This window comes from Achromobacter colocynthidis, assembly GCF_057334535.1.
On the sequence record NZ_JBHFIZ010000037.1, the window covers coordinates 227,034 to 284,298 of the forward strand.

Consider the following 57,265-nt stretch of genomic DNA (forward strand, 5'->3'; position numbering starts at 1 on the left):
AATGTAGGATGGGTGCAGCGCGGGTTGGCCTGGGCAAGAAGATTACGGCGATCGCGCGGAACCCATCATGCGCCTTGTGGCTGAACCCGTTGAGAATTCGGCGTTGCTTGATGGGTTTGCGCGTTGTGCGATCTCTTTCTTCTTTGAACAATCTCGCGCTACACCCATCCTACGATCGTGTCGGCACGCGGAATGTAGGATGGGTGCAGCGCGGGTTGGCCTGGGCAAGAAGATTACGGCGATCGCGCGGAACCCATCATGCGCCTTGTGGCTGAACCCGTTGAGAATTCGGCGTTGCTTGATGGGTTTGCGCGTTGTGCGATCTCTTTCTTCTTTGAACAATCTCGCGCTACACCCATCCTACGATCGTGTCGGCACGCGGAATGTAGGATGGGTGCAGCGCGGGTTGGCCTGGGCAAGAAGATTACGGCGATCGCGCGGAACCCATCATGCGCCTTGTGGCTGAACCCGTTGAGAATTCGGCGTTGCTTGATGGGTTTGCGCGTTGTGCGATCTCTTTCTTCTTTGAACAATCTCGCGCTACACCCATCCTACGATCGTGTCGGCACGCGGAATGTAGGATGGGTGCAGCGCGGGTTGGCCTGGGCAAGAAGATTGCGCCGATCGCGCGGAACCCATCATCCCGCCCCATCCCCCCGCCGCCCCATCGCCCCGCCACATCATCCTGCCCCATCCCCACGCCGCCCCATCCCCCCATCCCCGCCTTGTCAGAACTTCGCCGTCAGGTTCACGAACACGCTTCTGGGTTCGCCGTAATACACCTGGCTCGCCACGCCGCCCAGGTAGTACTTCTTGTCGAACAAATTATTCACGTTCAACTGCGCCGACAAGGCCGAGCTGAAGTCATACCGCGCCATCAGGTTGTAAATCGCATAGGCCTTTTGCTTGGCGGTGACCGTATCGCTGCCCGCGCTGACCTGGCTATACGTTGAAATCTGCCAGTTGACGCCGCCGCCCACGGTCAGTTTGCTCCAGTCGCCGGGCAAGCGGTAGGTGGTGAACAGCTTGGCCATTGCTCTCGGGCGCTCGGTGTTCACGGACACGCCCTGGGCATCGCGGCTGGTGTAATACGTGCCGCCCGCGTAGGCGTTCCAGCCCGGCGCCAGCATGCCGCTAACTTCCAGTTCCACGCCCTTGGTCGTGACGCCGTCGGCGGTGGTGTAGGCCTGTTCGAACGAGCCTGGCACCAGCGCGTCGCCGTCCAGCACCGCGACCTTGCTCTGCTTGACCTTGAACAGCGCAATCGACGTGTTCAACCTGCCGTCCAGGTATTCGCCCTTGACGCCCACTTCGTAGTTCTGGCCTTGCACCGGGTCCAGGTAATTGCCGTTGCGGTCGCGGTTCTCCTGCGGTTGGAAGATATCCGTGTAGCTGACGTAGGTGGAATAGGTGTTGTTGATGTCGTAGACCACGCCCGCGTAGGGTATGAACTGCGAATCTTTCTGGTCGCGCGTGTCGGACTTGGATTGCCAGGTGGCGTAGCGCCCGCCCGTGATGGCGGTAAGGCTGTCGGTCAGCGACCAGCGGACGGCGGCATACGCGCCCTCTTGGTGCGTGACCGTGCCGCGCAGGGTCGCGTCCGTCCACGTGGGTTGGGCAAACGAGCCGTCCCATTGGTAGAAGTTGCCGGTGCTGGCGAGCGACGCGCTGTCGAAGCCGTAGCGGTAGAAGTCTTCACCATACCGGCTGCGCATGGCACCCACCACCGCCTCATGCTTGCGGCCAAGCAGCGTGAACGGGCCCTTGGCCTGCACATCCAGCGAGGTCTGTTGCGCGTAGGAATTCCAGTAGCCCGGCAGCGCCCGCAGGCCCGTGCCCGTCTCGCGGTCCAGCGCGCCGTACAGGTACAGCAGCTTGGCGTCGTACTTGCTCTTGCGCTGCGACCAGTCCGCGCGCACTTCCCAGTCGCTGTCAAAACGGTGCGACAGCGTGGCGAACATGGTCTGGTTGGTGGTGTGCCAATACGTCCAGTCCGCCGCGGTGGTCTTGGACCGCCGCCAATCGGTGGCGGTGCCGTCGCTGAACACCACGGGCAGGCTGCCCCAGGTTGAACCGCGCGGACGCTTGTCCTGGTAGTCGGCACCCACGCTCAAGGTGGTGTTGGGCGTGAGGTCGGCGTCGATCACGCCGTAGAACACCTTCTTGTTGGCCTGGTAGAGGTCGATATAGGAATCGCGGCCCTGGTACAGCGCGACCATGCGGGCGCGCACCGTGCCAGCCTCGTTCAGCGGCGTGGACATGTCCAGCGTGCCGCGATACTGGTTCCACGAGCCGAAGCCCGCGCTGACCGAGCCCGTGAAGGTCTTGCTGTTGGCGTGCTTGCGCACCAGGTTGATCGACGCGCCGGGGTTGCCCGCGCCGGTCATCAAGCCCGTTGCGCCGCGCACCACTTCAATGCGGTCGTAGATGAAGGAATCGTTATCGGATTCGCCATACATCGACAGGCCGATGGTCGTGGGCACGCCGTCGTATTGCAGGCTGTCGATGTAGAAGCCGCGCGACCAGAAGTCGGTGCGATCGGTGTCTTCGCTGACGACCTGCACGCCCACCACGTTGCCCATCACCTCGTCCAGCGAACGCAGGTTCTGGTCATCGATGCGCTGGCGCGTCACCACGCTGACGGACTGCGGCGTCTCGCGCAGCGACAGCGTCAGGCCGGTGGCCGCCGACGAGGCCGGGGTGGTGTAGGAACCCGTGCCCTCGGTCACCGTCGGATCCGAATTGCCCAGCACCGTCACGGGCGCCAGGCTGGCCACGCCGGCGTCGCGCGCCAGGATGATGCTGTCGCCTTGCCAGCGGTACGTCACGCCCGTGCCTTGCAGCAGGCCGCGCAAGGCTTCTTCGGGCGCCAGGCTGCCGCGCAGCCCACGGGTGTTCAGGCCGGCGACCACGTCGGGCGCGTAGAACACGCGCACCTTGGTCTGGGCCGCCCATTGCAGCAGCGCGTCGCCCAAGGGCTGCGCGCCGATATTGATCGACACCGGCGCGTTCTGCGCCTGCGCGGCATCCGGTATCACGCCCAGCCCCACCCCCAGCGCCAGGCTCAACGCCACCACCAGGGAAGAATGCATGAAGCGCGGGGCTGCGCCGGCGCGGCGCGGCGCCGCATGGGAATACCTGTGTGCAAAGAGAGTCACGACTACCTGCTGTTTCGGTTCAACGTTGGACGGGGGTGGCGGGGGCCGGTCAAAGAAGCTCGGCGCCCTTGCCTTCCTTCGTAGAACGAATCAAACGCGGATAAACCTGAATCTCATTCCCATTTATTTTGTAACCGTGGCGGCGTCGCCAGGACTGGCATGGGTATTGACGTAAATATCGATCGGCCCGCCGGGGCGCGGGGTCAGCCGCACCGGCGCCACCGCGGGCAAGGCGTCGACCAGCGCCTCGGGCCGGTCCAGCGTGAACGAGGCCGACACGCGCAGGCGCCCCGCCTTGTCGTCCGCCAGCCGGAGCGGCGTCGCCAAATAGCGGTTCATTTCCTGCACCACGTCGACAAGCGGCGCGTTCTTGAACACCACGCGGCCTTCGCGCCAAGCCGTGTCGGTCGATACATCGGCGGGCGCGGGCACGCCGATCGCGCCGCTGCCCGGCACGCGGATGCCATGGCCCGCCCGCAGCACCGCATGGCCCAGGTTCCACCAATGGCCGCCCGACACCTGCACCGTGCCCGACTCCACCAGCACCCGCACCTGATCGGCGTCGCGGCGCACGTCGAACACCGTGCCCGTCACGCGCACCACGCCGCTGCCGGCATCCACGGTGAAGGGACGCGCCGCATCGGCGGCAACCGTGAAATTGATTTCGCCTTGCTCCAGCACCACGTCGCGGCGTTCGGCATATAGCTTGACCTGGGCGCGTGTGTCGCCGTTGACCTCCAGCACGGAACCGTCGGGCAAGCTCAGTTGGCGGCGTTCACCGCGGTCGGTGCTGACCAGCGTGGTGAACGTGGGCGCCTGCACCGGCATGCTCCACCACACGCCCAAGGCCACCACGGCCACGGCCGCACAGGCCAGGGCAATGCGCAAGGAGAACAGGCGTTGGGATGGCGCTTTCCGCCGCACCGCACCCGGCCGCGCCGGCACCGGTCCGCCAAGCAGGGATTCCACCTGGCTGCGCGACAGACCTGCCGCCGCGCTTCCCAACTGCTGCATGCGGTCGAACTCGCGCGCCCCCTCGGGGTGCTCGCGCCGCCACCGGGCAAACGCGCGCCGGGCGCGGCGCGTCAGCTCGCCCGAATGCCAGCGCGCGAACCACCACGCGGCGGTGGCGGGTTCGCGCGGTTCATCGCGATTGTTCATGAAAGACATCGTCATGGGGTGTGGTCACGCAGCCGGTCGCGCACATGCTCGATGGCGCGCATGACGTAGCGCTCGATCATATTCTTGGACAGGCCCATGTGCTGCGCCACTTCGGCCTGCGTCCAGCCTTCGATGCGGTTCAGCACGAAAGCCTGGCGGCACTTGGGCGGCAATTCCGCCAGCACATTGGCCAGGTCGTCGGCCAGCCGCGACGCGCGCAAGGACGCCTCGGGGTCATCCACCCTCAGTTGATCGGCTTCGTCCAGTTCGTCCCACGGCACGTGTTCGGCGCGGTCCTGCCGCCGCCAGCGATCAATCAGCCGATGCCCCGCCGCCTGAAACAGATAGCCGCGCGCCTTGAGCGCCACGCTGGCGTCGGCCTTCAGCAGGCGTTCAATGGCGTCGTGCGCGGCGTCTTCGGCGTCGTGTCGGTTGCCCGTGCGGCGGCTCCATACGCCCACCAGCTCGTCGTAATAGGCGAGCCAGCCGGTGCGAGGGGAGGAAGAGCGGGACATGAGCCGGGCGGGGGCAGTCAAAAAAACAGGGTGGCGAATTTTACAAATAATTCTCATTATCGCAACCACTGATTTCAAGCGCCCGACGGTCCGGCTAGTAATCCATCGGGATATGGGCTTGCGCCGCGCGTATTTCCTGAATGTGGCGTTCGGCCTCTTCCCGCTCGGCCGCTGGCGGCAACGGCCGCCAACTCACCATGTTGCCGGGCGTCTTCACCGGCATCCAGCCCAGCACGCTGTATAGCGTGATGGCGGTGCGTCCCGTATCAAAGCGTGTTTCGTAGTAGCCCTGCCGGTCCGGCGCGGTATCGCCGGACGTCCAATCCAACTGCGACATCCACGTCTCCTTTGCTGAAGCGGTTAGGCAAGCGCGCCGGCCCCTTCATGGCCCGACGCCGCTTCATCGTAAAGCGTGCTTCGTGTGCCCATGAAGCCACCTTGCGCCCGCTTTGCAATTCTTGACAGAGGGATATCCCTAGGATTACGCCAGGTACACCTTTATTTAATGCCAATGAACGGCAGGGCCGAGCCGGGCACCTGCGTGGCCGGCAGTACGCCGTCCCACTTCTCAACGGCGTTCAGGCTCACCAGATTGGTGTTGGCGGCCAAGGCTTCGGCCTTGGCGCGAATCGACGCCGCCTCGGCGTCGCCGCGCATGCGGATGCCGTCGGCCTCTGCCGTGAATTGCTGGCGACGCGCATCGGCCTCGGCACGCGCTTTGACCACCTGGATCTCGGCGTTGATCATGGCCGTTTCTTTCTGCTGGCGCGTGGTCTCGATCTGCACCTGGGCCAGCATGCGCTGTTCGATGGAATGCTCGTAAGCCTGCGAGAAACCCACTTCCTCGATTTGCACGCCCACCACCTGCACCGGCGCGCCGTCCATCGTCTTGAGCACGGCGGTGTTCACATCCAGGCCCAGCTTCTGGCGTTCCTGGATGGCGCGCACGGCGGTGTACTGGCCGAACACGTTCTTCACGGCATCGGGCGTCTTGCGTTCCAGCACGCGCATCTGCAGATTCTCGATGGTGCCGTATTCCGAATAGAGCTCGGCCACGTGCTCGGGCGGCACGCGGTAGGTGACGGACACGCGCAGTTGCGCCGGCTGCTGGTCGTAGCTATAGGCTTCCAGCTTCTCGAACACGAACGTGTGGTCGCGCACCGACACCATCATCACGTTGTCGATGAACGGCGTCTTGAAATCCAGCCCGGGTTCCGACACGCGCACCAGCTTGCCGTTGCGCAGCACCACGCCGCGCTCGCCCTGGTCTACCTGGAACCATGAACCGAAAGCAATGAAAAGGATCAGCAGAAAAAGCAGGCCGGTAATGATGGCGACCTTGATGTTGCGCGGCTTGACCGCGCCAATCGTCTTGACCATCTGAATATCTGTCGGCTTCACTTCGAGTCCTTTTCTGATTTTGTACGTTTACGGTCCGAGAGCACGGCCGCGATGCCTCGCGCGAGCAAATAAGCGACCACGGCCGCCCCTACCAAGATCAGGAAATACCTCATCGCGCGTCCCCCCCGGAAAAGAAGCACCGGATTCTAGCCCCTGAAAGGGACGGATTAAGCATCCAATGCGCCCGCAATGTTGCCAGACATTTCTAGACGTTGCGAGCCATCGAATGACGGTAATTGCATGGGTTCGACAGCGCCGCGCGCGCGCCCTCGCACGCTTGCTCGCATCAGGCCGCAGACTGTTACGCCATCCGCTTTGGGCCATCTGCTACCGTGAAGTTTCGCCCCGCCGGCAAGCGTCCGGCGCCAAAGATGGAGACCGAATGCCTCGTCCTTCCGAGTCCACCCCCTTGATTGGCGTGATACCCCCCTACGTGCTGGACCGCCTGGCGCAACACAGCGACGCGCGCGTCAGCATGCCCGCCGTCAAGACCCTGATCATCGACCAGCAGCAGCGGGGCTTGCGCGAAATGTCGGCGCAACCCTCGCGCGCCACGCCATCACCGTCCGCCTCGCGCTCGCCTCCCGGCGTGCCGGAACGCGCGGTACACGACGCGCAAAACACCACCACCTTGCCCGGCACGCTGGTGCGCGCCGAAGGCCGCCCGGCCAGCGGCGACGTGGCGGTGGACGAGGCCTATGCGCACCTGGGCGCCACCTACAAACTGTTTTGGGACATCTACAAGCGCCATTCCATCGACGGCCACGGGCTGCCGCTGGTGGGCACCGTGCATTACGGCGAGGACTACGAAAACGCCTTCTGGAATGGCGCGCAGATGGTCTTTGGTGATGGCGACGGCGAGATCTTCAACCGCTTCACCGTGGCCGTCGACATCATCGGCCATGAACTCACGCACGGCGTGATCGACTCCGAAGCCGCCCTGCTCTACCAAGGCCAGTCCGGCGCCCTGAACGAATCGCTGTGCGACGTGTTCGGCGCGCTGGTCAAGCAGTACGCGCTGGGCCAAAACGCGCGGCAAGCGGATTGGCTGGTGGGCGCGGGGCTGTTCACCGAGAAGGTCAATGCGCGCGCGCTGCGATCCATGTCGGAACCCGGCAGCGCCTACGACGACCCGGCGTTGGGCAAAGACCCGCAACCCGCCCACATGCGCGACTACGTTGATACCCCGCGCGACAACGGCGGCGTGCACATCAATTCCGGCATTCCGAACCGCGCGTTTTTCCTGGCGGCGACCTCACTGGACGGGCCGGCGTGGAAAGGCGCCGGGCGCGTCTGGTACGACACGCTGTGCGACAAGCGCCTGCGCCACGATGCCGACTTCAAGGCCTTCGCTACCCTGACGTCGACCGTGGCCGCCGAACGCCACGACGCAGACGTGCAAACCGCGGTGGCACAAGCCTGGGCCGCCGTAGGAGTCCTGCCATGATCGAACTGCCCCCCCTGGATCTGGTGCTGCTGGTACGGCTGACCCGCGAAGGTGGCGTGGCGTACCTGCCCGCCCTTACGCAACCGCGCAGTATCAACTTGGCCACCTGCGCCCCCGAGGTGCGCCAGGAGGTTGGCGACGCGCTGCAACGCGCGGCCCCGCGTGCGGTGCCGGACTGCGCGCAAGCGGGCGGCGACCAACGCTACTTCCATATCGAAATCGTGCTGGACCGCGACGAGCAAAGCGCCATCAGTTTCGACGTGCCCGAAGCCGACGCGCCCGACACGCTGATGCGGCTATGGAAGGCGCACGCCGCGCCCCTAAGCTGAGGGTTTGGTCACCACGTGGCGCATTGCCTCCGGCAGCATGGCCACCTGCAGCACCGCCCCGTAGCGTCCGCCGCCTAACGCGCCGTGGTGGACACCGGCTGCGGCGCCGACGCGCGCGGCCCGCCGATCTGGATGGCGCGGCCCGCGTACAGGCCGACGACGGCCATCGCCACGCACAAGGCGGCGCACAGCCCCAGAGCCACGCTCCATCCGCCCAAACGGTCATGCAGCGCACCCATCAAGGCGGGGCCGCTGGCGGCGAACAGATAGCCAACGCACTGCGCCATGCCCGACAAGGCCGCCGCCTGCTGCGCGTGGCGCGCACGCAGGCCCACGAAGGCCAAACCCAAAATGATGCCGCCGCCCGTGCCCAGCCCCAGCAGCACGATCCACGCCGTTGCCCAACCCGGCACGGCGATCAGGCCCACGAACGCCACCAAGGACGACGCGGCCGCGCAGAACGCCGCGCCGCGCTGGTCTTTCAGACGGCGCACCACCGGCGCCAGGAACAAGGCGGGGCCGGCGGACATGAGTTGCAGCAGTCCATGCAGCGAGCCGGCGCGCTCGGCCGAATAGCCGGCATCGCGCAAAATGGCCGGCAGCCAACTGACGCCCACATAGAACACGAAAGAGTTGATGCCCAGGTACAAGGTCACCTGCCAGGCCAGCGGCGAATGCCACAGGCGGCCGCCGTGCGGCGCATGCGCGGTGGTGGAAGCCGGCGGCGTGTGATGCGTCAACTGCGGCAGCCACAACAGCATGCTGGCCACCGGCAAGACCAACAGGCACAGCGTGGAAAAGCGCCAACCATCCACGGCCAGCCCCCAGGACAAGCCCGCCAGCGGAATCGCAACGGCCGACGCCACGCCCGCCGCGATGCTCATCGTCAACACATAGGCCGACGTCAGCCCGGCAACGCGCTGCGGAAAGTCGCGCTTAAGCAGGCTGGGCAACAGCACATTGCCGATGGCAATGCCAGACCCGATGATGGCCGTGCCCACATACAGCCCCGCAGCCGTGCCCTGCGTGCGTACCACGATGCCGACCGCAATCAGCACCATGGCGCCGAACAGCGTGCGCTCCAAGCCATGGCGGCGCGCCAGGCCCGCGGCGAATAGCGACACCACCGCAAACGCCAGCAAGGGCAAGGTGATCAGCATGCCGGCCGCCGTGGACGTCAGGCCCAGTTGTTCACGGATCATGCCGATCAGCGGCGGCACGCCCGTAATGGGCGCACGCAACGCCATGGCGATGCAAAGAATGCCCAGGATGAGCCACACCGGACGGCTGCCGGAACGAAGAGATGAGGGAAGTCGATTCATGCCGCAAGCTTACGCAGGCGCGCCTTTACCGAATTTCGAGACAATGACAAACTATCCCGAAATTCAGCCAACCAAGTCCGGCGCCCCCCTTTTCCCCCGCGCATGCATCCGTTCCCGCCCACGCCCTTCGACCCTGACTCCACCTCGCAGCCTGCCTTCGCGATGCCGGTGGACGGGGCGGACCGCGACAACGAATCCCCCACGCATCGCCACCACATGGGCCAGCTTGTGCTGGCGCTGCGCGGCGGCGTCACCTGCTCGGTGCCGCAAGGGCTATGGATGGTGCCGCCCCAATGCGGCGTGTGGATTACCGGCGGCGTGCCGCACAGCAACCGCGTTACCGCCAATGGCCGCGTCTACTTCCTGTTCGTTCCATCCGACGCCTCGGGCCTGCCCGACGAATGCTGCACGCTGGCGATCACGCCCTTGGTACGCGAACTGATCGTGCACCTGGCCGCGTTGCCGGCGGCCGAGGGGCCCGCCGGCGCCAACCGGCAACTGGCGGACGTGCTGATCGAACAACTGCGCCGCATGCCCACTGAACGCCTGCATCTGCCGCTGTCCGACCACCCCCGGCTGCGTGAGATCGCCACCGCGCTGAATGCGGACCCCGCCGACCGCAGCACGGTGGCCCAATGGGGCAAGCGCGTTGCCATGAGCGAACGCACGCTGGCGCGACTGGTGCAGCAAGAGGTCGGCATGAGCTTCGGCCGCTGGCGCCAGCAACTGCACATCATCGTGGCCTTGCAGCGCTTGTCGGCAGGCGTGTCCGTGCAGCGCACCGCCGAAGACCTGGGCTATGAATCCGTCAGCGCCTTCATCACCATGTTCAAGAAGACACTGGGCAAAACCCCGGCCCGCTATTTTGCCGACAAGTCGCAGGACCCGGCATCGCCCAGCGCGCCTAGTCGTGCTTCGGCCCGGCCACGATGAACAAGCGCGGGAACGGCAGCAACACCGTGCCATCCGCCAGCGCGGGATAGGCCTCGGCGATCAGCGCCTGATAGCGCGCCAGAAAGCTCGCCTGCTCGGCGGCGTCCAGCTTGTCCAGATACGGCCGCAGCGCCGTGCCCTTGAACCATTCCACCACCGCCGCCGCGCCGGCCAGCGGATGGTGATAGGTGGTGCGCCATACATCCAGCACGCCGCAATGCGGCTTCAGCAATTCGTAGTACCACGACGCGCTGTGGCGCGGCGGGTGTTTCACGCCACCCGTCTTCGCGGCCCACGGCGCCTCGCCGGCCACCTGACGCGCCAGGCGGTGCGCGGGTTCTTCCATGTTGTCGGGCGTTTGCACGGCCAGGCTGCCGCCGGGCGCCAGCTTGCCCACCAGGCGCGGATACAGCGTGGCATGGTCGGGCACCCATTGCAGCGCGGCGTTCGCCAGGATCACGTCGTACTGCCGGGGCGGGTTCCAGGTGGCAATGTCGGCCAATTCGAACTGCACGCCCGGCAGGCGCTTGCGCGCGGCATCGATCATGTCCTGCGAGCTGTCCATGCCGGTGACCACGGCGTCGGGGTAGCGCGCAGCCAGCACTTCGGTGGAATTGCCCGGCCCGCAGCCCAGGTCCACCGCCAGCCCGACGGCTTGGTTCGGCAAGGCGGCGACCAGGTCGCGCACGGGCCGGGTGCGTTCGTTTTCAAAGGCGGAATATTGCTTGGCGGACCAACTGTTGTTGCTCGTGGTGTGACTCATGGCGGCTCCTTGCTGAAGGACGGATACGCCGGGACTCTACGCCTGGCCGTGTCATATTACAAATACGTAGCCACGCCATTTTTCATATCGAATGCCTATGGCACAGCGCAAAGAAAAACCGCCGAACAAAGCCGGCGGGTGGGAATGAAAAACCGGCGGACCAGCCGGCGGTTTGGGGACTGCGTAGATATCGCTTACTGCGTCGTCAACGTATCCGAGCGGGTTTTCCACAAGGAGAACAACACACCACCCAAGATCAGGCTGAAGGTCACGCCCAGCGACACCGCCGCGGGCACCTTGCCGATGAAGCCGACCAGGAAGATCTTCGTACCGATGAACACCAGCACCAGAGCCAGCGCGTACTTCAGGTAGTGGAAGCGGTGGATCATGGCGGCCAGGGCAAAGTACAGCGCACGCAGGCCCAGGATGGCGAAGATGTTGCTGGTGTAGACAATGAACGGGTCCGTCGTGATGGCGAAGATGGCAGGCACCGAATCCACCGCGAACACCAGGTCAACAAACTCGATCAGCACCAGGGCCAGCAGCAGCGGGGTCGCAAAGCGCACCTTCTTGTTGGAGGCCGGGTCCGTTTCGGTGACCACGAACGCATTGCCGCGCAGGCCTTCCGTCACACGCATATGGCGCTTCAGGAACTTCAGGATCGGGTTGGTGGCGATGTCCGGCGTCTGGTCGGCAATCATCCACATCTTGATGCCCGTGAACACCAGGAACGCGCCGAACAAATACAGCAGCCAGCCAAAGTTACTGACCAACGCGGCGCCCAGGCCAATCATGATGGCGCGCAGCACGATCACGCCCAGAATGCCCCAGAACAACACGCGATGCTGGTACTGGCGGGGAATCGCGAAGAAGCTGAAGATCAGCGCGATCACGAAGACGTTGTCCATGGACAGCGATTTCTCGATCATGAAGCCCGTGTAATAGGCCATGCCGCTGGTCGCGCCCAACTGCCACCACACCCAGCCGCCGAACAGCAGCGCGGCGGTAATGTAGCCACCCGACAGCAACAGGCTTTCACGCACGCCGATCTCGCGGTCTTCCTTGTGCAGCACGCCCAGGTCAAAGGCCAGCAGGCTGACGACAATGCTCACGAACAGGAGCCAGGCCCAGGTCGGTGTCCCTAAAAAGTCATTGGTGAAGAATGTGATCAAAGTGTCCATGATTGCCCCGCTGTGTTCGAAGGTGCCCATGATCCGGATTTGAGCCCAACCGAGAAACCAGCCTGAAAGTGAGTTAAGGTTCGAAAAAACCGAAGTAAAGACGAGCACATGCTGAACTACCGACACCTGTATTACTTCTGGATGGTTGCCAAGGAAGGCGGCTTTTCCCGGGCCGCCGAACGGCTGGACATGGCCATCCAGACCATCAGCGCCCAAGTGCGCGATCTGGAAAAAAACCTGGGCCACCAGTTGCTGAAGCCCGCCGGGCGCGGCGTGACCCTGACCGACGCCGGCAAGGCCGCTTTCGCGCGCGCCGAAGAGATCTTCCAGATTGGCCATGTGCTGCCGCAGGAAGTGCGCGCGGCCGCCACCAAGCCCGTCATCCGGCTGTCCGTGGGTCTGTCCGACGGCATCTCGAAGCTGGCGGCGCACGCCTTGCTGGGCCCCGTGCTGGACACGCCCGACCTGCGCCTGACCTGTCACGAAGGCGAAGTGGAAGAGCTGCTGGGTGAACTGGCGCAACACCATCTGGACCTGGTGCTGGCCGGCCAGGGCGCGCCCGCCAACCCCAACCTGCGCCTGACCAGCGACCGCCTGGTGTCGTCGGCGGTGGACTGGTACGGCCCGGCGCGGCTGGTGCGCAAGGCCGATACGCAGGATTTCCCGCGCTGCCTGGAGCGGCTGCCCGTGCTGCTGCCCACCGGCCATTCCGTGCTGCGCCAGACGCTGGACCGCTGGTTCGGCGAACAGGGCGTGCTGCCCAATGTGGTGGGCGAATTCGAAGACAGCGCGCTGATGTCGGTGTTTGCCGCGCGCGGGCTGGGCGTATTCCCGCTCAGCCGGCTGGGCGGCGACGATATCGGCCTGCTGCGCGGCCTGCGCCCGCTGGCCCGCTGCGACGACGTGCATGAAGAAATCCACGCCATCCGCAACCGCCGTGGCCAGCACCATCCCTTGGTCCAAGCCGTGCTGGCGCACGCCAAGACTTCGGTTTTTTCTTAATGTTTGTCACACGTACTCTGGTTTTTTAGAAATAGAATTCGCTTTATCGTGGCCCCTCTTTTGAATCGGAGTACCACTGCAATGAAGAAAATCATCTGGCTCACCTTCGCCGTGCTTGCCGCGCTCTGGACGGGGTTGGTGGCGCTGACCCTGCAACTGACCGACTGGGTGCTGGCCACCATCTCTACCGCGCAGGTGCCGGGCAGCGCGCTGGACACGTCCCAATGGGTTGCGCCCGCGTGGGCCGCGGGCTGGGTAGACCCGGCCTGGCTGGCGTCGCTGCAAGGCGGCCTGGTGTGGGCCGCGCAGGGCCTGAACCAGATCTTGCCGGTGGCGGGCAGCCTGGGCACCTTGATCGCGGTGCTTGGCTGGATCTTCTGGGGCTTCATCATGGTTGGCCTGCTGGCGCTGGCCATGGTCTTGCACTGGCTGGCGGGCAAGCGCGAGCAGGCCAACGCGGCGCCTGGCCGCCAGGTGGTGTAATACCGGCAGGCAACGCGCCGGCCGGTACGCTGCCCCTACACAGGAGCGTGCCTTGCCCACTCGAACCGTCCCCGCCCCGACTTTTTCCGCCATGTTGGCCGTGGCTTGCCTGCTACCCCTGGGCGCCTCGGCAGCCACGCCGGTGTCGCCCAGCAATACCGGCGTGGACATCTGCACCGTTGCCGGCACGTCAGGGCAGTACAGCGTGCGGGTGCGCAATACGGGGGCCGCGCCGCTGGCGCGTGTCGACGTCACCGGCGTGCATCTGAACGCCGCCGGCCAGGCCACTGAACCGGTCAACGTCAGCCTGACGGACATTCCGCCCACCAAATACAAAACGGCCATCCTGGCGCGGCGCGGCGAATCCGCCGCCCTGGACCGTATCGTCACCTATACCCTGGTCGACGGAAAACCCGTGCCCCAACAAGAGCTGTTCGCGGGCAAGGTGGCGCACGTGTCGCCCGGCTCCGCGCTGCAATACACGCTGGCGCCGCTGGCCGTGCGCGGCTGGACGGTGGCGTATGGTTCGCCCAATGCCGCCAGGCTGGAGGCCGGCAGCGCCGTCATCCTGAGCTACCCGGTGCGCAGCGGCAAACAGCCCGCCACGCGGCCCGAGGCCGGTCGTACGCCGACGGCGGTAGCGCCGCTGGCGCCGTGCAATCAAGACTGATCAGGTGCCGGCAAGCAGGTCACGCTCGTTCAAGAGCGCATAGACGATTTCAGGCTTGTTCTCGAACCCCCGGCGTATGGCGGCGGGCAGCGCGGTGCGCGTCTTGCGGCACAAGCCCGGCGCGTCTTCCAACTGAATCGCAATGCCGCGAGACGTACGCACTTCGTTATCGCTGGGCGTAATCACGATCACGATGCCCAACTGGGCCTGGATGCGGCCCTGCATGGCGCGCAGGTCGTCCAGGCTGCTGATGTTTTCCAGCCGCGCAACCAGCCGTGTTTGTTCTTCCTTGGTCAGCCGCAGGATGCGGATATCCGCGGCGGGGTCCGCCAACAGGGTGTCGCGGTCGCACATACAGGCGCCCGGCGGACATTCTTGGCGGATGGGAAAGGGAAAGTTCATGGCGAAAAAACGCGCGACGACGCACAAGGCCTGGACAACACCAGACCGTCAATTCTACTCAAGATGCCAAGCCGCCCGCCGCCGCGCGCTGCTCGTTTTCCCGCACGGCGCTGCGGTATATTGCCCCCCTTGATCGACGCTGGGAGAGGCGCGTGAAACGGATTTTTCTGGTGGCCGCATTGGCCGCGTGCGCGGGGCAGGTGCAGGCGCAGGTGCAAGCCGCCCCGCGCAACGTTCCGTTTTCCATCAAGACGGGCCTGCCGGGCGTGGTCACCGTCAGCAGCGGCGATACGCAGCAAGCCACCGTGCGTGTGGGCGATGGCCCCGAGCAGCCGCTGGGCAGCTTCGATGCCGATGCGGTCGACCAGATCCAAGCCGTGGACATCAACCATGACGGCTACCGCGACCTGATATTGGGTCAAAGCGGCGGCAGCACGCAGCTTTTTGCACGGCTCTTCCTATACCGGCCCGACCATGGGACTTTCCAGGAAATCGTGCACCCCGACCCATCCAGCCCTTGCCGAGGCTTCGTCAACCCGGTCATCGACGAAAAACAAGCCGTGATTCATGTGGCATGCCGCTATGGCGCCGCCAGCAACGGCTTCGAAGACTACGTGCTGCGATCCGACGGCACGGCGCGTGCCACGTCCTGGGGGACGCAGGCGCTGTTCGGCCTGGAAAGCGAGGCCGCCGAACTCAGCTACCGCTTTCGTGAAGACGGGTCGATTGACCGCATCGACATCGAAGGCGAAGGCTCGCCACTGGAAGGCGGCGCCGTGCCGGTCAGCAAGCTGGATCTGACCGACACCCCAGACGTCAACGCCACCCCCACCATGGCCGCCACCGAAGGCGAACACCTGGACGTCGTGGCCCTGCGCCCGCCCGACTGGCTGCAAGTGCGCTACGCCAGCAAGACGGCGGGCGTCGTAATGAAGTGGGTGCGCTATGCGGATCTGCGCGTGGACAAGCACCGGCTGGTGGCGCCGTCGTCGCCTCGCCCACTGACGCTGGATCTTGCCGACACGCTGGCCGACTGGAATGGCGAGGACGGCGGCCAGTTCATCGTCAGCGTGGCCAACACCAGTGACGCGCCCGTGGCCTTGAATGCGCCGCGTGTCTGGCTGCTGCTGACCAACGCACAGGGCCACCGCATCCTGCACCCGCTTTACCAGCGCGACGCCGACACCCTGCCCCCCGCCAACCCGCTGGGCCTGGCCCGCGACCCGATCGTCTGGGCCGCCGGCGAAGACGGCAAGCCGGCCTACCTGCTGAACGACAACGGCTACAGCAACGTGCCGTTCCTGCCCGCGCTGGCGCCGGGCAAGTACCGAGCGGCCGTCGTACTGACCGACCCAGGCAATCTTGCCCAGCCCATCGTGTCCAACGAAATCAGCTTTGATTACCCCTTGCCGCAACGACCGCCCGCCTCGCAATAGGCGCGTTGTGATGTGCATCCACCAGCGTGCCGCCCATGCCACCCAAGCCTCTTCGACCTGATCGCACCCGCTCAAGCCGAGTTTCAGCCCTCCGAGTTTCAAGCCCCCGCCTCGCCCCCCTGCTGTCGGCCGTCCTGATCGCGCTGACCCTGGCCGCCGCCGCCCTGGCTGCCACCGGCCTGCTTACCCGCGCGCGCCCCGCCGACGTGGCCATCGTGTTGGGCAACACCGTGCTGCCCAGCGGCGAAGCCTCGCCCCGCCTGGCCGCGCGGCTTGACCGCGCCTACGACTGCTACGCGGCGCGGCAATGCCGCATTCTTTTTGTCAGCGGCGGCATCGACCCGGCCGGCGCCGATGAAGCCGCCGTGATGCGCAACTACTTGCAGGCGCGCGGCGTGCCCGCCGACCGCATCGTGATGGACAGCGCGGGCAATAATTCCTGGGCCACCGCACGCCACGCCAGCGCCTATATGCGCGAACACGGCTACACCAGCGCGTTGGCCGTCACGCAATACTTCCACCTGCCGCGCACCATGCTGGCCTTGCGCCGCCATGGCGTGGCGGACGTCAGTGGCGGGTATCCCCGGTTTTTTGAATGGCGCGATCTCTATTCCGTTTTTCGCGAACTACCCGCTGTAGCCTGGTACGGGTGGCGGTCGCTATAGTGACGTCCGTCATTCCGTATTGGTGACGTCCGTCATTCCTTATTCGCCGCCCGCCGCCCGCCGCCCCAAATTGCCCGCCCCTTCAAGGACCCACGCCGTGCTGATTTTCCACAACCCCGTCCATGACAAACACGCAGGCCGCCAGGAAATGTTTCGCGGCAAGCTCGTGCCCTGCCACGAAACGCCGGCGCGACTGGAATATGTGCTGGACGCGCTGCGCCAGCGCGGCATCGGCGAACTGCGCGCGCCCTCGGCACCCGACATGGACCTGATCAAGCGCGTACACACGCCGCGCTACGTGGACTTCCTGGCCAGCGCCTGGCAGGACTGGGTGGCGCTGGACCCGGCCAACGCAGACCTGGACATCCTGCCGTCCGTCTGGCCGGTGCGCGGCTTTCGCCATGACATCGAACCCACCAACTTCGCCGCGCGCGTCGGGTTGTTCTCGTTTGACAGCGGCTGCCCGCTAACGGCCGGCACCTGGGAAGCGGCCACTGCCGGCGCCGCCTGCGCCATCGACGCCGCACGCGCCGTGATGGCGCCGGGCGGCCCGCGCGCCGCCATGGCCTTGACGCGCCCGCCCGGCCCCCATGCGGGCGCCGCCTTCTTCGGCGGCTATTGTTTCTTGAACAACGCGGCGCTGGCCGCGCAAGCGCTGCGCGATGCGGGCGCCGCGCGCGTGGCGATTCTTGACGTGGACTACCACCACGGCAACGGCACGCAGAGCATTTTCTATGAACGTGGCGACGTGCTGACGGTGTCCGTACACGGCGATCCCACCACGGAATATCCCTTCTTTCTTGGCTATGCCGACGAGGAAGGCGAAGGGGCGGGCTTCGGCGCCAACCTGAACCTGCCGCTTGCGGCCGGCACCGACTTCGCCACCTGGACGCAAGCCTTGCAGCAAGGGCTGTCAGCCATCCAGGCATTCAAGGCCGACGCGGTGGTGGTGGCGCTGGGCGTGGACACCTACGAAGGCGATCCCATCTCAAAGTTCAAGCTGAAAAGCGCGGACTACCTTGAAGTGGGCCGCATGCTGGCCAGCCTGGACCTGCCCACCGTGCTCACGATGGAAGGCGGCTACGCCGTGGCGGATGTGGGGATCAATGTGGCGAATGTGCTGGAAGGCGCCCTCTATTAATCCCGAGTTTCCAGCACCTTGTTGATGCGCAGCGCCACCAAGGTGCACGCGGCGCCCGACAGCAGATAGATGCTGACGGCCACCAGCCCGAACCGGGCCGACAGCCCCAACGCCACCACCGGCGCGAACGCCGCGCCGATCAGCCAGGCCATGTCGGACGTCAACGCGGCGCCGGTATAACGGAAGCGGCGCGTGAAGTTCGCGGTCACGGTGCCGGACGCCTGCCCATACGACAGGCCCAGCAACACAAAGCCCACCAGAATGAAGGTGTCCTGCGCGACCGGACCGCCGCCCAGCAGCCACGGCGTGAACAGCGCAAAGATGGCGATCGCCACCGCCAGCATGCCCAAGGTGGTGCGCCGGCCGATGCGGTCCGCCAGCCAGCCCGAGGCCACCGTACCCAGAATGCCCAGGATGGCGCCGAAGATCTGCACGATCAGCACGTCCGTAATCTGCTGCGTGGCGCTGATGGCAATCCAGGACAGCGGAAACACGGTGACCAGGTGGAACAGCGCGTAGCTGGCCAAGGCGGCGAACGCGCCAATGAACAGGTTGTAGCCTTGTGAGCGCACCATCTCGGCAATGCTGATGGGTTCAAGCTCGCCCTCTTCAAGCAGTTGCGTGTATTCCTCGGTGACCACCAGGCGCAGCCGCGCGAACAGCGCCACCACGTTGATGGCGAACGCCACGAAGAACGGATAGCGCCAACCCCATTCGATGAAGTCCGCCTGGGTCAGCGTCACGTGCAAATACAGGAACAGCGCGCTGGCCACCAGGAAGCCCACCGGTGCGCCCAACTGCCCCATCATCGAATACCAGCCGCGCCGATGCGGCGGCGCATTCAGTGCCAGCAACGACGGCAGGCCATCCCATGACCCGCCGAACGCCAGCCCTTGCAAGCAACGAAATACCGCCAGCAATGTAATCGCGTGCGCGCCGATGGTTTCGTAGCTGGGCAAAAACGCCATGCCTACGGTGGCGGTACCCAACACGAACAAGGCCACCGTCAGTTTTGTGGCGCGGCCCCAACGCCGCTGTATCGCCATCGACAGCGCGGTGCCGATGGGTCGCATGATGAACGCGAACGAGAAGATGACAAACGCCCAAAGCGTGCCTTCCAGCGGCGCTTCAAAGGGGAAGAAGACTTTGGGAAAGACCAGCACGCAGGCGATGCCGAATACGAAGAAGTCAAAGTATTCAGAGGCGCGCCCCACGACCACGCCGACGGCGATTTCACCTGGAGCCACCTTGGCATGGCTCGCCCCGCCGGACGTTGCCCCCGGGCCGGGAACGGAAGGGGCATGACCGGGATACCGCGTGGAGGTCGACATGGATTTGCTCACTGTTGGAAGTTCGAAAGGACGTTCGAAACCGCCTTGTCTACGATCTTGCAACCTGCTTCGCGCGCGACGACGCCACCGCGCGCCAAGCCGCATCCACACAGGGATAGCGCCCTGCCGCGCGCACAATGCCGTGCACACTTTTGTTCTTTTACCCTAGATTTTTCGCGGCTTCCAGCGTAGTGTTGCGTTTACTTCCCACGGTTACGTTTCGGGGTATGGCCATGTCGTCCCTCCCAAGGCTCCGCGGATTGATCTTGATTGCCGCCCTGCCATTGCTCGCTGGATGCAATGCGGTGCTGCTCTCGCCGTCAGGCGACATAGCAGTGCAGCAACGCAATCTGATCATCATCTCAACCGGCTTGATGCTGCTGATCATCGTGCCGGTGATCTTCTTGACGTTCCTGTTTGCATGGCGCTATCGGGCCAGCAACAAGGACGCGCACTACGACCCGGAATGGAACCACTCCACGATGCTGGAGCTGCTGATCTGGGCCGCGCCACTCTTGATCATCATTGCGCTGGGCGCGCTGACCTGGGTCAGCACCCATCAGCTTGATCCCTACCGACCGCTGGCCCGCTTGTCCGAAGGCCGCGAGGTGCCCGCGGGCACCAAGCCGCGGGTGGTAGAAGTGGTGGCGCTGGACTGGAAATGGCTGTTCCTGTACCCCGAACAAGGCGTGGCCGCCGTCAACGAAATGGCCGCGCCGGTCGACCGCCCCATCCAGTTCAAGATCACCTCTTCATCGGTGATGAACTCTTTCTTCGTACCGGCCCTGGCCGGGCAGATCTACGCCATGCCCGGCATGCAGACCACCTTGCACGCCGTCATCAACCACCCCGGCGAATACGAAGGCCTGTCCGCCAACTTCAGCGGCCCGGGCTTCTCGGCCATGCGCTTCAAGTTCCACGGCGTGGACCAGCAAGGCTTTGACAAATGGGTGGCCGACGCCCGCGCCTCCAGCGCCACGCTCAGCCGCGATGCCTACCTGAAGCTTGAACAGCCCAGCGAACGCAACCCCGTGCAACGCTACGCCTCGGTGGCGCCGGGCCTGTTCGACGCCATCGTGAACCGCTGCGTGGAAGGCAACCGCATGTGCATGAAAGACGCCATGGCCATCGACTCGCAAGGGGGCATGGGCATACCCGGCGCGCTCAACATCACCACCCTGGACCCGGCCACGCGCGAGCGCCTGGGCCTGACCGGCACGCCGCCGCGCATGTATGTGGGTTCCATGTGCACGTCTACCGAAGGGCTGGTGTTGTAGCACCGCGCGTCTGCCGCGATCCGAATCGGATGACGCAGGGGTTTCATGAAATCGTGGTCTTTACGCTGGAATCAAGATGCCTGATCAACCAGACCTCACCAAGCTGATCTTCGGTCGATTGACCTGGGACGCCATCCCCCTACACGACCCCATCCTGCTTGCCACCTTTTTCATGGTGGCCATCGGCGGCATCGTGGTGCTGGGCTCCATCACTTACTACAAGAAATGGGGCTATCTGTGGCATGAATGGTTCACCAGCATCGACCACAAGAAAATCGGGATCATGTATGTGATTCTGGGCATTGTGATGCTGCTGCGCGGCTTCGCCGACGCCATCATGATGCGCATGCAGCAGGCCGTGGCCTTTGGCGATTCCACCGGCTACCTGCCCCCGCACCACTACGACCAGATCTTCACCGCGCATGGCGTGATCATGATCTTCTTTGTGGCCATGCCACTGGTCACGGGGCTGATGAACTACATCGTGCCGCTACAGATCGGCGCGCGCGACGTGGCTTTTCCTTTCCTGAACAACTTCAGTTTCTGGATGACGACAGGCGGCGTGATCCTGGTGATGATGTCGCTGTTCGTGGGCGAATTCGCGCGCACCGGCTGGCTGGCGTATCCACCATTGTCAGGCATATTGCACAGCCCCGACGTCGGGGTCGATTACTACATATGGGCCTTGCAGATTGCCGGGGTGGGAACCCTGCTATCCGGCGTCAACTTGCTGGTCACCATTGTGAAAATGCGCGCGCCCGGCATGAAGATGATGCGCATGCCCATCTTCACCTGGACGGCGCTGTGCACCAACGTGCTGATCGTGGCGGCCTTCCCGGTGTTGACCGCCGTGCTGGCGCTGCTGTCCATGGACCGCTATGTGGGCACCAACTTCTTCACGGCGGACTTCGGCGGCAACGCCATGATGTACGTGAACCTGATCTGGATCTGGGGCCACCCCGAGGTCTACATCCTGATCCTGCCCGCCTTCGGCATCTTCTCGGAAGTGGTTGCCACGTTCTGCCGCAAGCGCCTGTTCGGCTATGCGTCCATGGTGTACGCCACCGTGGTGATTACGGTGCTGTCATACCTGGTCTGGCTGCACCACTTCTTCACCATGGGGTCGGGGGCCAGCGTTAATTCGTTCTTCGGGATCACGACAATGATCATCTCGATCCCGACCGGCGCCAAGATCTTCAACTGGCTGTTCACCATGTACCGTGGCCGCATCCAGTTCGAAGTCCCCATGCTGTGGACGATGGGCTTCATGGTCACTTTCGTGATCGGCGGTATGACAGGCGTGCTACTGGCGGTACCGCCCGCCGACTTCGTCCTGCACAACAGCCTGTTCCTGGTGGCGCACTTTCACAACGTCATCATCGGCGGCGTGCTGTTCGGGCTGATGGCCGGCATCACCTACTGGTTCCCCAAGGCCTTCGGCTACAAGCTCGACCCGTTCTGGGGCAAGTGCTCGTTCTGGTTCTGGCTGGTGGGCTTCTACGTGGCCTTCATGCCGCTGTACGTGCTGGGCATGATGGGCGTGACCCGCCGCGTCAGCCACTTTGAAGACATGTCGTTGCAGATCTGGTTTCAGGTCGCGGCGTTTGGCGCGCTGCTGATCGCCTGCGGCATCGCCAGCTTCATCATCCAGTTGGTGGTCAGCTACCGCCGCCGCGACCAACTGCGCGACGACACCGGCGACCCCTGGGATGGCCGCACGCTGGAATGGTCCACGTCGTCGCCCCCGCCCAACTACAACTTTGCCTTCACTCCGCGCGTGCATGACCTGGACGCCTGGTGGCAGATGAAGCAGCACGGCTACGAGCGGCCGCAGCAGGGCTTCATTCCCATCCACATGCCGAAGAACACCTGGGCCGGCATCGTGCTGGCGGCCATCAGCGTGGTGATGGGCTTTGCGTTGATCTGGCACATGTGGCCGCTGGCCGTGCTGTCGTTCGTGGCGCTGATCCTGGTGTCCATCATTCATACCTTCAACTACAAGCGCGACTACTACGTGCCGACCGCCGAGGTCGTGCGCGAAGAAGACGCCCGCACGAGGTTGTTAGCGAAACATGTCTGATACCTTGGCCCCCACCCTGCAAGGCGGCGCCGCGCCGCCCTCCGAGCCCGTGTTCTACGTCCCGGGCGAACACCATCCCAAGAACGGCACGCTGCTGGGCTTCTGGGTCTACCTGATGAGCGACTGCCTCATCTTTGCCTGCCTGTTCGCCGTCTATGGCGTCCTGGGCCGCAGCTACGCGGCGGGCCCGTCCGGCGCCGACCTGTTCGACCTGCCCCTGGTGGCGGTGAACACATCGCTGCTGCTGCTGTCGTCCATCACCTACGGCTTCGCCATGCTGGAGATGCGGCGCAACCGCATCGGCGCCACGCAACTGTGGCTGGGCATCACCGGCATCCTGGGCCTGGGCTTCCTGTCGCTGGAAATCTATGAATTCGCGCACCTGATCCACCTGGGCGCGGGACCGCAGCGCAGCGCCTTCCTGTCGGCCTTCTTCACCCTGGTCGGCACGCACGGGCTGCACGTCACCTTCGGCATCGTCTGGCTGGTGACGATGATGATCCAGGTGCGCATGCATGGCCTGATCCCCGAGAACCGCCGCCGCCTGATGTGCCTGTCGCTGTTCTGGCACTTCCTGGACCTGATCTGGGTGGGCGTGTTCACCTTCGTGTATCTGATGGGAGTGCTGCCATGAGCTCGCACATGGATAACCTGGCTGACCGCGGCCACCATGGCCACGGCCATGACCACCATGACGACCATGACGATGACGGCGCCAGCCATGGCACCATGAAGAGCTACGTCACGGGGTTCATCCTGGCGGCCATCCTGACCGCGATCCCCTTCTGGCTGGTCATGGACCGCGTGTTCGAGAGTTCACGCACGACCGCGCTGATCATCCTGGCGTTCGCCATGGTGCAGATCGTGGTCCATCTGGTGTACTTCCTGCACATGGACACCAAGTCCGAAAGCGGCTGGAACATGTTGGCGTTAATATTCACGCTGGTGCTGGTCGTAATCACGCTCAGCGGATCAATCTGGATCATGTATCACTTGAACTCCAATATGATGCCCATGTCCATACACGACATGCGGAAAATGCCCTGATGGCAGCAGTAAAAGACTCCACACGCAGCGACTCCCCCCGTAAACCGCGCAGCAAAACCACCCTGGTCATCCTGGGGGTGGTTGCTGCCGTGCTCTTCGCGGGCTTGTGCGCCCTGGGTACCTGGCAGGTGCATCGCCTGGCCTGGAAGCAAGAGCTGATCTCGCAGGTGAAGCAGCGCGCGCATGCCCCCACCTCGCCGGCGCCGGGCAAGCCGGACTGGCGCGGCCTGAGCGCCGGCAACGCCGAATACCGCCACGTGACGGCAACGGGCACGTACCAGTACGACCGCCAGACGCTGGTGCAGGCGGCCACCGAACTGGGCAGCGGCTACTGGGTCATGACCCCCTTGCAACTGGCCGATGGCGGCGGCACGGTGCTGGTCAACCGGGGTTTCGTGCTGCCGCAATGGCGCAAGAATCAGGCGGCTTCCCCCCCGCCGCCCGCAGCCGAGGCCCGCGTCACCGGGCTGCTGCGCATGGGCGAGCCGGGCAGCGGCTTTCTGCGCAACAACGATCCGGCCGCCAACCTCTGGTATTCGCGTGACTTGCCGGGCATCGCCACGGCGCGCGGTCTGACGGACGTGGCGCCCTACTTCATTGATGCCGACGCCGCATCCAGCCCCAGCCGCGACCCGGCCCAAGCCCCCGTCGGCGGGCTGACCGTATTGACCTTCCCGAACAACCACCTGGTCTATGCCATTACCTGGTATGCCCTGGCGCTGATGATCATTGTTGGCGTGGTGATCTTCGTGCGCGAAGAAAAGCGCGGGCGCGGCAAGGCCTGACGCCAAGCCGGTAGAAAAAAGCCGCGCTGCCCTTCGTGGGTAGCGCGGCTTTTTTCATGGACGCCGCAGCGGTTCAGCGTTGCGATTCAAGGTTGCGATTCAGCGTTGCGGCCAGGCAATGCTGCCCGGCTCGGGGCAGACCCAGGACCCATGCAGCCGTGCGCGGATCTGCGCCAGGTTCTGCTCAACCAGCAATTGGCCATCGCGAAACACCGGCACCAGTGCACCGCCCGCCGCTTGCTCGGGCGTTTGCTGGTCGTGCAACACATATCCCGTGGCGGTTTCTTCCACCCGCAACAAGCCCTTGGCCGAACGCTTCACGCCGGAATCCGTCACCGGGTCCTTCACCAGTTCTTCCGGCTCGCCATTCACTTCGGCATACGTCGCCTTCAAGGCCCAGCCGAAACTGTCGCGCGTCAGGTACTGATAGGTGTAGGAACCGATGCCCAACACCACGTTGCCCGACGCAAAGCCCTTTCTTTCCAGCCGGACCAGAATGTCGCGGCCACGCGCCAAGGTGATGGAATCGCCGTAGATCAGGCCGACGTGCGGGTCCAGCAGCTTGTAGCCGCGTTCCGTCACCACCCCGCCGAAGAGGTCCCACAGGCACTGCACCGCGCCCTTGACCTCGGCTTCGCGCAGCGTTTGCGTGGCGTGGGCCTTGTCGTCCAGCAGCCAATACTGGCCGGTGGCGGCATCGCGCACCGCCTCTGCGCCGTCGCGTCGGGCAGCGGCCAAGGCGCCGCCATCGTCCACGCTGGGCACGTCGGTGCAGAAGTAGCCCGTCAGGATCTTCACGGGGTCGCCGGAATCCGGGCGGAACACCACCTTGGCGTTGCCGAAGGCATCAGGCCGGCGCGCCAGGATTTCCGGCTTGAGCGCAGCGGCAAAATCCGTCACCACCTGCCAGAAGTCCCAGGTGTCCGACACCACCGACACGATGCCAGCGGGGTACACCTGCGTGACCAGACGGCGGATGGTTTCGATCTCGCCTTCCTTGCTGCCCAGGCACATGACCGAGTGCTCGGTGGCCGGCACCGAGCCGCCAACCAGTTCGCGGTCGGAGTCGGCGCCGTAGATGTCTTCCAGATAATCGATGGCGGGAATCGTGTCGGTGCCGGTGAATGACAGCAAGTGGCCCGCGCCGCTCTTGCGGGCGTCGTACAGGCCCGACATGCCGCGCATGGAAAAGTCGTGGCCCTGCCAGTTCACGAAGTCCATCGGGCTGCCCGTCAGGCGGGCGAAATACGTCAACAGCTTGCGGTATTCAAAGGCGATGGTGGCCACCGTGGACGGCTTCCACGATTCGCAACTGAACAGGGTTTCGATGTACGTCACCAGCCACGCGAAGTCGGGGTGCGTGTTGATGAAGGTGACGGGCGGCACACGGATATCGATACGCGCGCCTTCCGGCACCGACCGAATTTCCAGCGGCAGATAGCCCAGCTCGTACAAGGCCTGCAAGTGGTCCACGGTGACCGCGCCCTTGCCCAAGGCGTTATCCACACGGCGCTGATACTGGCGCACGGCGGCGCCTGCCGGCTTGCCGAAGAACTCGCGATTGAACAGATCAATCAGGATTTCCTTGATGAAGCCTTGCAGGCCGAACCAGACGATCTTGTCGTCGAACAATTCGGGCAGCACCGGGGCCAGGCGGGCCGAACGCGGCGTGAAGTTGGCCAGGATCTTGTTCGTGCCCTTGGGATACTGGAACGGGTGGCCCGTCTTGTAGAAGTCCGCTTGCAGGAAGGGGTTGATGCCGTTCTTGACGGTGAGGGATTCGGGGGCATTCATGGCACGGGTTCCTTCTTGACGTTCAGTTTTCGACGTTTCGGTTTTCAGCATTTCAGTCTTCAACTTTTCATTTTTCATCATTCACGAGCACCGGCGCGTTCGCGCCTTCGGCGTCCGTCCAGTCATACGCCGTGAAGATGCCGGCGTAGCGGGCGTTCAGTTCGGCCAAGCCCTTGCTGAAGATGCCGTGCGTGACATACAGGTACAGCGGTTGCCGGGTCTTGTCGCCCAGGGCGGCGGCCAGTTCCAGGAAGGTGCGGCCGCCGTCGCAGATGTCGTCCACCACCAGCACGGGCTGATCCGGAATATCGTCAGGCACCCGCGTTTCAGTGATGCGGCCGGTCTGCGTGTCGCGCACCTTTTCGGCGTAACGGACGTCCGCCACGCCCAGCGTCTTGGCCAGGGCCTGCACGCGCTTGCGGGCGCCGGCGTCCGGGGCCATCAGTGTGACGCCCTGGGCGAAGGCGGGCGCGGCCAGCGCGTTCTTCAGGAATGCCGCGGCGTCCACCACGCGCAAGCGCTGCAACAGCGCAGGCGTCACGTCGCTGTGCGGTTCCACCACGGTCACGGTGGCGTATTGCTGATCATTGATCAGCTTGCAGAACACGGCGGCGCCCAAGGCTTCGCCGGGGTTGCAGACGCGATCCTGGCGCGCGTACGGCACGTAGGGCATGTCCAGGTGCACCGGCACCGCCGGGTTCAGGCGGCGCAATGCGTCCGTCAGCATCAGCAATTGCATGACGTCGTTGGCCGACTTCAGCAAGGCGTGGATACGGAACGCGCTGGCGGCATCGGCTTGGGCCCGCAAGTTGGCCGGCACCGTAACCTGGCTTTCGCCGCCGGTAAATACAACCGCGGCCGGCGTGCCGGTGAGGCGTTGTCCTTCTACTACCGCAGTGATGGTGAACATGATCAGCCCTTAGTGGCATTTCAAAACTAAGTGAGGCAAGTATAAATCTACTTATTGTTTATTTGCAACTAAGTAGTGGATGGCAGTCGCCCGGTGCTATCCGACGCTACGGTCGAACAGGGTGAAGTCCTTCAGGCGATACAGGCGCGCGGGCCGCTGCGCCCCGCCCATTTGTTCGCCGGTGGCTTCCAGCACGCCCCACGCTTCCATCTTGCGGCGGAAGTTCGACTTTTCCAGCCGCGTCTGCAAGATCGCTTCGTAGGTGTGCTGAAGCTCCGTCAGCGTGAAGCGTTCGGGCAGCAGGAAAAACGGCAAGGTGGAATAGCTGGATTTGCCGCGCAGGCGGGCGACCGCGGCCGCGACGATATCGGCATGATCAAACGCCAGCGGCGGCAGCGCGTCCACGCTCACGAAACGGAAGTCGGCTTGCGTGGCGGCTTCCAATTCCGCCGCCGGCACCAGCGCCACGTACGACACCGACAGCGACCATTGGCGCGGGTCGCGGTCTTTGCCGGAGAACACCTGCAACTGTTCCAGGTAGCGCGGTTCAAAGCCGGTCTTTTCCCGCAGGACGCGGCGGACGCTGGCTTCGGTGTCGCCGTCTTCGTCCACATGCACCACACCACCCGGCAAGGCCATGGCGTTCTTGAAGGGCGCGCGCGCGCGCCGGTGCAGGGCAATTTCCAGCACGCCCGCCCGCAAGGTGAGCAGGACGGCGTCAACGGTGACAAGAGGCAGTGGATAGTCCACGGGCAGGTTCCAGGTTTGAAGCTTCGGGGCAAGATGCCACTATGGCGCGTGGCCGTCAAATGGTGGAAGAATCGCGCAGCGTCAGCGGGAATTCAGCCGCCATGAATTAAGCGAAATAGCCGGAACATCCCGGGCAATAAACAGCAAATGACTCGGAAAGTAACGATATTGTTTTATACTCCCCGCCGGGAACACCGCTCGGCTCACTGCCGAACGTGCTGTTCCCTTTGTTTTTTCCACCCCAATCCCAAGGAGTTCCCCGGATGAAAAAGACGCTGCTCGCCGCCGCGATGCTGACCGCTTTTACAGGCATTGCGCAGGCAGAACCGTCAGTCACCCTCTATGGTGTCATCGACACCGGTATCGGCTACAACAAAATCAAGGGCGACGGCTACAGCGGTAGCAAGCTCGGCATGATCAACGGTATCCAGGCCGGCTCCCGCTGGGGCCTGCGCGGATCCGAAGATCTGGGCGACGGCCTGCGCGCCGTCTTCAAGCTGGAAAGCGGCTTTGACTCCGCCAACGGCCAACGCGGCCAATCGGGCCGCCTGTTCGGCCGCCAAGCCACCATCGGCCTGGCCAACGACGCCTGGGGCCAACTGGACTTCGGCCGCCAAGCCACGATCGGCTCGAACTACCTGGCCGACATCGACCCCTTCTACACCAGCTACACCCAGTCGAACCTGGGCCTGGGTTTCAGCGCGGCCAACACCATGCGCTGGGACAACATGGTCATGTACCGCACGCCGTCGGTGAATGGCTTTGAATTCGGCATCGGTTACTCGTTCAACGCGGACGACACGACCGCCGACCAGACGGGCTTCCGCACCGCTGACAACACGCGCGGCATCACCGCCGGCCTGCGCTACGTGCAAGGCCCGCTGAACGTGGCGCTGACGTACGACCAATTGAACGGCGCCAACCGCAGCGGCATCGACAACGACGCCACGCCGCGCCAATACGCGCTGGGCGTGTCCTACGACCTGGAAGTGGTGAAACTTGCCGCCGCCTACGGCCGCACCACCGACGGCTGGTTCGTTGGCCAGGACCTGCCGGCCGGTACGCCCTTCAGCGACGAATTCGGCACCAACCGCTTCGTGAACGGTTTCAAGGCCAACGCCTACATGCTGGGCGCGACCCTGCCGACCGGCGCGGCCGGCAGCCTGTTCGCCTCGTGGCAGCACGTGGCCCCGTCCAATGACAAGTTGACGGGCGGCGACGCCAACATGAACGTCTACAGCGTGGGCTACACCTACGACCTGTCCAAGCGCACCAACCTGTACGCCTACGGGTCGTACGGTACGGACTACGCGTTCATCGACGGCCTGAAGAGCACCGCCGCGGGCGTGGGCATCCGCCACCAGTTCTAAGCGGTTTGGCAAGCGGGGGCCCGTCGTGCAAGCCTGCACGGGGCCCCCCGCTTGCGCTCAGCGCGCCTGCGCGCTTTCCAGCAGTTGCACGATCTCTGCCTGCCCGCGCAGCCGGGCGTGTTGCAAGGGAGTCCGGCCTTCGCGGTCGGCCAGATTCACATCGGCGCCGGCTGCGATCAACAGCGCAACAATGGCCTGATGCCGGGTGCCGCCGTCGCTCAGGATGATGGCCTCAAGCAGCCCCGTCCATCCCAGCCGGTTCACATGATTCGGGTCCACGCCCGCTTGCAGCAGCGTCCGGACCACATCCACATGCCCGCGCTCGCAGGCCGGAATCAGCGCCGTGCCGCCGTACCGGTTGGTACTGCGTAAATCAGCGCCATGGCGCAAGGTCAATTCAAGAATCTCGCGATACCCCTGGGCGCCGGCCAGCAGGTAGGCGCTATCCTGCAAGCGGTTCTGCGCGTTCACGTCCGCGCCCGCCTCGATCAGCACACGCGCCGTTTCCACCTGGTTGGCTTGCGTCGCGCGCAACAGGGCCGTGTTGCCCTCCCCATCGCGCCCATCCAGCGGCACACCCTGCGCCAACAATTCGCGCACGCGCGTGGCGTCGCCTTGCGCGGCGGCCTCTCTTAACTGTGCGGCCGGGTTCACGGCGGCGCCGGCTTGTGAGCCCAGGGCGCCCAGCATCAAAACGAAAACTACCCGCCAGTGTCTGAGGGTTGCCATTGCCCGTATCCTCCCGTTTGAATCGAGGCCTGATTATGGACAAGCCCTTGATCGATGGGAAATATGTCTGTCATCTTGGTCAATGCAATATGGGAGAAACACGATCCAGTCATGATTGGATACTTTTCCATCGCAACGTCACCCCTGCCCCATGACATCTCAACCCGCCCGCTTCCTGCCCCAACACCCTGTCGCGCGCCTGCTGGCCGCGCTATTTCTGCCGCTGGCGCTAGCCGCGTGCAATGGCGGCGGCAGCGATGATGACAACGACGACGCCGCCGTACCGCCCGTCGTCGTTGCACCGCCGGTTGAGCAACCCGCGCCGGAACCCGAAGCGCCAACGCGCAACACGGCCTACCTGAACACCAAGGCCGGCGACGTCATCCAGGTGCGCATCGAGGAATTGCGCCCCACGCAGGCGGCCATCGGCTACGACCAGATCTACTACAAGCTGGGCCGCTGGCAAGGCGACTTCAACCGTTCCTGGGCCGGCGACACCGCCCGGCAGTTGGATTATCTGGACGACACCGTTGGCAAGAAGTTTGACGACTACTGCGAAGACATGGGCGGCACCGAACGCGCGGCCGCCTTCGCCGACCTGGCGGCTGCCCAAGCGGCGCGCCTGGATGACCCCAGCACGTTCACCTGCCTGGACGCGCCCGGCACGCACGCCGAAAACTTGAAAACGGTGGTGGTCGGCTGGGACGGCAACCTGTACCTGACCGACGGCCATCACACGTTCTCGTCGCTGCGCGAGATTTTCGATGGCGGCCCCAAGCTGCCCGTGTGGGTCAAGGTGGACGCCAACTACAGTGACCTGACGACCGCTGCCGCGTTCTGGCAACGCATGGTCGATGAGCGCCGCGCCTGGCTGCGCGACGGCCAGAACCAGCCCATCACCGTTGACCAGTTGCCCACCCGCTTAGGCTTGGCCAGCGCCGACGAAGCAGGCGGCATGCAGGAAGACCGCTACCGCTCGCTGGTGTACTTCACGCGCGACATCGCCTACGAAAATGGCAACCTGCCGGAGTTTGCGGAATTCCTGTGGGGCGACTGGCTGCGCCGGCAAGCCGCGGGCGGCCAACTGCCCACGCTGGACCAGTACCACATGATGGCGCCCGCCACGCCCGCGCAGATCCTGGCGGTCAGCACGCTCAATGCGTCGCTGGTGCCCGGTGGCGCAAACGACAGCTACGCCGCCGCCGTACGCGATGCCTCGCTGAAAATGGGCGCGCTGGCCGACACCGACATCGTGTTCGACGATCGCCAAGCCGCCACCCTGGGGCGCATTCCGTTGGCGGCCAACGTAGCAGCGGGCGTGTCCATCAAGGATCAGCGCGACGTGCTGGAAGAACTGCCGCGCATTGACGTCAAGGCCGATGGCTCGCCCCGCAACGCCGGCAAGCTGTGGTTCGCCGTGCATTACCGCGCTTGCGGCAAGCCGGCGGCGGGTACCTGCTGGGGTTGGTAGGTATTCTTCGCGCGATTCGAGTATCTTGTGCGTCTTCAATGACCTTTTCCAAGACACCGCCATGCCCAACGAAACTTCCAGCGCCACCGCAAACCCCGCCCCTAGCGCGGACGCCTTTCTTCAGTTTTTGGTCAACCTGGTGAACAACGGCAGCCAGCTTGAAAGCATCGGCGTCACGTTGCAGATGGGCGGCATGCTGGTGTCAGGGTCGATTGTGTCGGGCGCGGAATATTTCGACCGCTTCGCCGCCAGCTTCACGGGTTCGCTCGACACTTTAGACGCCGATACGCGCGACGGTGTGCGTCGTTCGCTAGCTGAACTGGGCGATGTTTTCCGCGTGCCTCAGCCGGCGGACCCGTTGCCCAACTACATTCACCTGGCCGACGCCTTGTTCTTCATGGCCGACGGCACGCCGGTTTCCGGACAGCCGACGCTGTGGCGCGGCCGTACCAGTTCGGTGGATGGTTTCATTCTGGGCCGCCTGCAATCCGAGGCCGGCAGCTAGGTGTCTTCAACGCCGGCAAAGCGCGTGGTGGATGCATTGAACGACCGCCACGCGTTGCTGTCGGCTTGAAGCCAGATACCCAGGCATTCAGAACTGAGCGGCGCCGACAAGGCAGCGCCGCGAAACAGAAGATCGCTGTGCAACCGCATCCAGGCGAAATCCCGGATGTCTTCCACGCCGCCCGCCACCACGTGCAAGTTGGCGCTCCAGGCACGTTCCATCAAGGTAAAGAAGCGGCCTTGCAACGCGCGGTTTTCGGATAAGCCAAGCGGGACCTGTACATGCAGGCCGTCGGCACGCAAGGTGCCATGGCCGGTTGACTTGCTTCGGCTGGCGCTGGGCAGCAGGCGCGCGCGCAGACGGGCCTGAAATTCCGGATAACGCGCCAGCACTTCGGCGTGGTCCGACAGCCGGTCCGTCAACGGCAAGGTGAATGTGATGCGCTTGGCGGGGATGAGCAGCGGCGGCGCATCATCGTAGCGCGCGTGCTTGTTGACCCACACCGAACTGTCCAGCAGACCAATGCCCAGCTCGCCGCACAGGCGTTCGGCCAGGTCGCCAGTTCCGCGCACATCCAGCGCGTGCTCGTACGACAGTTCGATGGGGGTTTTGAAGTGCTTGAAGAAGGCCACGCCGGCCAGCAAGCCCGCGCCCTGCCCAACTGGGTTCAAGCCGCTCCAGGGAGATGGCCGGGAACGCCCAATAACGGCGTATTCATGGACTTGACCCTGCGCCGTGAACACGGGCTGAAAGCGCAGCGTGATTGACTCTTCGGCCAGAGCCCAGGAGCGGGCGTCGTCTTTCATGGCGTGACCCGTAGGTTGAGGTGCGCAGGGGGGCGAATCCGGGTCAATATCATGCTGTTCTCGATTAACGTCTGGCCGCCGTGGCGACGCAAGCCGCCCGGCGTGTGAACCCGCCGCGCTGCAGCATCTTGGCGAATCCGGTATCTCACGAATAGTGCCCAACGCCGTCGGCCAAAAGAACAAGAAATTTCTTAATTCCCTTGCTCGGCCGCGCATGCACGGCACGAGTTCCCCCGGCGCTTGCAAGCGACAATCGGGGACGGCATTTGGGGACGGCATTCACTCGTTTTTGCGCTACGCCCCACTTTGAGATTCTTCTTATTCTCTGGGTAAGCAGGTGTTTCTACCATGCGTCAAATGCTGGTAGAAGACCATGGCGCTCCCGCCCTAGAACCCCAAGCCGCGCCGCGCGCCGCCTCGCTATTGCTGCACTTTCTTGCAGTGGCGCTGCTCGTCTGCATCGCGGCGGGCGCTACCCTTTACCTGTATTGGGCGTTCAGCAACGTGGTGTCCAACTACCGGCGCCACATGAATGCCGCTGCCTACGAAGCGCAGCACTTCTTCGACCAGCGCGAATCCCTCTTGCGCTCCATCTCCGCCTCCGCGGTACGCAACACCAACCAAGATCCCATCAGCAAAACCCCCACCCATTTCGGCAAGACGGGCCAGGTGGAAGTGTTGCCGCTGCAAGAAGGCCCGGACGCCTACGACTGGGCGCTGGTGCTGACCCCGCGCGACTTGCGCCGCGTTGCTCAAGCCAACACCCGCATCGTCTACAGCGCGCTGCGCCACGCCAGTACCGTGCCGGTGGGCTCGCATGACCAGCCCGCCTCGCCGGGCATTCCCCCTTCCATTCAACAATGGCTCGCCCTGACCCTGGCCGACGTGCAGACCCGCGCGCCCACCAAGGGCCTGCCGCCCATCGTTTGGCTGCATCCGCCTAACGACAGCGTCAAGCGCCTGTTCCTGTTCACGCCCCTGGATGCCGTCCACCCGGAGGCTGCCTGGATCGGCCTGGAAGTCCATGGGGTGGAATCCGCCATCAGCGCACCGCGCTCGGGTGCAGGCGACTACGTGCTGTTCGACGAGATGAGCCGGCCGGTGCTGCGCAGCGCCGGCGCGGATACGGCCAATCAGGCCTTGCCGCACACCACCCGGGAAGATGCATTCGGCTTGCAGGGCCAGGGCTGGCTGCCCGACTACCTGGTACTGAGCAAGTCCGTCGGCGAAGACGGCTGGCGGCTGGTCTACTACGCGCCGATGGCGCACGTGTTGCGCGATAACGCGCTGGCCTTCCAGACCGCCGCCATTGCGTCCTTGCTGCTGATCATCACGGTCATCTTGCGGGTGCGCTACATCCGCCGGCGCCTGGTATTGCCCGCGCTGCGCCAGTACGAGGCCTTGGCCGACAGCGTGTCGCTGAACCGCAAGTTGATTGAAGTGGCGCCCGTGGGACTGTGCCTGCTGCGGCGCTCGGACCGCGCGGTGGTGCTGTCCAACGACATGGCGCGCCGCTGGTTTCAGGGCACGCCGGGCTGGCGCACCGACATCCTGTCATCGCATGGCGACGAGGCCGGCCGCGAACACCGGCTCAATGATGGCCGCACCGCTTACCTGAGCTTCGCCCCCACCACTTACCGTGGCGAAGCCGTGGTGCTGTGCGGCATCAGCGACATTTCCGCGTTGAAACGGATCGAGCAATCCTTGTTGCAGGCCAAGCGCGACGCCGAAGCCGCCAACCAGGCCAAAACGGTATTTCTCACCACCATGAGCCACGAGATCCGCACGCCGCTCTACGGCATTCTCGGCACGCTTGAACTGTTCTCACTGACCCGCGTGAGCGGCCAGCAGGCGCAGTACCTTGAAACCATCCAGCAGTCGTCGGCGACGCTTTTGCGCACCATTAACGACACGCTGGACTTGTCCCGGATCGAGGCCGGTCACACCGTGCTCGAACGCGCGCCCTTTTCCCCCGTTGAACTCTTGAACAATGTCGTGGCCAGTTTCGCGGCGCGTGCACACGCCAAGGGCGTGCGCAGCTATGCCGTGGCCGACCCCGACACGCCTCCGGCCGTGATCGGGGACGCCACGCGCATCCGCCAGATCCTCGACAACCTGGCCAATAACGCCATCAAGTTCACGGATTCCGGGCAGATCGTATTGCGCCTGAAGGTCAACAGCCGCAACCGCGACAGCGTCGATCTGTGCTTCCAGATTGCCGACACCGGCGCGGGCATCGCGCCCGAGCATCAGGCCCGCCTGTTCGAGCCCTACTACCAGGTGGACGCCGACAACTGCGTGACGCTGCCCGGCACCGGCCTGGGCTTGTCGATCTGCCGAAGCCTGTCCGACATGATGAACGGCAGGCTCAATGCCGTCAGCGAACCCGGCCTGGGCACCAGCATTACCTTCGAAGTCCGCTTGCCGCTTGCGCCCGAAGCCCTGGACACCGCCCCCCCCGAGCTGGACGACACGGTTGTCTACGTTCAGGGCGCGGTGCCCGAAATCGTCCACAACCTGTGCGACTGGTTGCGGCGCTGGGGCGCGGTGGGGCTGCCCTACCCCGCCAACGGCGTCACGCCCTCCGAACCCGCGGTGCTGTTGCAGGCGTGGCCGCATGCGCAGAAGATCGCCAACTGGATCGGCCCGCAAGTCATCGTGCACCCGCCTGGCCTGCGCCCCCGGGTAGAAGATAGCCATCGCAACTGGTTCGCAAGCGCCTACAACCTGGCCGGCATCCACCATGCGGTGCGCCTGGCCCAGGGCGGCGCGGCGCGCAGCACGTCGTTCGATCCCAAGGCGGCGCCGGAAGTCCTGGGTCTGAAGATATTGGTCACGGAAGACAATCCCATCAGCCAATTGATCCTGCGTGAACAACTTGAGCACATGGGCTGCACCGTGGTCTTGGCCGGTAACGGCCAGGAAGCGTTGAACCTGCCCGACCTGATGCATTTCGACGCCGTGCTGACAGACCTGAACATGCCCTTGGTCGACGGCTACGAGCTCACGCGCATTCTGCGAAAGCGCGGCTACGATCGGCCCGTACTCGGGGGCACGGCCAACGCGTTTCCCGACGAGCAGCGGCGCGGCATGAGCGCCGGCATGACCAGCCTGCTGGTCAAGCCGCTGCCGCTGACCATCCTGCGTCAAACGCTGCAAACGGTTAAAGAACTCCGGAGTTGAAGATGCTTTCCGTGTACAAGGTCCTGGTCCTGGACGACCATGCGTTTCAATGCGCGCAAATGCACAGCCTGTTCCTGGAGGCCGGCTTCGAGCACGTCGACATGGCGCATTCGGCGCATGAGGCTCTGGAGATGGTTCGCCTGCATTCCCACCAGTTGGTATTGATGGACCTCAACATGCCCGGCATGGACGGCGTGCAGTTCATCCATGAATTGGCGCGCTTGCAATGCAACCCGATGCTGGCCATCACCACGGCATGCTCGCGCCGCATCATGAACAGCGTCAGCCTGATGGCCAAGGAAAAGGGCCTGTCCGTGATCGCGACCTATACCAAACCCGTCACGCGCGAACAGGCGCTGGCGCTGGCCCGACGGCTACGCAACGAAAAGCTGGATGGCGCCTTGCCGCAAACGCTGCCGTTGCCGTCCACGCCCCTATTTGACCGCCACACGCTTGAAAAAGCCCTGGCCACCGGCCGGATCCAGGCCTGGTTCCAACCCAAGAAGGCGTTGGCGACGGGCCATATCGTTGGGGCGGAAGCCCTTGCCCGCTGGCATCACCTTGAATTCGGCTTCATGCTGCCGGCCTCGTTCCTGGGTGCGGTGCGGCATCACGGGCTGGACCACGCCCTGCTCATCCGGATGCTGGGCGACGCCCTGGCCGCCTACCTTGATTGGCGCCGCCTGGGGTTCAGGATGCCCGTGTCGGTCAATCTGCCCACCCGCCTGCTGGATCAACCTGACTTGCCCGACCAGCTTTACAATCTGGTCGCGCAGCGCGGTGTTCCCTTCGAAGATGTCACTTTCGAACTGCTGGAAGACGACACCACGTCAGTGCCCGGGCACTACTATATGGGCGCAAGCCGGTTGCGCTTGAAAGGCTTCGGGTTGGCGCAGGACGATTTCGGCAAAGGATACAACTCGATGTACACCCTGATCTCCACGCCGTTCACCGAGTTGAAGATCGACCGCGCCTTTGTCAGCGGCGCCGCGGAAGACGGCGTACGCGCCGCCGCCTTGCTCTCTTCCGTGCAATTGGGCCGCCAGTTGGGGCTGCAAGTCACCGCCGAAGGGGTGGAAAACACAAAAGACCTGGAGTTTTTGCGCGAAATCGGCTGTGATTTCGCCCAAGGCTTCCTGATATCCGCTGCGGTCAATGCCCATGACTTCACCGATTTGCTGGCTGACGAACCCCGCCCGTACGCCACCCACCCGCTATAGGATCCTTACCCGCGTATGCAGGAAACGCCGTTTAGCAGGATTGCACGTACCTCGCGCCGGCTGAATATCGCGCTGTTCGGCATTCTGCCCGTCGCGCTCATCATGATCGGCGCCCTGCTCTGGGGCGCCCAGCGCATCATCAAGCAGGAAGAAGACCGCCTGTTGATGGACTTCGCCGTTCTTGTTGGATACATCCGCGAGCAAGAAGGCTTTCTGCTTCAGTTCCGCAAAGAGAACCAGCCCTGGCCGGGCGCGCGCCCATTGAGCACATCACGCTGTCCACGCCGCTGGATTCGACCCGGCCGGGCCTGCGCATCTATCGCGGGCAGCACGCGCTGGTGGCCATGCCGTTTTCGCTGTTCTGCAATTACCCGTCGGAATGCCCCGTGGCCAATAGCCCCGTGTCGGCCGCGGCCGGCTACTTCGCGGATTTCTACAGCACGTACTGGGCGAATTCCTACTTTCCGGCTGCCGCTGCTTTCCTGGTGAACCGCACGGACAGCCTGGGCATTGCGGTGCCGGCCATCAACGTCAAGCCGGGCTATGGCGAGCCGCTCAGTGAAGACACCCTGCTGCTGGTCAATGACGCCGTGCGCACCCGCTTGGCCCCGGCAACGGCCGACGACGCCTCGACGATGCCCTCGTCCGGCACGCCCGGCGTCGCCGCGGCCGGCGGGCAGATCCTGTGGGTTTCTCCGCCCGGGCTGCCCGATCGCATGATGGGGCTGCTACACGCCGGCTTTTCCGACGCGGCATGGACCAACCGCGGTGGCGGCGCACCGGATGTCTACGTCGCCACGCTGCTCAGCCGCGCGCGGATCAACATCTATGACCGCGCGCTGCCCTCGATCCAGTTCGACGGCTTCTGGCTGACCCATCGCGACATCGGCCTGATGCTTGGCGACGGCCCCCTGCCCACCACTGGCGAAAGCGGCCTGAGCGCCACGCGCGACGGCTTGATCCTGAAAGTATCGGACCCGTCCAGCATCTGGACCGCGTACTACCGCGTCAGCTATCGCAATTTTTTCGAAGACAACCTCTGGCTGCCGATCACCGCCGCGCTGCTGTTGCTGCTTGGCCTTGCCGGCGGCGTCGGCTACCAGCGCTGGTACACCCGGCGCGTGATCGAGCCGGCGCAAAACGCGCACCGCGACATCGCCGAAAGCGAAGAATTCAACCGCACCCTGATCCAGACCGCGCCCATCGCGCTGTGCGTGCTGGCGCGCGCAAATGGCGACGTGCTGTTCGCCAACAGCCTGGCGCTGGAATGGCTGGGCGCCGCCACGGGCCAGGGCTTGCGCGATTCCCCCGCCGCCCGGCCGCTGCTGGACCAGGTGCTGACGGCATCCGCGCCCGGCACCATTGAAACCTTCCACGCCGACGACGGCCGCCCCTTGTACGTGGCCTATTCGCCCACGCGCTACAAGAAGCAGGACGTGGTGCTGTGCGCGTTCGCGGACATCAGCGCACGGGCCGAAATCGAACGCGCCCTGGCGCAGGCCAAGCGCGACGCCGACAAGGCCAGCGAAGCAAAGTCCACCTTCCTGGCCACGATGAGCCACGAGATCCGCACGCCGCTGTATGGCGTATTGGGCACGCTGGAGCTCATGGGCATGACCGAACTGAATGCCGAGCAGCGCCAGCACCTTGAGCGCATCCAGAATTCGTCGGTGATCCTGCTGCAACTGATCAGCGACATCCTCGACATCACCAAGATCGAATCCGGACAGCTGGCGCTGGAATCCAGCCAGTTCCGGCCGCGTGAACTGGTGGAAAGCTGCGCGCGTTCATTCGCCGCGCTGGCCCGGCAGAAAGGCTTGCTGCTGTTTGCCTGCGTGGACGGCTCGGTGGCGCCGTGGGTCACGGGGGACGCCGTGCGCATCCGGCAGATTCTCAGCAACCTGCTCAGCAACGCCATCAAGTTCACCGAGTCCGGCCATGTCATCGTGCGCCTGCATGGCGCGGACCGTCCCGATGGCACGCAGGTGCTGGCCTTGCAGGTGGTGGACACCGGCATCGGCATCGACAAGGAAGACCAGGCCCAGCTTTTCAGCCCCTTCTACCAGATCGACAGCGCCAGCCATACCGTGCGCGGCGCGGGCATCGGCCTGTCCATCTGCGCCCGGCTAGCCAAGCTGATGGACAGCCATATCCGCGTCACCAGCGAACTGGGGCTAGGCAGCAGCTTTTCACTGGAGCTGGCCTTGCAGCCGGCCGACGGCGCGCCCGTGGACGAGCCCGATCTGCACGGCATCCGCATCTACGTGCGCAGCCCGCACCGCGAACTGACCGACAACGTTTGTCAGTGGCTGACCCGCTGGGGCGCCGACGCCCAGCGCGCGCCCGAACCCCTGGGCCGGGGTGAACCCGACGACGTGTTGCTCGACATCCTGGGCCCCACCGATGCCGCGCCCGCCAACTGGACGGGCCACTTCCTGTCGGCGGGCGATCCGCGTGAAGCTGCCGTCGGCGCGCCGGAGCGAGTCGACGGGCATGACCTGGACAGCATCGGGTTTGGTATTTCGCGCCTGCTGCGCGGCGATCCGCCCGTGCCTGCCACGTCCGCCGCCAACGCCCCGATGGATCCGCTGGACTTGCGCGTGCTGGTGGCTGAGGACAACCCCATCAACCAGGCCACGCTGCGCCACCAACTGGAACAACTGGGCTGCACCGTCACAGTGGCCGGTAACGGCGCGGATGCGCTGTCGATGTGGAACATGGCCACTTACGACGTGCTGCTGACCGACGTCAACATGCCCAAGATGAACGGCTACGAACTTACGGGCGAACTGCGCTCTCGCGGCTACGCCCAACCCATCATCGGCGTAACCGCCAACGCCATGCGCGACGAGGAAGCACGCTGCATGGCCGCGGGCATGAACTCCTGGCTGGTCAAACCGATTGAACTGAGCGCCCTGCGCCACCACCTGGGCGGCATCACGCGCGTGCGCGCCGAGGTGTCCGACGAGTCACCCCACATGGACGCGGCGCCCGTGCCCGTCGACGCCGCGCCCGAGCCGCTCGTGCCCGAAAAATACCGCCAACTGTTCCTGGACACCATGGATACCGACCTGGCGAATCTTGACCAGGCGGTCACCCGCCGCGACGTGCTGGTTGCGCTGCAAACCATGCATCGGATGCGGGGCGCCTTGGTCATGGTAAAGATGACAACCTTGTCATCGGACTTCCAGGCCGTTGAGGCCAAACTCAGGCGCGACGGCGGGGACGACGAGGGTTTTGAAGACGTGGTCAGGCTGACGCACGAGCTCAGGAACCTGCTGGCTCAAGTTTGAGTCTTGGTACAGAATGACCCCGACAACCACCACGATCACCCTCCGGCGCCCCCGAATGGAAAGACTCCGAATAGTCCTCGCCGACGACCACCCGCTGGTCCTCGCAGGCATGCGCGATTTGCTGGAAAAAGATCTCAGCGTTGAAGTCACGGCGCTGCTGGCCAGCCCCACGGCCTTGGTTGAACACTTGACCCACGACCTGCCGCACGTGGTCATCACCGACTACTCCATGCCCGGCGACGAAACCTATGGCGACGGCATCCGGCTGGTCAAGTTCCTGACGCGGCGCTTCCCCAAGACGCAGGTGGTGGTGCTGACCATGGTGTCCAACCCCATGATCATTTCCGCCCTGTATGACGCGGGCGTGGCCGCCGTGGTGCTCAAGCGCGACAACCTGGCTGAAATCGTCACGGCCCTGCACACGCTGCAAGCCGGTCGCAAGTACTATCCTCCGGGATTCCAGCGCGATGGCACGGTGGATTCGCGCAGCAAATTCATCGGCGAACGCATCAACAGCCTGTCGCCCAAGGAATTCGAAGTGCTGCGCCACTTCATCCGTGGCGAATCCATGATGCAGGTGGCCGAGACGCTCAAGCGCAGCGTCAAGACGGTCAGCGGTCAGAAGATATCCGCAATGCGCAAGCTGAACGTGCAGACCGACCAGGAACTGGTGGCGTTCTGTGTGGAAAGCGAAATTTTTCAATAGGTTTTCAGTAGGCAACCCCGAGACACCCGCATGACGCAAGACGTATTTGAAGCCATCACCGGCCAGGAAGTAGACCGCCAGGCCATGCTGGCCCTGATTGACAACGCGGCAGGCCAGGCGCTGTCGTTCCAGGACTGCGATTTCCAGCACGCCGATTTTTCTCGCCTGGATCTGCGCGGCGCGCGCTTCACGGCCTGCGCCATTGCCGGCGCCTCGTTCCAGGGCGCCACGCTGGCCGACACCACCTGGCTGCGCTGCCGGGGCGGGCAGGCCAACTTCGCGGCGGCGGATGCCAGCGACGCCACCTTCCAGAACTGCGATTTGAACAACGCCAAGTGGCACCGCGCGCGGCTGGCCGGCGCCCGCCTTCAGGGCTGCAAACTGACCGGCTCTGATTTTGACGGCATCGCCTGCCTGGGCTGGACGGTTGAAGAATGCCTGCTGGTCGGCGCGCTGTTGCGCGGCGTGTCCTTTCGCAAAACCAACATCATGCAGTTGGACTTTTCAGACGCCGACCTGGCCGGCAGCGATTTTCGCGACGCCGTCTTCCACGGCGGCAGCTTGCGCAACGCCAATCTGAAAAACGTGCGCTTTGAAGGCGCCGACCTGCGTGAAGTGGACTTGAGCGGCCTCGACTTGACCGCCGCCGCGCGCCTGGCCGGCGCCACCATTTCCAAGACCCAGGCGGCCACCTTGCTGGCCGAACTGCGCATCAGCGTGCTCTGACGCGCATTCGAATTCCGGATTCCGAGTTCCGGATTCCGAACTACGGCCGGCGGCGCAGGAAGCGCTGCTCCACCACCACGCTGCCCCACTGCCGGCCTTCCGATTCGTCCGTCAGGACAAAGCCCGCGTCTTCGTACAGATGGCGCGCCGCGTCCAGCCCCTTGAAGGTCCACAGGTACGTCTCGCGGTAATGCGCATCGGCAAACGCCAGCGCGCGCGCCAGCAAGTGGCGGCCCACGCCCAGGCCACGCAAGGACTCGTCCACGATGAACCAGCGCAGATGCGCCTGGCCGATGACGGGATCGCCATCGATCACGATGGATGCCAGCGTGCGCCCATTCTCCGCATACAGCCACATGCCCTTGCCGTGTTCCGGCAGCGCTTCGGCAAAGGCCGCCATTTCCGTGGCGACCTTGCGTTCAAAGTACACACCAAAGCCCGAGGCCTGCGCGTAGTAACGCGCGTGCAGGCCGGCAATATCGCCGATGCAGCCGGGTACATAGCCTTCGATGATCTGCTCGCTGATGGCGGCGGTGGAAGGCGTCAGGTTGGGGTTCTCGCGCGAGAGCGCGTCGGCGTACAGCGACATGAAGCGGATCAGCGATTGCTGGTCGTCCGGCGTCATCCGGCGCAAGGCATGCGACACCTGATCGGTGGCGAACTGGTCGATGCGGTCACGCAAGGCCAGCCCGGCGTCGGTCAGGGTCAGGCGTGAAGACCGCGCGTCCTCGGGATCCACCTCGCGGGCCACCAGGCCGGCGGATTCCAGCTTGGCCAACTGCCGGCTGGTGTTGGATTTGTCCAGCCGCAGAATCACGGCCAGGTCGCGTGCCTGGATGCCCGGTTGCAGGCCCACTTCAATAATGGCGTGGACGGCGGACGGCGCCAGTTCACTGCCCGCTAACGAGGTCCGCATGAAGCCCAGTTCGCGCACCAGCTTGCGAGAAAACTCCCGCAGGTCGCGGATGGTCTGTTCACGGGATTGGGAGGGAAAGTCGATCAGGTCCATGGGCGCGCCTATAAGTTGCGGTTCGCAACCAATGTAATTGCGAGCCGCAACTAAAGCAAGCGCCGCGACGTCCACGCCCTCAATCGGCTTTCTTGGACCGCTGAAACGTCACCTCGCCAGCCGGCGCCGGCGGTTTGCGGTGAAACGGCACCTTGCGCAAATACAGGCGCAACGCCTGCCAGTGGATACGGAACACCACCCCCAGCGTCATGAACGGCATGGCCGCCAACGCGCGCAAGAGCGCACCGGTGGCAAGCGGCACGCTCGCGCCGCGAATCTCGGTGTGCAGCAGCGGCTGCGCCTGTTCCGGGTCGTCAAAATAATCAATGCTGGCCACATGCGCACCGCCGACGCTTTTGACGCGAAATCGGTAGCGGCCCGTCACCAGGCAAAACGGCGACACGTGAAACGACTTGTCGCTATGCAGCGCCTGGCCGTCATGGATCACGCCACCGTCCGGCGCGCGCAGCACGTACTGATGGCGTTCGCCGAAAGTGTTGTTGACCTCGGCCACCAGCACGCGCAGATGGCCGTCGGTGTCATGCACCTGCCAGAAGCTGACGGGGTTGAACACATGGCCGAACACGCGCGGAAAGCACTGCAACCACACCGCGCCCACGTCGATGTCCGCGCCCGCCATCTCCAGCCGCGACCGCAACCACGCCATGGGGTCACCACCGTCGCGCGCGCCATGGTCGAAAAAATGAAACGCGACCGGGCGGCGGCGGTTGACCCCGAACAACCAGGACGCGCGGCCGTCGTAGCGGTCGGCCTGATCGATGCGCAGCCGCAGGCAGAACACCGGATACGTAAAGCGGTGCACCACCGGGCGGGTGCGCACATGCAGCACCCGCGCGCGCATCAGTTCGATCAGGCCGGCGTGGTGCAGTGGGCTATTCATGTCGCATCGCCCCACGGCGGGCTGACGCCGAAATCCGCCGCCACGCGAATGGCCGACGCCAGCCCATCCTCATGAAAGCCATACCCCGCCCACGCGCCGCAAAACCACACCCGCGCGCGGCCCTGGATGTCGGGCAGTTGGCGCTGCGCCTCGACGGCGTCGGCATCCAGGATGGGGTGCTCGTACTCGTAGCGGCCCAGCACTTGATCCGGCGCGGGCTCGCGTTGCGGGTTCAGCGTCACGATCACGGGCTGCTTGAAGGGCAGCGGCTGCAACACGTTGAGCAGGTAGCTGACCGACATAGGCGCATCCGCCGTGGGGCCGGCCAGGTAATTCCAGGCCGACCACACCGAGCGGCGGCGCGGCAGCAGCGCGGTGTCGGTATGCAGCACGGCCACGTTGGGCTGGTAGCGCACGCGCGACAGCACCTCGCGTTCGGCTTCGGTGGCATCAAGCATCGCCAGCGACGTCGGCGCATGGCAGGCCAGCACCACGGCATCAAACCGATCAACATGGCCGCTGGTGCGCACTTCCACGCCATCGGCCAGCCGCTTGACGCTATGCACCGGGCTGGACACCCGCACCTGCGCGATGCGCGGCAACATCGCGTCGACATAACGGCGCGCGCCGCCCTGGACGGTTTTCCATTGCGGCCGCCCCGCCACCTGCAACAAGCGGTGGTTCAGGCAGAACGACAGAAAGCTGCGAGCCGGTTGCGCCAGCACCATGCTGGGCGGCGTGGACCAGATGGCGCCGGCCATGGGCAGCAGATACCAGTCGCGCATGGCCTGGCCATAGCCTTCGGCGTCCAGCAGATCGCCCAGCAACGCGTGCGGGCCGCTGCGCGCCAGGTAAGCGGCGGCGTTGCGGTTAAAGCGCAGGATGTCGCGCAGCATGCCCAGGAAGGCGGGGCGCAGCAGGTTGCGGCGTTGTGCGAACACCGTACCCAGGTTGGTGCCCGCCCACTCCAGGTCGGGCTGCGTCAGCGATACGCTGAACGTCATGTCGCTGGCGTGCACCGGAATCGCCAGGTGCTTGAACAGTTGCACCAGATGCGGATACGTCAGGTCGTTGTGCACCAAAAAGCCGGTGTCGACCGGGTGGCTGACGCCGCCCACCGTGGCGTTCACCGTATTGGTATGACCGCCGACGCGCTTGTCCGCTTCGAACAAGGTGACCGAGAATTTTTCAGACAGCAGCCAAGCCGCGCCCAGGCCGGCGATGCCGCCGCCGATGACGGCGATGCGGCTGCCGGGGGGAACAGGGACAAAAGCGGGACGCGGCGGGACCGGCGCAAAAGCCGGCGTTGCATCGGAGGCGCTCGACATCGGGGTCATCACGGCCGCTGGAAGTTCGTGCGCGCGGCGTCGATCTTTGCGTGGCAGACGCAGCCGCTCATGTGGTCGTTGACCATGCCCACCGCCTGCATGAAAGCGTACATTGTCGTCGGCCCCACAAACGTCCAGCCGCGCGCCTTCAGGGCGCGCGACAGGCCGGCCGATGCCGCCGACGCCGGGTTGCCGTTCCAGTAAGCCAGGTCCACGGTGTGGGGCCGCTCGGTAGCGGCAGGCTCGTGCCGCCATAGCCACGCCGCCAGCGAACCCGTCTCGTCCGCCAACTCCACGGCGCGCCGCGCATTGTTGATGGTGGATACGATCTTGGCGCGGTTGCGCACGATGCCCGCATTGCCCATCAGGCGATCCACGTCGTGCTCGGTATAACGCGCCACGCGCTCGAAATCGAAATCGTCGAAGGCTTCGCGAAAGGCCTCGCGCTTGCGCAGGATGGTGATCCACGCCATGCCCGCTTGAAAGCCTTCCAGGCAGATCTTTTCGTACAGGCGGCGGTCGCTGCCCACGGGCCGGCCCCATTCGTGGTCGTGGTAGTCCGGCATGGACGGCTGCCAGAAGCAGCGCGGGTCGCCCTGCGCGTCCAGGATCAGGCCGGCGGATTCAAGGGCCGCTGCTTCCAGTGCCCCGGCATCTTGCCCCCTGGCTTGCACGCTCCCCTGAAGCGCCATCATTTTTCGCCGGGAACCGGGCAGCTCATGTCGCCTTCCTCGCACTTCAGGTAGGCGCGCAGTTCTTTGGTGCGCGCCTGCGTCAGGGTGTCCAGGCATTGGCTCAGCACCATGGGGTAAACGCTGCCGCCCGTGGTGCCGCTGGACGAGAAGGCACATTCCGCATCGCGAAAAAACAGCCAGGCTTTTTGTGCGCTTTGCAATTGCGTGGTTTTGGTGGCGTCGTCTTTCAGACGCTTCATGACCGTCCGGTAGGCCTGGTTCAGGTCAGCGTCCGACTTGCGGTAGGCCTGATCGGCGCACAGGTTCATGTCGGTCTGCGTGGCGGCGTTGCCGCAATTGATCGGCTGCAGCCGCGGCTGAGGCTGCGACTGCGCCTGCACGCTGGCCGCGAGCAGCACCGCGGTGGCGGCGGCCGTGGCGATCACGATACGCATGGGCGTTTCTCCTGGTGTCTGTGATGAGTTCGATGGGAAAGTGTCGCACGGATGGGGCCTTGCGCGCATGCCGCCCGAGCGCGGGTGACCTAAGATAGCGTCCATGAAGATTCAATTGCTCTCCGACCTGCACCTGGAAACCGACCCGACCTTCCTGGCGCGCCCCACGCCCGGCGCCGACCTGTTGGTGCTGGCCGGCGATATCGGTTCGTACCGCCAGGGTTCCAAGCTGACCAGCAACGATTTCGGCCTGGGCAGCTACGCCCCCCGCAACGGCTGGCCCACGCCCGTGGTGTTCGTGCCCGGCAACCACGAATACGACAATCTGGATTTCGACGAAGCCGACGACCGCCTGCGCGAGCTTTGCCACGCGCTGGATATCCAATGGCTGGAACGCGAAACCTGTGTCATCAACGGCGTGCGCCTGGTGGGCACCACGCTGTGGACGGATTTCGACGCGCTGGCCAACAGCGACCCCATCGGCGTGGCCTTGGCCAAGCGCGCCAAGGCTTTTCGCGCCGCCGACTTCTATCTGGAAAAGGCGCAGATGCGCCGCCATGGCGCGCCCTTCATGGCCGAACAAATGCGCGAACAGGGTCTGGCCTGCCAGCAATGGCTGCGCGACGCCCTGCGTGTGCCGTTCGACGGCCCCACCCTTGCCATCACCCACTTTGCCCCCACGCTGGCCAGCGCCGACCCGCGCTACGGCGTCACACCGGGCACGGCGGGGTTCTGCAATGCGCTGGATGACCTGCTGCCGTTGGCCGACTGCTGGATGCACGGCCACCTGCATTGCGCGCACGACTACGTCAAGGACGGCTGCCGGGTGGTCGCCAACCCGCTGGGCTATGCCAAGAAAGGCGAACAGGCCGACTTCGAGCCTGATCGCCTGTGGGAAGTGCCCGTCAGAACTTAAGGCTGGCGCTTAAGCCGTAGGTGCGCGGGTCGCCCGCCTTGACGTAGTCCGACGACTGGAACAACCAATAGCGCTTGTCCGCCAGGTTGTTGATGCCGGCGCGGAACGTGGTGTCGTAGCCATAGATGCGGGTGTCGTAGGTGGCGCCGATATTGACGATGGCGTAGTCATCCACCTTCACGTTGTTGGACGCGCCCAGCATTGTGTTGCCCGTGTATTTGACGTCGGCGCGCAGCTTCAGGCCCGGCACTTGCGGCACGGAGTACGACAGTCGCGCCGCCGCCACCAGCTTGGGCGCGCCCGCCACGCGGTTGCCCGTGTAGGCGTTGCCTTTCTTGTATTCCGAATCCAGGAACATCAGGCTGCCGCCCACGTTCCAGTTCGTGGCCACGCGCGCCGACGCACCCAGTTCCAAGCCTTGGTAGATGGACTTTCCGTCCTGCGTGAGTTCGTTGTTCGCGTTCGCGTATTCCGCCTTTTTCTCGATGCGGAACAGCGCGGCGGTGGCGGCCCAATCATCTTGATTGGTCTTCACGCCCAACTCGTACTGCTTGCTCTTGAGCGGGTCGAGCAAGGCGCCGAAGTTGGCATAGGTGTTGCCCACCGATGAGCCCGGCTCCAGCGATTCGATATAGCTGGCGTAGGCCATGGTCTGCGGCGTGATCTGGTACATGAGCGCCACGGTTGGGGTCAGCACGCCGTTCTTGTCGTAGCTGGACGACTTGGCGCCCGTGGCGTCAAAGCCCGTCTGCTCGTAGTTGGTATAGCGCAGTCCGCCCAACAGCGACCAGCCGCCCGTCAGGTCGATCGTGTCGCTGGCGAACAGGGCCTTTTGCGTAATCTCGGCGGCGCGATACAGGTCCAGGCTGCCTTGGCTGTAATAGGTGTTGGTGTTCTGCGAGCGCAGGTTGCCCGTGCCCTGCAACTGATACACGCCGTTGACGCTGTAGTCGTTCTTCTGCTTCTGCCAGGACGCGCCGGCGACCACGTGGTGCTTGAGCGGGCCGGTAGCGAACTTGCCTTCGACCATGCCCTGCCACTGGTTGTAGGCGTAGGCTTCGCCGTAGTCCGAGCGATAGTCGTCGTAGTCGCCCGCCTGGTTTTGCAGGAACAGCACCGATTCGTTGCGGCGCGTGCGGGTCGAGCTGTAGCTGTAGTCGGTGCGTGCGCTCCAGTTGGATGACAACTGGTATTTCAGGCCGGTGGAGTAGTAGCGGAAATCGTTGTCGGCATAGGGGCCTTCGCCCACCATCTTGCCGTTGTCGTTGCGCACCGGCGACGGCAACCGGCTGCCCGCCAATTGACCCGCGTAAATGGTGGGTTCCTGCCCGATGGCCTTGCGGTCCTGGTAGATGGATTGGAAGTCCCAGGTCAGCTTGTCGGTCAGCCGCGCATCCAGCGCCAAGGACACCGAATCCCGATACAGCGAACCGCCGTTGTAGGTGTTGCCTTCTTCGTGCGTGGCGTTCAGGCGGTAGCCGAAGGTGCCGCTTTCGCCGACGCGTCCGCCCAGATCCACGTGCTGGCGCAGCAGTCCCTTGGACACATAACCCAGTTCGATGCTGCGCACCGGTTCGTCGGTCGGCCTCTTGGTCACGTAGTTGACAATTCCGCCCGGCGAACCAAAGCCGTACATGAAGCCCGACGCGCCCTTCAACAGGTCGATCTGTTCAAAATGCTCATACGGCAGCGTCGTCACATAGCTCAGGAAGGGCCTGCCGTCGATGCGGTAGGAATTCTGCCAATCCAGCGGCAGACCGCGCACGGTCAGGTAGCTGGCCCAGGCGCCGTACGACGCGCTGTTGTCGCTGACGGATGCGTCCAGGGCGAACACGTCGCCCAGCTTGTTGACCTGCCGTTCCGCCATGTCGGCCGCCGTGACCACGGTGGTCGAGAACGGCGTTTCAAGCTGGCTGCGGCTGCCCAACGCGCCCGTGTTCACCGGTGCCGACAGATGTTCCAGCGTGTCGTCCACCGCCGTGGCCTGCACGGTCACCGTTGGCAGTTGCGCCACATTGGGCGCGTCGGCTGCGGATTGGGCGGACGCCGTCAGGGGGTAGGCGATGGCAATTGCCAAGGCCAGGGCAGCGGGCTGAACCACAGCAGGGTGAAAGGCAGCAGGACGGAAGGCAGCAGAACGGAAGGCAGCGCGCATGACGGCAGGCCGGGCAAGCGTGCGGGCACGGCTCTTCCGGGGGGAAGCAGAACGGACCAAAGCAGATTCTCCAGAGCGGGAGGTCAGAAAGACTGCTTTTTTATTACTAATGGGATTGATTCGCAATCATATTTACGAAATGCCCAGTTCGCCTCGCCCATGAAAAAGCCCGCGTTGCGACAACGCGCAACGCGGGCCGGATACGGCAAGCAGCGCGATCAGGGCGCCGGATTCGGATAGCGCGTGTGGATCGCGTCGATCGCTTTCAACACGTCCGGCGATAGCGTCACGTCCACGCTGTCGATGTTTTCCTTCAACTGTTCCAGCGTCGTCGCACCGATCAAATTGCTGGTGACAAACGGGCGCTGGTTCACCCAGGCCAGCGCCAGGTGGGTGGGCGACACGCCGTGCTCGCGCGCTAGCGCCACGTACTCGGCAGTGGCGGCTTCGGCCTGCGGATTGCTGTAGCGCGTGAACCGCGTGTAGCGTGTCAGGCGGGCGCCTTCGGGGCGGGCGCCGTTCAGATACTTGCCGCAAAGCATGCCCATCGCCAGCGGCGAATACGCCAGCAGGCCCACCTGTTCGTGGTGGGTAAATTCAGACAGCCCAATTTCAAACACGCGGTTCAACAGGCTGTAGGCGTTCTGGATCGACACGACGCGCGGCAGCTCCTGGGTGTCCGCATGGCGCAGGAACTGCGACAGGCCCCACGGCGTTTCGTTGGACACGCCCACGTGGCGGACCTTGCCCGCGCGCACGAAATCCTGCAACACCGACAGGGTTTCTTCGATCGGCACGGTGTGCTCGTCTTCCACCCAGGGGTAGTTCAACTGGCCGAAGGTGGCGGTGGTGCGGTCGGGCCAGTGCAGCTGATACAGGTCCAGGTAATCCGTCTGCAAGCGCTTCAGGCTGGCGTCCAGCGCTTCGGTCAGGTTCTTGCGGTCCAGGAAGGTCTTGCCGTCGCGGATGTGGCCGGGGCGCTTGGGGTCGCGCACCGGGCCGGCCACCTTGCTGGCCAGCACGATGTCCTGGCGGCGCTTGCTGCGCGCCAGCCAGGTGCCGATATAGGTTTCGGTCAGCCCTTGCGTTTCGGGCTTGGGCGGCACGGGGTACATCTCGGCCACGTCGACCAGGTTGACGCCGCGCGACAGCGCGTAGTCCAGTTGCTGATGGGCTTCGGCCTCGGAATTCTGCTCACCCCAGGTCATGGTGCCCAATCCAATCAGGCTGACATCCAGGTCGGTACGGCCGAGTTTGCGGGTTTTCAAGTTCTGCTCCGTGCGGGTCTTCAGAGGGGAAAGCCGACACCTTACTCCAAGATGTTGGCGTTTCGCTGACAGCCATCGGGCATGTCAGATCTTGCCGCCGCCAGGCAATCCGCATACGCTGGCGACTGTCCGACGGGGAGCGCCATGCTCAGGAACTTCAACGAGTCTTATCTCTTCTTCATCGGCGTCATCGTTCTCCTGGGCGTCATCGAGCTCTGCTTCCGGCTGGGCCGCAAGCAGCGCAAGCCGGCCGACGAAGCGCACAAGACCCACATCACCGCACTGCAAACCGCCCTGCTCGGCCTGCTGGCCTTGCTGCTGGGCTTCACCTTCGCCATGTCCGTCACGCGGTTCGAGGCGCGCAAGAACCTGGTGCTGGAAGAGGCCAACGCCATCGGCAACGCTTACTGGCGGTCCCAGTTGATTGCCCCCGCCGCCCGCGAACAGGTGCCGCGCCTGCTGCTTGAATACATCAACGCCGCCCTGGAACTGCACGACGCCGAAAACGACACCGCGCGCTTCGACGCCGCCAACGTCACCACGCGCCGCATCGAACGCCAGATCCGCACCATCACGGCCGCCAACGCCGACAACCCGCCGGCCATCGCCACCATCATGTTCATCCAGGCCATCAACGAGATGGCGCAAGTCAACGAAAAACGCCGGGTGGCGCTGGAAAACCATGTGCCCGAACCGGTGTTCTACCTGCTCTTCATCGTCAGCATCGGCTCGGTGGGCTTCATCGCCTACGGCACCGGCCTGCACGCCCGCAGGCGGCTGACATCAACCGGCCTGTTCGCCGCGTTGATCGCGCTGGTGCTGACCTTCATCGTCGACATCGACCAACCCGGAACGGGCGTCATCCAAGTCAGCCAGGAAAGCATGGAGCGCATGCAGAAGACGTTGGAAAGCGAGTTGTAGCGGGCGCGGCGAGCGTTCGCCTGAAGTGGCACAGGCGGCCTCGACCGAAGAAGCGCGACGAAACTCGTAGGACCCGTCTGATTCGACAACGCCCCACGCCCCGTGCGCAGGCCTTTCGAATAGACTCCTCGGTCAAAGCAATCAAGCCGAACTTAGAAGCGCGTTGACCAGGGGGCAACCACGCCATGATCAGGTGGAAGCCTTTCGTGCGGGGCGACATCGTCTATTCACTGGATCACTTGCATCCGCGCCGTCTCGAGTATGAACAACCAGCCGAAGACAATCGGCCGGCACGCAAGTATCGGGTGCAGTTGATATTTGGCTTGCACTGCTTTACACGTTCACCGGCACCCGACGAAACGGTGGATGTCACATTGCAATACAGCGACTCCCGCGAAACCCGGCTGTTTTGTCCACGCCGGTATCAACTGTCGTTCCTGCTGCCAACGATCATGGAAGGCCTTCAGCAAAGGCGTTGCTTCCATACGGGAAAGGGCAACTTTTTCGTGGTCGAGATCGTTGACGAAAGCGGAACCAGGCAGGAATATGAAGTGTATTTCCTGGCGACACGAGCGGCCCGACGTGGCGAGCTGAATCTGTTCGTGCAAAGCAGCTACATCCGCGATGATCGGCACGCAAAAAACCGGCCGAATAAAAAGCCGATTCGTCTGTACGCGATTCTGTTCGGCGCGCTGAACGGGCGGATGCCTCGCGAGCCTCCTCGTTGACGCTTTTTCAACACGGTTTTTCTCGTCAAGCCCAGGCGATTCGTTCAAAAAGAAAAAGGCCCCTGACGGGGCCTAGTTCAACCTGCTAATCGGACCTCTTGATTATCGTCACGCTTGGGTGACAACCCAATGGGGCGGGGGCAACGCACGGCTTTCGCCGCTCCGTTTACACGTTACCAGCGGCGATCATACCGGTGATCGCGCCCGCCATCAACCGCCCGCCAGCACCCGTTTCAGAAATGGCGCCGTGGCGCCCTTGCCGCTGCGGCTGACGTCCGCCGGGGGGCCTTCGGCCACGATGTGGCCGCCGTCTTCGCCCGCGCCGGGGCCGACGTCGATCATCCAGTCGCTGTTGGCGACCACGCGCAGGTCGTGTTCCACGACCACGACCGTGTTGCCCGCGTCGACCAGCCCATGCAATTGCGCCATCAGCTTATCCACATCGGCCGCGTGCAGGCCGGTGGTGGGTTCGTCCAGCACGTACAGGGTGTTGCCGCGCTGGCTGCGTTGCAGTTCGGTGGCCAGCTTGATGCGCTGGGCTTCGCCGCCGGACAGTTCCGTGGCCGGTTGGCCCAGCCGCAGGTAGCCCAGGCCGATCTCATGCAACAGGGACAGCGGGCGTTGCACCACGGGTTCTTCGTTGAAGAACGCCAGCGCCTCGTCCACCGTCATCGCCAGCACCTGGGCGATGTTGCGGCCGTTCCATTCAATTTCCAGCGTCTTGGCGTTGTAGCGGCTGCCGTGGCACACCGGGCACGGCGCGTACACGCTGGGCATGAACAACAGTTCCACGTGCACGAAGCCTTCGCCTTCGCAGGTGTCGCAACGGCCTTGCGCCACGTTGAAGGAAAAGCGGCCCGCGCCATAGCGCCGCGACTTGGCGGCGCGGGTGGCCGCGAACAGTTTGCGCACGTGGTCGAACAGCCCGGTGTAGGTGGCCAGGTTGGACCGGGGCGTGCGGCCAATGGGCTTCTGGTCCACGTTCACCAGGCGCTTGATGGCGTCGGCGCCCGAGTCGATACGACCGGTCGTGCGCGGCGGGCCATCGGCCTGCGGCAGATCTCCATCGGCTTCTTCCGCAACCGGTTCCTGCCCCAGATGTTCGCCGATCAGTTCAACCAGCGCCTGGCTGACCAGGCTGGACTTGCCCGAACCCGAAACGCCCGTCACCGCCGTGAACGCGCCCAGCGGAAAGCGCGCGTCGATGCCGTGCAGGTTGTTGCGATGGATGCCGCGCAGCGACAGCCAGCCCGAGGGCTCGCGCACGGCAGCCCTGCCGGCCGGCGCCGGGTTGAACAGATAGCGCGCCGTCAGCGATGCCGGCACCTTCTTCAAGCCTTCCGGCGGGCCGCTGTACAGCACCTGCCCGCCATGCTGGCCCGCGCCCGGCCCCACGTCCACCAGCCAATCGGCGCGGCGCAGCGTGTCCAGGTCATGTTCCACCACGAACAGGGTATTGCCCGCGTCCTTCAGTTGGTCCAGCGCGCGGTGCAGCGCCTGTCCATCAGCCGGGTGCAGGCCGGCCGAGGGCTCGTCCAGCACATACACGACGCCGAACAGGTTGGACCGGATCTGCGTGGCCAGGCGCAGCCGTTGCAGCTCGCCCGGAGACAGCGTGGGCGTGGCGCGGTCCATCGCCAGGTAGCCCAGGCCCAGCGCCTGCAAGGTACCAATGCGCTCGACCAGATCGTGCGCGATGCGTTGCGCAGCGATGCGTTTTTCCGGCGACAGGTCGGGCGTGCGGCGCACATCGGTGCTGCCCGTGTGCGCCAAGCCGCCGGCCGCCACGCGGCGCGCGTTGTCCTTGCGGGTGGTGGCGCGGCTGCGCGCGGCGTCCGTGGCGGGCGCATCGAACTGGCCGCGCGCGGCCGGGGTCAGCACCTCGGCGATCCGCGCCAAGGGCAAGCGCGACAGGCTGCCGATGTCCAGGCCGGCGAACGTCACCGACAAGGCCTCGGGATTCAAGCGCCGGCCGTCGCATACTGGGCACGCCGTGCCCGTCATGAACCGCGCCACGCGCTTTTTCATCATCGCGCTTTGGGTCGTGGCGAAGGTGTGCATCACGTAGCGGCGCGCGCCAGTGTAGGTGCCCATGTAGCTGGGTTCCTGCTTGGCGCGCAAGGCGGCGCGCGTTTCGGCCGGCGTGAAACCCGCGTAGACGGGCACCGTGGGCTGCTCATCGGTGTACAGGATCCAGTCGCGGGGGTTCTTTTTCAGGTCGCGCCACGGGATGTCGACGTTGTAGCCCAGCGTGACCAGGATGTCGCGCAGGTTCTGGCCGTGCCAGGCGGGCGGCCAGGACGCAATGGCGCGCTCGCGGATGGTCTTCGATGGGTCGGGCACCATCGACGCCTCGGTCACGTCGTAGACGTAGCCCAGGCCGTGGCAATTGGGGCAGGCGCCCTGCGGGGTGTTGGGCGAGAAGTCTTCGGCGTACAGCATGGGCTGGTTGGCCGGGTAGGTGCCGGCACGCGAATACAGCATGCGCAACATGCTGGACAAGGTGGTGACGCTGCCCACCGTGGAGCGCACGTTGGGCGTGCCGCGCTGCTGTTGCAGCGCCACCGCCGGCGGCAGCCCTTCGATGGCGTCGACATCCGGCACGCCTACCTGATCGATCAGGCGTCGTGCATAGGGCGACAGCGATTCCAGGTAGCGCCGCTGCGCTTCCGCGTACAACGTGCCGAACGCCAGCGATGATTTGCCCGATCCGGACACCCCCGAAAACACGACGAGCGCGTCTCTTGGAATATCCACATCGACGTTCTTCAGATTGTGTTCACGCGCGCCGCGAACGCGGATGCAGGCATCGGCGCGGGGTTTGGCGGGGCGTTTGGCGCGGGGCTTGGCGGGAGGCTGTCGTGGGCTCATCGAGCCATAGTAAAGGACACCCCCTGCCCCGATCCAGACCCGGGATCACCCCATCCGCAGGTCTGCGACCTGGCGCGCCAGATCCAGGTATTTGCGACGCAGGATCTCTTCCGTCTGGTCGCGCGGGGCCATCGGGTCGTTCTCGGTTTCGTCCAGCTTCGCGGCCTGCACCAAAGACAGCAGGTTGCGCGAATTCGATTCGGACGACGGCGTGAAGGACTGGTCGACCTGCTTGCCCTTGATGAACCTGGACACCTGCGTGCTCTGCGTACGCGATTCGTTCAGCGTTGCCGTCGCCAGCACGCCTTCCTGATAGCCCACGTCCGTCTTGCTGCTGGTGGTGTCATGAATCTGGAAGTACAGATAGTTCTGCGACTTCTCGTCCTGAGTCAGCGCCAACTGCACGTCCGGCGACAGCGACCGGTGATAGCTGGCGGTCAGCGCGGACTGCTGCGTTTGCGAGATCGCCAGATCCCAACCCGCCTTGCCCGACACCTGGCTGCTTTGCGAAGCCTGGAACGAAAAGCCGTCGATCTCTTTGGGGCGCGCCGGGTTGCTGGCGTCTCGCACCTGCTCGATCGACGCCGAGAAATCCGCCAGGCCGGACAACAGGCTGCGATGCGCATCCGCGGCGGGCAAGCGGCGGATGCTGGTGTCCGCCGCCGGAACCTGCGCCGCGCCGTAGCTGGTGTGCATGGCCGCGAACACGTCCTTGAACGTGCCCATCAGCGCCTCGTCGCCCGAGCCCCGGCGCTGGGCGCGGTCAAACTGCTGCAAATATTTGGAGACGGCGGCCGACTGTTGCTCGGCCGAGCCCAGCGTAACCGGGCGGGTCAGGTCCAAATCCACCTTGACCACGCCCATGACGCTGGACACGGTCAGGCTCTTTTGCTTGGCGTCCGCCTGAAATTCGACGGTCTGCTCGGCGCCGTCCACCATGCGGGTTTGGTGCAGACTGATCGAGGACAGCAAGGGCGAACTGCCGTTGGCCAACTTCGTCAGCGACCAGCGCGGCGGCTCTTCGGCCAGGCCGTCCAGCGCATCCTGGAACGCGCCCGACAACGCGGCGATGGCGCGGCGTTCGTCTTCGTTCAATTCCCCTTCGGCCACGTCGATCTGCACGGCCATGCCTTCCTTGCCGCTTTGCAGGGTGACTTGCACCTTGACGCCGCTGGCCGTGGCGATGCGCAGCGACACCGCGTTGTCCGGCTGAAGCTCGGCTTCCGACAGGGGGCCGGCGTCGGCGGCGGCTGACGCCGCGATGCGAGTGGCGGGCATCCACTGGGAATGGCTGCCGCCGTCGGTACGCAAACGGTTCAGCACCGCTGCGCCCACGTCGGCGAACGGGCTGACGCGGGTGCGCGCGTCCACGCTCTTGGACATCGCAATGGCCAGGGCATCCGGCACGGTTCCCGTTTCGTCGTACACCGAGCCGGCGGTGGTGGAAACGCCTTGGCCCAGCATCACGACCGACGATTTCGCGGAACCGGCCGCCTGGGCCGAATCGACAGCGGGGTTGACGATTTGCCCCGCGCGAATGACGGTAACGGGCGTGCTAAGCGGGGCGGCGCCGGTCGCGCCTGCCAACGAGCTGATGACGGTCATTGAGCATCCACATGGGGCAGCGTCTGCCCGGGTTTTGTCTGAATTCTTGTTAGAGCTTCTAACGTGTTAACGGCAGGCCCGAACAAAAATTAACCACGCCCGTACATTGCCCGTGCATTGCCCCCCGGCATTGCCCCCGTATTGCTCACGAATCAGATCCGGCCTGGCGTCAGACCGCGTGGCGCGCCAAAAACTCCCGCACCGCCTCCAGCACCACCGCCTCGGTTTCCCGATGCGGTACATGGCCGCAGCCCGCCAGCGCCAGCATGCGCGTCGGCCCGGCCGCCAGCGCAGTCAGCTTTTCCGGATGGCGCATGGAGCCGTACTCGTCGTTTTCACCATGGATGGCCAGTAGCGGCTGGCTCACGCGCGGCAGCGTCGCGTCCAGGTTCCAGTCGGCGAATTCAGCCGACTGCCAGGTATGCACCCAGGCATCCAGCAC

51 protein-coding genes (1 of these 51 running past the window's edge) are annotated in these 57,265 nt (G+C 64.6%); 25 read left to right on the plus strand and 26 right to left on the minus strand.

Translation table 11 applies throughout. The features are described from left to right. Positions 1-728: 728 nt before the first annotated feature. From fhuE to ACE04A_RS20845, 5 genes are all read right to left on the minus strand, one after another. Positions 729-3,092, minus strand: a complete 2,364-nt coding sequence (gene fhuE / locus ACE04A_RS20825) for a ferric-rhodotorulic acid/ferric-coprogen receptor FhuE (protein ID WP_448718066.1) — start codon at positions 3,090-3,092, stop codon at positions 729-731. A 189-nt stretch (positions 3,093-3,281) separates the two neighbouring features. Continuing rightward, positions 3,282-4,319, minus strand: coding sequence for a FecR family protein (locus tag ACE04A_RS20830; protein ID WP_485820469.1), 1,038 nt, complete (start codon positions 4,317-4,319; stop codon positions 3,282-3,284). Between the two features lie 11 nt (positions 4,320-4,330). Continuing rightward, complete coding sequence (locus ACE04A_RS20835) at positions 4,331-4,834, minus strand: RNA polymerase sigma factor (RefSeq protein ID WP_050450110.1); 504 nt, start codon at positions 4,832-4,834, stop codon at positions 4,331-4,333. Positions 4,835-4,928: 94 nt separating this feature from the next. Beyond that, positions 4,929-5,171, minus strand: coding sequence for a hypothetical protein (locus ACE04A_RS20840; RefSeq protein WP_050450109.1), 243 nt, complete (start codon positions 5,169-5,171; stop codon positions 4,929-4,931). Positions 5,172-5,332: 161 nt separating this feature from the next. After that, positions 5,333-6,214, minus strand: a complete 882-nt coding sequence (locus ACE04A_RS20845) for a prohibitin family protein (RefSeq protein ID WP_259251481.1) — start codon at positions 6,212-6,214, stop codon at positions 5,333-5,335. 403 nt (positions 6,215-6,617) lie between these two features. On the opposite strand from ACE04A_RS20845, the gene ACE04A_RS20850 reads away from it, so the two are divergent. Both ACE04A_RS20850 and ACE04A_RS20855 read left to right on the plus strand, forming a co-directional pair. Then, positions 6,618-7,682 (plus strand): M4 family metallopeptidase, encoded by a 1,065-nt coding sequence (locus tag ACE04A_RS20850; RefSeq protein WP_259249829.1) that lies wholly within the window; start codon positions 6,618-6,620, stop codon positions 7,680-7,682. Continuing rightward, on the plus strand, positions 7,679-8,011 hold the full coding sequence (locus tag ACE04A_RS20855; RefSeq protein WP_259249831.1) for a protealysin inhibitor emfourin: 333 nt from the start codon (positions 7,679-7,681) through the stop codon (positions 8,009-8,011). Before ACE04A_RS20850 ends, ACE04A_RS20855 begins: the two co-directional genes overlap by 4 nt. 74 nt (positions 8,012-8,085) lie before the next feature. Here ACE04A_RS20855 and ACE04A_RS20860 read toward each other — a convergent pair whose 3' ends face one another. Further along, complete coding sequence (locus ACE04A_RS20860; protein ID WP_259249833.1) at positions 8,086-9,333, minus strand: MFS transporter; 1,248 nt, start codon at positions 9,331-9,333, stop codon at positions 8,086-8,088. A 102-nt stretch (positions 9,334-9,435) separates the two neighbouring features. On the opposite strand from ACE04A_RS20860, the gene ACE04A_RS20865 reads away from it, so the two are divergent. After that, positions 9,436-10,266 carry an AraC family transcriptional regulator gene (locus ACE04A_RS20865; RefSeq protein ID WP_485820470.1) on the plus strand — a complete coding sequence of 277 codons (831 nt, stop codon included), beginning with the start codon at positions 9,436-9,438 and terminating at the stop codon, positions 10,264-10,266. On the opposite strand, the gene tam is transcribed toward ACE04A_RS20865, so the two are convergent. Together tam and ACE04A_RS20875 are read right to left on the minus strand one after the other, a co-directional pair. Beyond that, entirely contained in the window at positions 10,238-11,029 is a 792-nt protein-coding gene (gene tam / locus ACE04A_RS20870) for a trans-aconitate 2-methyltransferase (protein ID WP_485820471.1), read from the minus strand. The genes ACE04A_RS20865 and tam overlap by 29 nt on opposite strands. A 194-nt stretch (positions 11,030-11,223) precedes the next feature. After that, entirely contained in the window at positions 11,224-12,210 is a 987-nt protein-coding gene (locus tag ACE04A_RS20875) for a TerC family protein (protein ID WP_050450119.1), read from the minus strand. Between the two features lie 108 nt (positions 12,211-12,318). On the opposite strand from ACE04A_RS20875, the gene ACE04A_RS20880 reads away from it, so the two are divergent. The 3 genes from ACE04A_RS20880 to ACE04A_RS20890 all read left to right on the plus strand — a co-directional run bounded on the left by ACE04A_RS20880 (position 12,319) and on the right by ACE04A_RS20890 (position 14,365). Beyond that, positions 12,319-13,212, plus strand: coding sequence for a LysR family transcriptional regulator (locus ACE04A_RS20880; RefSeq protein WP_448718058.1), 894 nt, complete (start codon positions 12,319-12,321; stop codon positions 13,210-13,212). Positions 13,213-13,293: 81 nt separating this feature from the next. Beyond that, positions 13,294-13,695 carry a hypothetical protein gene (locus tag ACE04A_RS20885; protein WP_259249842.1) on the plus strand — a complete coding sequence of 134 codons (402 nt, stop codon included), beginning with the start codon at positions 13,294-13,296 and terminating at the stop codon, positions 13,693-13,695. A 52-nt stretch (positions 13,696-13,747) separates the two neighbouring features. Beyond that, positions 13,748-14,365: a hypothetical protein gene (locus ACE04A_RS20890; RefSeq protein WP_448718057.1), complete on the plus strand. Its 618-nt coding sequence runs from the start codon at positions 13,748-13,750 to the stop codon at positions 14,363-14,365. On the opposite strand, the gene ACE04A_RS20895 is transcribed toward ACE04A_RS20890, so the two are convergent. Then, on the minus strand, positions 14,366-14,767 hold the full coding sequence (locus ACE04A_RS20895) for a hypothetical protein (RefSeq protein ID WP_485820472.1): 402 nt from the start codon (positions 14,765-14,767) through the stop codon (positions 14,366-14,368). A 152-nt stretch (positions 14,768-14,919) separates the two neighbouring features. Here ACE04A_RS20895 and ACE04A_RS20900 point away from each other — a divergent pair, with 152 nt between their 5' ends. The 3 genes from ACE04A_RS20900 (at position 14,920) to ACE04A_RS20910 (ending at position 18,009) form a co-directional block, all read left to right on the plus strand. Next, positions 14,920-16,203: an XAC2610-related protein gene (locus ACE04A_RS20900; RefSeq protein ID WP_448718056.1), complete on the plus strand. Its 1,284-nt coding sequence runs from the start codon at positions 14,920-14,922 to the stop codon at positions 16,201-16,203. 35 nt (positions 16,204-16,238) lie between these two features. Further along, a complete protein-coding gene (locus tag ACE04A_RS20905; RefSeq protein WP_448718054.1) occupies positions 16,239-16,868 on the plus strand; it encodes a YdcF family protein in 630 nt (209 codons plus the stop codon). Positions 16,869-16,965: 97 nt separating this feature from the next. Beyond that, entirely contained in the window at positions 16,966-18,009 is a 1,044-nt protein-coding gene (locus ACE04A_RS20910; protein WP_485820473.1) for a histone deacetylase family protein, read from the plus strand. Here the strand turns inward: ACE04A_RS20910 and ACE04A_RS20915 are convergent. Further along, a complete protein-coding gene (locus ACE04A_RS20915; protein ID WP_259249851.1) occupies positions 18,006-19,340 on the minus strand; it encodes an MFS transporter in 1,335 nt (444 codons plus the stop codon). The genes ACE04A_RS20910 and ACE04A_RS20915 overlap by 4 nt on opposite strands. A gap of 233 nt (positions 19,341-19,573) precedes the next feature. Here ACE04A_RS20915 and cyoA point away from each other — a divergent pair, with 233 nt between their 5' ends. The 5 genes from cyoA (at position 19,574) to ACE04A_RS20940 (ending at position 24,529) form a co-directional block, all read left to right on the plus strand. After that, complete coding sequence (gene cyoA, locus ACE04A_RS20920; RefSeq protein WP_448718051.1) at positions 19,574-20,617, plus strand: ubiquinol oxidase subunit II; 1,044 nt, start codon at positions 19,574-19,576, stop codon at positions 20,615-20,617. Positions 20,618-20,693: 76 nt separating this feature from the next. Next, on the plus strand, positions 20,694-22,697 hold the full coding sequence (gene cyoB / locus ACE04A_RS20925) for a cytochrome o ubiquinol oxidase subunit I (RefSeq protein ID WP_259249854.1): 2,004 nt from the start codon (positions 20,694-20,696) through the stop codon (positions 22,695-22,697). After that, positions 22,690-23,331: a cytochrome o ubiquinol oxidase subunit III gene (gene cyoC, locus ACE04A_RS20930; RefSeq protein ID WP_259249856.1), complete on the plus strand. Its 642-nt coding sequence runs from the start codon at positions 22,690-22,692 to the stop codon at positions 23,329-23,331. Before cyoB ends, cyoC begins: the two co-directional genes overlap by 8 nt. Beyond that, complete coding sequence (cyoD, locus tag ACE04A_RS20935) at positions 23,328-23,744, plus strand: cytochrome o ubiquinol oxidase subunit IV (protein ID WP_279996588.1); 417 nt, start codon at positions 23,328-23,330, stop codon at positions 23,742-23,744. The genes cyoC and cyoD overlap by 4 nt, the downstream gene beginning before the upstream one ends. Continuing rightward, positions 23,744-24,529 (plus strand): SURF1 family protein, encoded by a 786-nt coding sequence (locus ACE04A_RS20940; RefSeq protein WP_438858631.1) that lies wholly within the window; start codon positions 23,744-23,746, stop codon positions 24,527-24,529. Before cyoD ends, ACE04A_RS20940 begins: the two co-directional genes overlap by 1 nt. A gap of 99 nt (positions 24,530-24,628) precedes the next feature. On the opposite strand, the gene ACE04A_RS20945 is transcribed toward ACE04A_RS20940, so the two are convergent. From ACE04A_RS20945 to ACE04A_RS20955, 3 genes are all read right to left on the minus strand, one after another. Then, entirely contained in the window at positions 24,629-26,323 is a 1,695-nt protein-coding gene (locus ACE04A_RS20945) for a nicotinate phosphoribosyltransferase (protein WP_448718047.1), read from the minus strand. Positions 26,324-26,390: 67 nt separating this feature from the next. Then, positions 26,391-27,233: a ribose-phosphate diphosphokinase gene (gene prs / locus ACE04A_RS20950; RefSeq protein WP_485820474.1), complete on the minus strand. Its 843-nt coding sequence runs from the start codon at positions 27,231-27,233 to the stop codon at positions 26,391-26,393. 96 nt (positions 27,234-27,329) lie between these two features. Continuing rightward, complete coding sequence (locus tag ACE04A_RS20955) at positions 27,330-27,983, minus strand: NUDIX hydrolase (protein WP_485820475.1); 654 nt, start codon at positions 27,981-27,983, stop codon at positions 27,330-27,332. Between the two features lie 263 nt (positions 27,984-28,246). Between ACE04A_RS20955 and ACE04A_RS20960 the strand changes: the two genes are divergently transcribed. Continuing rightward, complete coding sequence (locus ACE04A_RS20960) at positions 28,247-29,353, plus strand: porin (protein WP_447991235.1); 1,107 nt, start codon at positions 28,247-28,249, stop codon at positions 29,351-29,353. A gap of 57 nt (positions 29,354-29,410) precedes the next feature. Here ACE04A_RS20960 and ACE04A_RS20965 read toward each other — a convergent pair whose 3' ends face one another. Next, positions 29,411-30,043: an ankyrin repeat domain-containing protein gene (locus ACE04A_RS20965; RefSeq protein ID WP_448718070.1), complete on the minus strand. Its 633-nt coding sequence runs from the start codon at positions 30,041-30,043 to the stop codon at positions 29,411-29,413. Between the two features lie 190 nt (positions 30,044-30,233). On the opposite strand from ACE04A_RS20965, the gene ACE04A_RS20970 reads away from it, so the two are divergent. After that, positions 30,234-31,553, plus strand: a complete 1,320-nt coding sequence (locus ACE04A_RS20970; protein ID WP_448718046.1) for a ParB/Srx family N-terminal domain-containing protein — start codon at positions 30,234-30,236, stop codon at positions 31,551-31,553. Positions 31,554-31,614: 61 nt separating this feature from the next. Continuing rightward, a complete protein-coding gene (gene gvpU, locus ACE04A_RS20975) occupies positions 31,615-32,058 on the plus strand; it encodes a gas vesicle accessory protein GvpU (protein ID WP_259249869.1) in 444 nt (147 codons plus the stop codon). On the opposite strand, the gene ACE04A_RS20980 is transcribed toward gvpU, so the two are convergent. Then, positions 32,055-32,864, minus strand: coding sequence for a hypothetical protein (locus ACE04A_RS20980; protein WP_259249871.1), 810 nt, complete (start codon positions 32,862-32,864; stop codon positions 32,055-32,057). The genes gvpU and ACE04A_RS20980 overlap by 4 nt on opposite strands. A 348-nt stretch (positions 32,865-33,212) precedes the next feature. On the opposite strand from ACE04A_RS20980, the gene ACE04A_RS20985 reads away from it, so the two are divergent. Next, positions 33,213-36,047: an ATP-binding protein gene (locus tag ACE04A_RS20985; protein ID WP_485820476.1), complete on the plus strand. Its 2,835-nt coding sequence runs from the start codon at positions 33,213-33,215 to the stop codon at positions 36,045-36,047. Between the two features lie 2 nt (positions 36,048-36,049). Beyond that, positions 36,050-37,267, plus strand: a complete 1,218-nt coding sequence (locus ACE04A_RS20990; RefSeq protein ID WP_448718041.1) for an EAL domain-containing response regulator — start codon at positions 36,050-36,052, stop codon at positions 37,265-37,267. Here ACE04A_RS20990 and ACE04A_RS20995 read toward each other — a convergent pair. Beyond that, positions 37,262-37,471: a hypothetical protein gene (locus tag ACE04A_RS20995; protein ID WP_485820477.1), complete on the minus strand. Its 210-nt coding sequence runs from the start codon at positions 37,469-37,471 to the stop codon at positions 37,262-37,264. The two genes, ACE04A_RS20990 and ACE04A_RS20995, sit on opposite strands and share 6 nt — an antisense overlap. Before the next feature lie 182 nt (positions 37,472-37,653). Between ACE04A_RS20995 and ACE04A_RS21000 the strand changes: the two genes are divergently transcribed. The 3 genes from ACE04A_RS21000 to ACE04A_RS21010 are packed head-to-tail and all read left to right on the plus strand — an operon-like array spanning position 37,654 to position 41,992. After that, positions 37,654-40,560 (plus strand): hybrid sensor histidine kinase/response regulator, encoded by a 2,907-nt coding sequence (locus ACE04A_RS21000; protein ID WP_485820478.1) that lies wholly within the window; start codon positions 37,654-37,656, stop codon positions 40,558-40,560. Positions 40,561-40,615: 55 nt separating this feature from the next. Then, positions 40,616-41,266, plus strand: coding sequence for a response regulator (locus ACE04A_RS21005; RefSeq protein ID WP_100854657.1), 651 nt, complete (start codon positions 40,616-40,618; stop codon positions 41,264-41,266). Positions 41,267-41,296: 30 nt separating this feature from the next. Next, on the plus strand, positions 41,297-41,992 hold the full coding sequence (locus ACE04A_RS21010; protein ID WP_485820479.1) for a pentapeptide repeat-containing protein: 696 nt from the start codon (positions 41,297-41,299) through the stop codon (positions 41,990-41,992). A gap of 40 nt (positions 41,993-42,032) precedes the next feature. Here ACE04A_RS21010 and ACE04A_RS21015 read toward each other — a convergent pair whose 3' ends face one another. The 5 genes from ACE04A_RS21015 to ACE04A_RS21035 form a co-directional block, all read right to left on the minus strand. Next, a complete protein-coding gene (locus ACE04A_RS21015) occupies positions 42,033-43,001 on the minus strand; it encodes a bifunctional helix-turn-helix transcriptional regulator/GNAT family N-acetyltransferase (protein WP_448718035.1) in 969 nt (322 codons plus the stop codon). Between the two features lie 79 nt (positions 43,002-43,080). Then, a complete protein-coding gene (locus ACE04A_RS21020) occupies positions 43,081-43,902 on the minus strand; it encodes a DUF1365 domain-containing protein (RefSeq protein ID WP_447991249.1) in 822 nt (273 codons plus the stop codon). Further along, positions 43,899-45,230 carry an NAD(P)/FAD-dependent oxidoreductase gene (locus tag ACE04A_RS21025; protein WP_448718034.1) on the minus strand — a complete coding sequence of 444 codons (1,332 nt, stop codon included), beginning with the start codon at positions 45,228-45,230 and terminating at the stop codon, positions 43,899-43,901. The genes ACE04A_RS21020 and ACE04A_RS21025 overlap by 4 nt, the downstream gene beginning before the upstream one ends. A gap of 8 nt (positions 45,231-45,238) precedes the next feature. Beyond that, positions 45,239-45,796 carry a DNA-3-methyladenine glycosylase I gene (locus tag ACE04A_RS21030; protein WP_485820593.1) on the minus strand — a complete coding sequence of 186 codons (558 nt, stop codon included), beginning with the start codon at positions 45,794-45,796 and terminating at the stop codon, positions 45,239-45,241. Positions 45,797-45,921: 125 nt separating this feature from the next. After that, positions 45,922-46,359: a lysozyme inhibitor LprI family protein gene (locus ACE04A_RS21035; protein ID WP_259249884.1), complete on the minus strand. Its 438-nt coding sequence runs from the start codon at positions 46,357-46,359 to the stop codon at positions 45,922-45,924. Between the two features lie 103 nt (positions 46,360-46,462). Here ACE04A_RS21035 and ACE04A_RS21040 point away from each other — a divergent pair, with 103 nt between their 5' ends. Continuing rightward, positions 46,463-47,275: a metallophosphoesterase gene (locus tag ACE04A_RS21040; RefSeq protein WP_448718033.1), complete on the plus strand. Its 813-nt coding sequence runs from the start codon at positions 46,463-46,465 to the stop codon at positions 47,273-47,275. On the opposite strand, the gene ACE04A_RS21045 is transcribed toward ACE04A_RS21040, so the two are convergent. After that, positions 47,265-49,430, minus strand: a complete 2,166-nt coding sequence (locus ACE04A_RS21045; protein WP_485820480.1) for a TonB-dependent siderophore receptor — start codon at positions 49,428-49,430, stop codon at positions 47,265-47,267. The genes ACE04A_RS21040 and ACE04A_RS21045 overlap by 11 nt on opposite strands. A gap of 218 nt (positions 49,431-49,648) precedes the next feature. Continuing rightward, on the minus strand, positions 49,649-50,698 hold the full coding sequence (locus tag ACE04A_RS21050) for an NADP(H)-dependent aldo-keto reductase (protein ID WP_448718030.1): 1,050 nt from the start codon (positions 50,696-50,698) through the stop codon (positions 49,649-49,651). A gap of 144 nt (positions 50,699-50,842) precedes the next feature. Between ACE04A_RS21050 and ACE04A_RS21055 the strand changes: the two genes are divergently transcribed. Continuing rightward, a complete protein-coding gene (locus tag ACE04A_RS21055; protein WP_100854650.1) occupies positions 50,843-51,619 on the plus strand; it encodes a bestrophin-like domain in 777 nt (258 codons plus the stop codon). A 185-nt stretch (positions 51,620-51,804) separates the two neighbouring features. Next, the gene (locus ACE04A_RS21060) at positions 51,805-52,347 is read left to right on the plus strand and encodes a YjaZ family protein (RefSeq protein ID WP_448718028.1); all 543 of its coding nucleotides are present in this window, start codon (positions 51,805-51,807) and stop codon (positions 52,345-52,347) included. A 210-nt stretch (positions 52,348-52,557) separates the two neighbouring features. Here ACE04A_RS21060 and ACE04A_RS21065 read toward each other — a convergent pair whose 3' ends face one another. From ACE04A_RS21065 to ACE04A_RS21075, 3 genes are all read right to left on the minus strand, one after another. Continuing rightward, entirely contained in the window at positions 52,558-55,218 is a 2,661-nt protein-coding gene (locus tag ACE04A_RS21065; RefSeq protein WP_485820481.1) for an excinuclease ABC subunit UvrA, read from the minus strand. Between the two features lie 45 nt (positions 55,219-55,263). Beyond that, positions 55,264-56,823 (minus strand): hypothetical protein, encoded by a 1,560-nt coding sequence (locus ACE04A_RS21070; RefSeq protein ID WP_448718024.1) that lies wholly within the window; start codon positions 56,821-56,823, stop codon positions 55,264-55,266. A 169-nt stretch (positions 56,824-56,992) separates the two neighbouring features. Beyond that, positions 56,993-57,265, minus strand: the final stretch of a protein-coding gene (locus tag ACE04A_RS21075) for an alpha/beta fold hydrolase (RefSeq protein ID WP_259249896.1). Its footprint extends 519 nt past the window's final position; the window shows 273 of its 792 coding nt (coding positions 520-792); the start codon falls outside the window, past its right edge — the gene reads right to left on this strand; it ends in the stop codon at positions 56,993-56,995.

Excerpts from the sequence above, each read along its gene's own strand:
- fhuE (WP_448718066.1), bottom strand. The coding sequence starts at position 3,092 with ATGCATTCTTCCCTGGTGGTGGCGTTGAGCCTGGCGCTGGGGGTGGGG.
- ACE04A_RS20830 (WP_485820469.1), bottom strand. The coding sequence starts at position 4,319 with ATGAACAATCGCGATGAACCGCGCGAACCCGCCACCGCCGCGTGGTGG.
- ACE04A_RS20835 (WP_050450110.1), bottom strand. The coding sequence starts at position 4,834 with ATGTCCCGCTCTTCCTCCCCTCGCACCGGCTGGCTCGCCTATTACGAC.
- ACE04A_RS20840 (WP_050450109.1), bottom strand. The coding sequence starts at position 5,171 with ATGTCGCAGTTGGATTGGACGTCCGGCGATACCGCGCCGGACCGGCAG.
- ACE04A_RS20845 (WP_259251481.1), bottom strand. The coding sequence starts at position 6,214 with ATGGTCAAGACGATTGGCGCGGTCAAGCCGCGCAACATCAAGGTCGCC.
- ACE04A_RS20850 (WP_259249829.1), top strand. The coding sequence starts at position 6,618 with ATGCCTCGTCCTTCCGAGTCCACCCCCTTGATTGGCGTGATACCCCCC.
- ACE04A_RS20855 (WP_259249831.1), top strand. The coding sequence starts at position 7,679 with ATGATCGAACTGCCCCCCCTGGATCTGGTGCTGCTGGTACGGCTGACC.
- ACE04A_RS20860 (WP_259249833.1), bottom strand. The coding sequence starts at position 9,333 with ATGAATCGACTTCCCTCATCTCTTCGTTCCGGCAGCCGTCCGGTGTGG.
- ACE04A_RS20865 (WP_485820470.1), top strand. The coding sequence starts at position 9,436 with ATGCATCCGTTCCCGCCCACGCCCTTCGACCCTGACTCCACCTCGCAG.
- tam (WP_485820471.1), bottom strand. The coding sequence starts at position 11,029 with ATGAGTCACACCACGAGCAACAACAGTTGGTCCGCCAAGCAATATTCC.
- ACE04A_RS20875 (WP_050450119.1), bottom strand. The coding sequence starts at position 12,210 with ATGGACACTTTGATCACATTCTTCACCAATGACTTTTTAGGGACACCG.
- ACE04A_RS20880 (WP_448718058.1), top strand. The coding sequence starts at position 12,319 with ATGCTGAACTACCGACACCTGTATTACTTCTGGATGGTTGCCAAGGAA.
- ACE04A_RS20885 (WP_259249842.1), top strand. The coding sequence starts at position 13,294 with ATGAAGAAAATCATCTGGCTCACCTTCGCCGTGCTTGCCGCGCTCTGG.
- ACE04A_RS20895 (WP_485820472.1), bottom strand. The coding sequence starts at position 14,767 with ATGAACTTTCCCTTTCCCATCCGCCAAGAATGTCCGCCGGGCGCCTGT.
- ACE04A_RS20905 (WP_448718054.1), top strand. The coding sequence starts at position 16,239 with ATGCCACCCAAGCCTCTTCGACCTGATCGCACCCGCTCAAGCCGAGTT.
- ACE04A_RS20915 (WP_259249851.1), bottom strand. The coding sequence starts at position 19,340 with ATGTCGACCTCCACGCGGTATCCCGGTCATGCCCCTTCCGTTCCCGGC.
- cyoA (WP_448718051.1), top strand. The coding sequence starts at position 19,574 with ATGTCGTCCCTCCCAAGGCTCCGCGGATTGATCTTGATTGCCGCCCTG.
- cyoB (WP_259249854.1), top strand. The coding sequence starts at position 20,694 with ATGCCTGATCAACCAGACCTCACCAAGCTGATCTTCGGTCGATTGACC.
- cyoC (WP_259249856.1), top strand. The coding sequence starts at position 22,690 with ATGTCTGATACCTTGGCCCCCACCCTGCAAGGCGGCGCCGCGCCGCCC.
- cyoD (WP_279996588.1), top strand. The coding sequence starts at position 23,328 with ATGAGCTCGCACATGGATAACCTGGCTGACCGCGGCCACCATGGCCAC.
- ACE04A_RS20940 (WP_438858631.1), top strand. The coding sequence starts at position 23,744 with ATGGCAGCAGTAAAAGACTCCACACGCAGCGACTCCCCCCGTAAACCG.
- ACE04A_RS20945 (WP_448718047.1), bottom strand. The coding sequence starts at position 26,323 with ATGAATGCCCCCGAATCCCTCACCGTCAAGAACGGCATCAACCCCTTC.
- prs (WP_485820474.1), bottom strand. The coding sequence starts at position 27,233 with ATGTTCACCATCACTGCGGTAGTAGAAGGACAACGCCTCACCGGCACG.
- ACE04A_RS20960 (WP_447991235.1), top strand. The coding sequence starts at position 28,247 with ATGAAAAAGACGCTGCTCGCCGCCGCGATGCTGACCGCTTTTACAGGC.
- ACE04A_RS20965 (WP_448718070.1), bottom strand. The coding sequence starts at position 30,043 with ATGCTGGGCGCCCTGGGCTCACAAGCCGGCGCCGCCGTGAACCCGGCC.
- ACE04A_RS20970 (WP_448718046.1), top strand. The coding sequence starts at position 30,234 with ATGACATCTCAACCCGCCCGCTTCCTGCCCCAACACCCTGTCGCGCGC.
- gvpU (WP_259249869.1), top strand. The coding sequence starts at position 31,615 with ATGCCCAACGAAACTTCCAGCGCCACCGCAAACCCCGCCCCTAGCGCG.
- ACE04A_RS20980 (WP_259249871.1), bottom strand. The coding sequence starts at position 32,864 with ATGAAAGACGACGCCCGCTCCTGGGCTCTGGCCGAAGAGTCAATCACG.
- ACE04A_RS20985 (WP_485820476.1), top strand. The coding sequence starts at position 33,213 with ATGCGTCAAATGCTGGTAGAAGACCATGGCGCTCCCGCCCTAGAACCC.
- ACE04A_RS20990 (WP_448718041.1), top strand. The coding sequence starts at position 36,050 with ATGCTTTCCGTGTACAAGGTCCTGGTCCTGGACGACCATGCGTTTCAA.
- ACE04A_RS21005 (WP_100854657.1), top strand. The coding sequence starts at position 40,616 with ATGGAAAGACTCCGAATAGTCCTCGCCGACGACCACCCGCTGGTCCTC.
- ACE04A_RS21010 (WP_485820479.1), top strand. The coding sequence starts at position 41,297 with ATGACGCAAGACGTATTTGAAGCCATCACCGGCCAGGAAGTAGACCGC.
- ACE04A_RS21015 (WP_448718035.1), bottom strand. The coding sequence starts at position 43,001 with ATGGACCTGATCGACTTTCCCTCCCAATCCCGTGAACAGACCATCCGC.
- ACE04A_RS21020 (WP_447991249.1), bottom strand. The coding sequence starts at position 43,902 with ATGAATAGCCCACTGCACCACGCCGGCCTGATCGAACTGATGCGCGCG.
- ACE04A_RS21025 (WP_448718034.1), bottom strand. The coding sequence starts at position 45,230 with ATGTCGAGCGCCTCCGATGCAACGCCGGCTTTTGCGCCGGTCCCGCCG.
- ACE04A_RS21030 (WP_485820593.1), bottom strand. The coding sequence starts at position 45,796 with ATGCCGGACTACCACGACCACGAATGGGGCCGGCCCGTGGGCAGCGAC.
- ACE04A_RS21035 (WP_259249884.1), bottom strand. The coding sequence starts at position 46,359 with ATGCGTATCGTGATCGCCACGGCCGCCGCCACCGCGGTGCTGCTCGCG.
- ACE04A_RS21040 (WP_448718033.1), top strand. The coding sequence starts at position 46,463 with ATGAAGATTCAATTGCTCTCCGACCTGCACCTGGAAACCGACCCGACC.
- ACE04A_RS21045 (WP_485820480.1), bottom strand. The coding sequence starts at position 49,430 with ATGCGCGCTGCCTTCCGTTCTGCTGCCTTCCGTCCTGCTGCCTTTCAC.
- ACE04A_RS21055 (WP_100854650.1), top strand. The coding sequence starts at position 50,843 with ATGCTCAGGAACTTCAACGAGTCTTATCTCTTCTTCATCGGCGTCATC.
- ACE04A_RS21060 (WP_448718028.1), top strand. The coding sequence starts at position 51,805 with ATGATCAGGTGGAAGCCTTTCGTGCGGGGCGACATCGTCTATTCACTG.
- ACE04A_RS21065 (WP_485820481.1), bottom strand. The coding sequence starts at position 55,218 with ATGAGCCCACGACAGCCTCCCGCCAAGCCCCGCGCCAAACGCCCCGCC.
- ACE04A_RS21070 (WP_448718024.1), bottom strand. The coding sequence starts at position 56,823 with ATGACCGTCATCAGCTCGTTGGCAGGCGCGACCGGCGCCGCCCCGCTT.